The 55,711-nt window shown below is 64.7% G+C and carries 57 protein-coding genes (2 of these 57 only partly in view); 30 read left to right on the top strand and 27 right to left on the bottom strand.

Features of this window, described 5'->3' with window-relative positions; translation table 11 throughout:
• Window positions 1-886: the final stretch of a DUF4159 domain-containing protein gene (locus QZ409_RS21215; RefSeq protein WP_296715345.1), read on the top strand. 1,877 nt of this gene lie to the left of the window's left edge; 886 of the gene's 2,763 nt are visible here — the last part of the coding sequence; its start codon lies off the left edge, out of view; its stop codon occupies window positions 884-886.
• A complete protein-coding gene (locus QZ409_RS21220) occupies window positions 883-3,024 on the top strand; it encodes a hypothetical protein (RefSeq protein WP_296715347.1) in 2,142 nt (713 codons plus the stop codon). Before QZ409_RS21215 ends, QZ409_RS21220 begins: the two co-directional genes overlap by 4 nt.
• Here QZ409_RS21220 and QZ409_RS21225 read toward each other — a convergent pair.
• Window positions 3,021-3,521, bottom strand: coding sequence for an N-acetyltransferase (locus tag QZ409_RS21225; protein ID WP_296715350.1), 501 nt, complete (start codon window positions 3,519-3,521; stop codon window positions 3,021-3,023). The genes QZ409_RS21220 and QZ409_RS21225 overlap by 4 nt on opposite strands.
• Before the next feature lie 140 nt (window positions 3,522-3,661).
• Window positions 3,662-4,051 carry a cytochrome c family protein gene (locus QZ409_RS21230; RefSeq protein ID WP_296715352.1) on the bottom strand — a complete coding sequence of 130 codons (390 nt, stop codon included), beginning with the start codon at window positions 4,049-4,051 and terminating at the stop codon, window positions 3,662-3,664.
• Between the two features lie 183 nt (window positions 4,052-4,234).
• Between QZ409_RS21230 and QZ409_RS21235 the strand changes: the two genes are divergently transcribed.
• From QZ409_RS21235 to QZ409_RS21725, 5 genes are all read left to right on the top strand, one after another.
• Window positions 4,235-5,839: an ATP-dependent DNA helicase RecQ gene (locus QZ409_RS21235; protein ID WP_296715355.1), complete on the top strand. Its 1,605-nt coding sequence runs from the start codon at window positions 4,235-4,237 to the stop codon at window positions 5,837-5,839.
• A gap of 189 nt (window positions 5,840-6,028) precedes the next feature.
• Window positions 6,029-7,009, top strand: a complete 981-nt coding sequence (locus tag QZ409_RS21240) for a crotonase/enoyl-CoA hydratase family protein (protein ID WP_296715357.1) — start codon at window positions 6,029-6,031, stop codon at window positions 7,007-7,009.
• 802 nt (window positions 7,010-7,811) lie between these two features.
• Window positions 7,812-8,489: a WHG domain-containing protein gene (locus QZ409_RS21245; protein ID WP_296715360.1), complete on the top strand. Its 678-nt coding sequence runs from the start codon at window positions 7,812-7,814 to the stop codon at window positions 8,487-8,489.
• A gap of 100 nt (window positions 8,490-8,589) precedes the next feature.
• Window positions 8,590-9,045, top strand: a complete 456-nt coding sequence (locus QZ409_RS21250) for a DUF2852 domain-containing protein (protein WP_296715362.1) — start codon at window positions 8,590-8,592, stop codon at window positions 9,043-9,045.
• Window positions 9,046-9,211: 166 nt separating this feature from the next.
• On the top strand, window positions 9,212-10,348 hold the full coding sequence (locus QZ409_RS21725; RefSeq protein WP_342394863.1) for an extensin family protein: 1,137 nt from the start codon (window positions 9,212-9,214) through the stop codon (window positions 10,346-10,348).
• A gap of 13 nt (window positions 10,349-10,361) precedes the next feature.
• On the opposite strand, the gene QZ409_RS21260 is transcribed toward QZ409_RS21725, so the two are convergent.
• The 3 genes from QZ409_RS21260 to QZ409_RS21270 all read right to left on the bottom strand — a co-directional run bounded on the left by QZ409_RS21260 (window position 10,362) and on the right by QZ409_RS21270 (window position 12,003).
• Window positions 10,362-10,556, bottom strand: coding sequence for a DUF2158 domain-containing protein (locus QZ409_RS21260; protein WP_296715365.1), 195 nt, complete (start codon window positions 10,554-10,556; stop codon window positions 10,362-10,364).
• 62 nt (window positions 10,557-10,618) lie between these two features.
• Window positions 10,619-11,515, bottom strand: coding sequence for an oxygen-dependent coproporphyrinogen oxidase (gene hemF / locus QZ409_RS21265; RefSeq protein ID WP_296715367.1), 897 nt, complete (start codon window positions 11,513-11,515; stop codon window positions 10,619-10,621).
• Window positions 11,512-12,003 carry a tRNA (cytidine(34)-2'-O)-methyltransferase gene (locus QZ409_RS21270; RefSeq protein ID WP_296715369.1) on the bottom strand — a complete coding sequence of 164 codons (492 nt, stop codon included), beginning with the start codon at window positions 12,001-12,003 and terminating at the stop codon, window positions 11,512-11,514. Before QZ409_RS21270 ends, hemF begins: the two co-directional genes overlap by 4 nt.
• Window positions 12,004-12,409: 406 nt before the next feature.
• Here QZ409_RS21270 and petA point away from each other — a divergent pair, with 406 nt between their 5' ends.
• From petA to QZ409_RS21285, 3 genes are all read left to right on the top strand, one after another.
• The gene (gene petA / locus QZ409_RS21275; RefSeq protein WP_296715371.1) at window positions 12,410-12,928 is read left to right on the top strand and encodes a ubiquinol-cytochrome c reductase iron-sulfur subunit; all 519 of its coding nucleotides are present in this window, start codon (window positions 12,410-12,412) and stop codon (window positions 12,926-12,928) included.
• A 63-nt stretch (window positions 12,929-12,991) separates the two neighbouring features.
• Window positions 12,992-14,272 carry a cytochrome b/b6 gene (locus QZ409_RS21280; protein WP_296715373.1) on the top strand — a complete coding sequence of 427 codons (1,281 nt, stop codon included), beginning with the start codon at window positions 12,992-12,994 and terminating at the stop codon, window positions 14,270-14,272.
• A gap of 25 nt (window positions 14,273-14,297) precedes the next feature.
• Window positions 14,298-15,137, top strand: a complete 840-nt coding sequence (locus QZ409_RS21285) for a cytochrome c1 (protein ID WP_296715376.1) — start codon at window positions 14,298-14,300, stop codon at window positions 15,135-15,137.
• A 58-nt stretch (window positions 15,138-15,195) separates the two neighbouring features.
• On the opposite strand, the gene QZ409_RS21290 is transcribed toward QZ409_RS21285, so the two are convergent.
• Window positions 15,196-15,468 carry a KGG domain-containing protein gene (locus QZ409_RS21290; RefSeq protein ID WP_296715379.1) on the bottom strand — a complete coding sequence of 91 codons (273 nt, stop codon included), beginning with the start codon at window positions 15,466-15,468 and terminating at the stop codon, window positions 15,196-15,198.
• Between the two features lie 224 nt (window positions 15,469-15,692).
• Here QZ409_RS21290 and fumC point away from each other — a divergent pair, with 224 nt between their 5' ends.
• Window positions 15,693-17,087 carry a class II fumarate hydratase gene (gene fumC / locus QZ409_RS21295; RefSeq protein ID WP_296715381.1) on the top strand — a complete coding sequence of 465 codons (1,395 nt, stop codon included), beginning with the start codon at window positions 15,693-15,695 and terminating at the stop codon, window positions 17,085-17,087.
• On the opposite strand, the gene QZ409_RS21300 is transcribed toward fumC, so the two are convergent.
• Window positions 17,088-18,050: a heparan-alpha-glucosaminide N-acetyltransferase gene (locus QZ409_RS21300; protein WP_296715384.1), complete on the bottom strand. Its 963-nt coding sequence runs from the start codon at window positions 18,048-18,050 to the stop codon at window positions 17,088-17,090.
• Entirely contained in the window at window positions 18,047-19,012 is a 966-nt protein-coding gene (locus QZ409_RS21305) for a hypothetical protein (protein ID WP_296715386.1), read from the bottom strand. The genes QZ409_RS21300 and QZ409_RS21305 overlap by 4 nt, the downstream gene beginning before the upstream one ends.
• Before the next feature lie 194 nt (window positions 19,013-19,206).
• Between QZ409_RS21305 and ribA the strand changes: the two genes are divergently transcribed.
• The 12 genes from ribA (at window position 19,207) to phoB (ending at window position 31,298) form a co-directional block, all read left to right on the top strand.
• Window positions 19,207-20,310, top strand: coding sequence for a GTP cyclohydrolase II RibA (ribA, locus tag QZ409_RS21310; RefSeq protein WP_296715388.1), 1,104 nt, complete (start codon window positions 19,207-19,209; stop codon window positions 20,308-20,310).
• Window positions 20,279-22,672, top strand: coding sequence for a hypothetical protein (locus QZ409_RS21315; protein WP_296715390.1), 2,394 nt, complete (start codon window positions 20,279-20,281; stop codon window positions 22,670-22,672). Before ribA ends, QZ409_RS21315 begins: the two co-directional genes overlap by 32 nt.
• Before the next feature lie 203 nt (window positions 22,673-22,875).
• Window positions 22,876-23,277 carry a 2Fe-2S iron-sulfur cluster-binding protein gene (locus tag QZ409_RS21320; RefSeq protein WP_296715392.1) on the top strand — a complete coding sequence of 134 codons (402 nt, stop codon included), beginning with the start codon at window positions 22,876-22,878 and terminating at the stop codon, window positions 23,275-23,277.
• A 234-nt stretch (window positions 23,278-23,511) separates the two neighbouring features.
• Window positions 23,512-23,649, top strand: a complete 138-nt coding sequence (locus QZ409_RS21325; RefSeq protein WP_296715394.1) for a hypothetical protein — start codon at window positions 23,512-23,514, stop codon at window positions 23,647-23,649.
• An 11-nt stretch (window positions 23,650-23,660) separates the two neighbouring features.
• Window positions 23,661-24,746, top strand: coding sequence for a lysylphosphatidylglycerol synthase domain-containing protein (locus QZ409_RS21330; protein WP_296715396.1), 1,086 nt, complete (start codon window positions 23,661-23,663; stop codon window positions 24,744-24,746).
• Between the two features lie 17 nt (window positions 24,747-24,763).
• On the top strand, window positions 24,764-25,819 hold the full coding sequence (locus QZ409_RS21335) for an ATP-binding protein (RefSeq protein WP_296715397.1): 1,056 nt from the start codon (window positions 24,764-24,766) through the stop codon (window positions 25,817-25,819).
• Between the two features lie 235 nt (window positions 25,820-26,054).
• Entirely contained in the window at window positions 26,055-27,098 is a 1,044-nt protein-coding gene (gene pstS / locus QZ409_RS21340; RefSeq protein WP_296715399.1) for a phosphate ABC transporter substrate-binding protein PstS, read from the top strand.
• Between the two features lie 63 nt (window positions 27,099-27,161).
• On the top strand, window positions 27,162-28,157 hold the full coding sequence (gene pstC / locus QZ409_RS21345) for a phosphate ABC transporter permease subunit PstC (protein ID WP_296715401.1): 996 nt from the start codon (window positions 27,162-27,164) through the stop codon (window positions 28,155-28,157).
• Between the two features lies 1 nt (window position 28,158).
• Complete coding sequence (pstA, locus tag QZ409_RS21350; protein WP_296715404.1) at window positions 28,159-29,001, top strand: phosphate ABC transporter permease PstA; 843 nt, start codon at window positions 28,159-28,161, stop codon at window positions 28,999-29,001.
• Window positions 28,998-29,798: a phosphate ABC transporter ATP-binding protein PstB gene (gene pstB, locus QZ409_RS21355; protein WP_296715407.1), complete on the top strand. Its 801-nt coding sequence runs from the start codon at window positions 28,998-29,000 to the stop codon at window positions 29,796-29,798. Before pstA ends, pstB begins: the two co-directional genes overlap by 4 nt.
• A gap of 34 nt (window positions 29,799-29,832) precedes the next feature.
• On the top strand, window positions 29,833-30,531 hold the full coding sequence (phoU, locus tag QZ409_RS21360; RefSeq protein ID WP_296715410.1) for a phosphate signaling complex protein PhoU: 699 nt from the start codon (window positions 29,833-29,835) through the stop codon (window positions 30,529-30,531).
• Between the two features lie 23 nt (window positions 30,532-30,554).
• Complete coding sequence (gene phoB, locus QZ409_RS21365; protein WP_283364669.1) at window positions 30,555-31,298, top strand: phosphate regulon transcriptional regulator PhoB; 744 nt, start codon at window positions 30,555-30,557, stop codon at window positions 31,296-31,298.
• Between the two features lie 255 nt (window positions 31,299-31,553).
• Here phoB and QZ409_RS21370 read toward each other — a convergent pair whose 3' ends face one another.
• Window positions 31,554-32,069, bottom strand: a complete 516-nt coding sequence (locus QZ409_RS21370) for a GcrA family cell cycle regulator (RefSeq protein ID WP_296715413.1) — start codon at window positions 32,067-32,069, stop codon at window positions 31,554-31,556.
• 587 nt (window positions 32,070-32,656) lie between these two features.
• On the opposite strand from QZ409_RS21370, the gene QZ409_RS21375 reads away from it, so the two are divergent.
• From QZ409_RS21375 to QZ409_RS21390, 4 genes are all read left to right on the top strand, one after another.
• On the top strand, window positions 32,657-33,865 hold the full coding sequence (locus QZ409_RS21375) for an aspartate aminotransferase family protein (protein WP_296715416.1): 1,209 nt from the start codon (window positions 32,657-32,659) through the stop codon (window positions 33,863-33,865).
• Complete coding sequence (argF, locus tag QZ409_RS21380; RefSeq protein WP_296715418.1) at window positions 33,862-34,806, top strand: ornithine carbamoyltransferase; 945 nt, start codon at window positions 33,862-33,864, stop codon at window positions 34,804-34,806. The genes QZ409_RS21375 and argF overlap by 4 nt, the downstream gene beginning before the upstream one ends.
• Window positions 34,803-35,792 (top strand): Hsp33 family molecular chaperone, encoded by a 990-nt coding sequence (locus tag QZ409_RS21385; protein WP_296715419.1) that lies wholly within the window; start codon window positions 34,803-34,805, stop codon window positions 35,790-35,792. Before argF ends, QZ409_RS21385 begins: the two co-directional genes overlap by 4 nt.
• A 207-nt stretch (window positions 35,793-35,999) precedes the next feature.
• Window positions 36,000-36,398, top strand: a complete 399-nt coding sequence (locus QZ409_RS21390; RefSeq protein WP_296715421.1) for a hypothetical protein — start codon at window positions 36,000-36,002, stop codon at window positions 36,396-36,398.
• Window positions 36,399-36,447: 49 nt separating this feature from the next.
• Here QZ409_RS21390 and queD read toward each other — a convergent pair whose 3' ends face one another.
• From queD to QZ409_RS21420, 6 genes are all read right to left on the bottom strand, one after another.
• Complete coding sequence (gene queD, locus QZ409_RS21395) at window positions 36,448-36,801, bottom strand: 6-carboxytetrahydropterin synthase QueD (protein ID WP_296715575.1); 354 nt, start codon at window positions 36,799-36,801, stop codon at window positions 36,448-36,450.
• 118 nt (window positions 36,802-36,919) lie between these two features.
• Window positions 36,920-37,666, bottom strand: a complete 747-nt coding sequence (locus tag QZ409_RS21400; protein ID WP_296715424.1) for an SDR family NAD(P)-dependent oxidoreductase — start codon at window positions 37,664-37,666, stop codon at window positions 36,920-36,922.
• Window positions 37,663-38,061 carry a dihydroneopterin aldolase gene (locus tag QZ409_RS21405; protein ID WP_296715427.1) on the bottom strand — a complete coding sequence of 133 codons (399 nt, stop codon included), beginning with the start codon at window positions 38,059-38,061 and terminating at the stop codon, window positions 37,663-37,665. Before QZ409_RS21405 ends, QZ409_RS21400 begins: the two co-directional genes overlap by 4 nt.
• A gap of 114 nt (window positions 38,062-38,175) precedes the next feature.
• Window positions 38,176-38,634 carry a cytochrome c family protein gene (locus QZ409_RS21410; protein ID WP_296715430.1) on the bottom strand — a complete coding sequence of 153 codons (459 nt, stop codon included), beginning with the start codon at window positions 38,632-38,634 and terminating at the stop codon, window positions 38,176-38,178.
• Between the two features lie 114 nt (window positions 38,635-38,748).
• Complete coding sequence (locus QZ409_RS21415) at window positions 38,749-40,074, bottom strand: hybrid sensor histidine kinase/response regulator (RefSeq protein WP_296715433.1); 1,326 nt, start codon at window positions 40,072-40,074, stop codon at window positions 38,749-38,751.
• Entirely contained in the window at window positions 40,071-41,270 is a 1,200-nt protein-coding gene (locus tag QZ409_RS21420; protein WP_296715436.1) for an FIST N-terminal domain-containing protein, read from the bottom strand. Before QZ409_RS21420 ends, QZ409_RS21415 begins: the two co-directional genes overlap by 4 nt.
• Before the next feature lie 198 nt (window positions 41,271-41,468).
• Here QZ409_RS21420 and QZ409_RS21425 point away from each other — a divergent pair, with 198 nt between their 5' ends.
• Together QZ409_RS21425 and QZ409_RS21430 are read left to right on the top strand one after the other, a co-directional pair.
• Window positions 41,469-43,628, top strand: coding sequence for a 4Fe-4S binding protein (locus tag QZ409_RS21425; RefSeq protein ID WP_296715438.1), 2,160 nt, complete (start codon window positions 41,469-41,471; stop codon window positions 43,626-43,628).
• Window positions 43,625-44,626, top strand: coding sequence for an FAD:protein FMN transferase (locus QZ409_RS21430; RefSeq protein ID WP_296715440.1), 1,002 nt, complete (start codon window positions 43,625-43,627; stop codon window positions 44,624-44,626). The genes QZ409_RS21425 and QZ409_RS21430 overlap by 4 nt, the downstream gene beginning before the upstream one ends.
• A 36-nt stretch (window positions 44,627-44,662) precedes the next feature.
• Here QZ409_RS21430 and pqqC read toward each other — a convergent pair whose 3' ends face one another.
• From pqqC to pqqA, 12 genes are all read right to left on the bottom strand, one after another.
• The gene (pqqC, locus tag QZ409_RS21435; RefSeq protein WP_296715442.1) at window positions 44,663-45,427 is read right to left on the bottom strand and encodes a pyrroloquinoline-quinone synthase PqqC; all 765 of its coding nucleotides are present in this window, start codon (window positions 45,425-45,427) and stop codon (window positions 44,663-44,665) included.
• Between the two features lie 27 nt (window positions 45,428-45,454).
• On the bottom strand, window positions 45,455-46,189 hold the full coding sequence (locus QZ409_RS21440; RefSeq protein WP_296715445.1) for an ATP-binding cassette domain-containing protein: 735 nt from the start codon (window positions 46,187-46,189) through the stop codon (window positions 45,455-45,457).
• The gene (locus QZ409_RS21445) at window positions 46,179-46,916 is read right to left on the bottom strand and encodes an ABC transporter permease subunit (RefSeq protein WP_296715448.1); all 738 of its coding nucleotides are present in this window, start codon (window positions 46,914-46,916) and stop codon (window positions 46,179-46,181) included. The genes QZ409_RS21440 and QZ409_RS21445 overlap by 11 nt, the downstream gene beginning before the upstream one ends.
• A complete protein-coding gene (locus QZ409_RS21450) occupies window positions 46,913-47,917 on the bottom strand; it encodes an ABC transporter substrate-binding protein (protein WP_296715451.1) in 1,005 nt (334 codons plus the stop codon). Before QZ409_RS21450 ends, QZ409_RS21445 begins: the two co-directional genes overlap by 4 nt.
• 24 nt (window positions 47,918-47,941) lie before the next feature.
• The gene (locus QZ409_RS21455) at window positions 47,942-48,631 is read right to left on the bottom strand and encodes a response regulator transcription factor (protein WP_296715454.1); all 690 of its coding nucleotides are present in this window, start codon (window positions 48,629-48,631) and stop codon (window positions 47,942-47,944) included.
• 315 nt (window positions 48,632-48,946) lie between these two features.
• Entirely contained in the window at window positions 48,947-50,725 is a 1,779-nt protein-coding gene (locus QZ409_RS21460) for a PQQ-dependent methanol/ethanol family dehydrogenase (protein WP_296715455.1), read from the bottom strand.
• An 86-nt stretch (window positions 50,726-50,811) separates the two neighbouring features.
• Window positions 50,812-51,660 carry a transporter substrate-binding domain-containing protein gene (locus tag QZ409_RS21465; protein ID WP_296715457.1) on the bottom strand — a complete coding sequence of 283 codons (849 nt, stop codon included), beginning with the start codon at window positions 51,658-51,660 and terminating at the stop codon, window positions 50,812-50,814.
• Window positions 51,661-51,665: 5 nt separating this feature from the next.
• Window positions 51,666-52,088: a cytochrome c-550 PedF gene (pedF, locus tag QZ409_RS21470; RefSeq protein WP_296715577.1), complete on the bottom strand. Its 423-nt coding sequence runs from the start codon at window positions 52,086-52,088 to the stop codon at window positions 51,666-51,668.
• A gap of 114 nt (window positions 52,089-52,202) precedes the next feature.
• Complete coding sequence (pqqE, locus tag QZ409_RS21475; RefSeq protein ID WP_296715459.1) at window positions 52,203-53,360, bottom strand: pyrroloquinoline quinone biosynthesis protein PqqE; 1,158 nt, start codon at window positions 53,358-53,360, stop codon at window positions 52,203-52,205.
• Entirely contained in the window at window positions 53,357-53,641 is a 285-nt protein-coding gene (pqqD, locus tag QZ409_RS21480) for a pyrroloquinoline quinone biosynthesis peptide chaperone PqqD (protein WP_296715461.1), read from the bottom strand. The genes pqqE and pqqD overlap by 4 nt, the downstream gene beginning before the upstream one ends.
• The gene (gene pqqB / locus QZ409_RS21485; RefSeq protein ID WP_296715464.1) at window positions 53,638-54,558 is read right to left on the bottom strand and encodes a pyrroloquinoline quinone biosynthesis protein PqqB; all 921 of its coding nucleotides are present in this window, start codon (window positions 54,556-54,558) and stop codon (window positions 53,638-53,640) included. Before pqqB ends, pqqD begins: the two co-directional genes overlap by 4 nt.
• Window positions 54,559-54,885: 327 nt before the next feature.
• Entirely contained in the window at window positions 54,886-55,050 is a 165-nt protein-coding gene (gene pqqA, locus QZ409_RS21490) for a pyrroloquinoline quinone precursor peptide PqqA (protein ID WP_296715467.1), read from the bottom strand.
• A gap of 581 nt (window positions 55,051-55,631) precedes the next feature.
• Between pqqA and adh the strand changes: the two genes are divergently transcribed.
• Window positions 55,632-55,711: the 5' end (the start) of an aldehyde dehydrogenase gene (gene adh, locus QZ409_RS21495; protein WP_296715470.1), read on the top strand. Its footprint extends 1,441 nt past the window's final position; only the first 80 of its 1,521 coding nucleotides appear in the window; its start codon is at window positions 55,632-55,634; its stop codon lies off the right edge, out of view.

Genomic DNA, 55,711 nt, shown 5'->3' on the forward strand with positions numbered 1-55,711 from the left:
CGCGCTGGCCATGCTCTGGCTCGGCGGGCGCTGGCGGCGTCAAGTCGCGCCGGCCATCACCGCGCTCGCCCTGCTGCTCGCCTTCGCGCCGCCGCCACCCGCAGACGCCGCCTCGCCGCCTGCGAAACAAGAGGCGCATAATCCGCGCGACATTCAGGCCGCGTTGGGGACCAAGCTCGCCTATGTCGTCACCGGCGACGCGCGCGTAGACCGCATCAGTCGGGAAGGGCTCTCTTCATTGTCGGAAACGCTGGCGCGGCGCACTTCCTTCGTGCCGAGCGATCCGCAGGGCGTCGATCCCGCGCGCGACGAATTGTCCTTCTATCCTCTGCTCTATTGGCCCATTGCGCCGGATCGCCCGCAGCCCGGCCCTGAGGCGGCGCGGCGCATCGAGGCCTATATGAAGCAAGGCGGGCTGGTGCTGTTCGACACCCGCGACGGCGGCATGCAATTCGACAACGGCCCGGCGACCCCGGCGCAGGCGTGGCTCAAGACCTTCCTCAAGGGCGTCGACCTGCCGCCGCTGGAGCCGATTCCCAAGGACCATGTCGTCACCCGGACCTTCTATCTGCTCGATGGATTCGTCGGCCGCACGGAAAACGGCCCGACCTATATCGAGGCCTTGCCGCCGGAAAGCGCCGCCGAGAGCCGGCCCGCGCGCGCGGGCGACGGCGTATCGCCGCTCGTCATCGCCTCCAATGACCTCGCGGCCGCCTGGGCCGGGGATCAGGGCGGCGACGCGCTCTATCCGCTGACGCCGGGGGGGCCGCGCCAGCGCGAAATGGCCCTGCGCGGCGGGGTCAATCTCGTGATGTACACGCTGACCGGCAATTACAAGGCGGATCAGGTCCATGTCCCCGAACTGCTGGAAAGGCTCGGACATTGACTGAATTCGGCCTCGCCTTCGCCCCGCTGGCGCCGCTCTGGCTCATCGGCCTGTTCGCCATCCTCGCCACGGTATTGGTGGTCGCCGCCCTGATCCTGCGGCGCAGGGGCGCGATTTTGCGCGCGCTCGTTTTCACGGTTCTGCTGGGCGCGCTGGCCAATCCGTCGCTGGTCGAGGAGCGCCGTGACAGTCTGCGCGATGTGGTCGCGGTCGTACTCGACCACAGCGCCTCGCAGAATTTCGGCGACCGCCGCGCCCAGACCGAGGCCGCGCGCGCCGCGCTCGGCGAGGCGCTCAAGGGGTTGGACAATGTCGAGGTTCGTTTCATCGATGCAGGAGCGGTTGGCGCATGCCAGAGCGACTGCCCAGGAACCACCGGCGAGTCCGAGGGCGGCGACGGCACGCGGCTGTTTTCGGCGCTGAACGCCGGTCTCGCCGACGTCGCCAGCGAGCGGCTCGGCGGAATCATCATGGTGACCGACGGCGTGGTCCACGACATCCCGCCCTCGCTCGCCGCCGCCGGCCTCAAGGCGCCGCTTCATGCGCTCATCACCGGCCATGCCGGCGAGCGCGACCGCCGCATGGTTCTGGTGGAGGCGCCACGTTTCGGCCTGATCGGCAAGGACATCATCTTCACGGTCAAGGTCGAGGAGGCTAATGGCCCGGGCGATCCGGTGACGGTCGTCGTGCGGCGCGACGGCGAGGTTGTGACGCGCGTGCTGGCGCGGCCGGGCGAGCCGGTGAAGATTCCGCTGCGTCTGAGCCATGGCGGGCGCAATGTGCTGGAATTCGACGCCGAGCCGATGCCGGGCGAACTTACCGAGATCAACAACAAGGCCGTGGCGATGGTCGAGGGAGTCCGCGATCATCTCAAGGTGCTGCTGGTTTCGGGCGAGCCCAATCCCGGCGAGCGCGCCTGGCGCAACCTGCTGAAATCCGACGCCAATGTGGAGTTGGTGCATTTCACCATCCTGCGTCCGCCGGAAAAGCAGGACGGCACGCCGATCCGCGAACTGGCGTTGATCGCCTTTCCCACCGCCGAACTATTCGGCAGGAAGATCGTCGATTTCGACCTGATCCTGTTCGACCGTTATTCCAATATGGGCCTGCTGCCGCCGGCCTATTTCGACAATATCGTCAAATATGTCCGCGACGGCGGGGCGATGGCCATTATCGCGGGGCCGAATTTCGCCGAGCCCGAGGGGCTTTATTATACGCCGATCGGCAAGATCATCCCGGCGCGGCCGACCGGCCAAGTGAGCGAGGGGCCGTTCCGCGCCGCACTGTCGCAGATTGGCGAGCGCCATCCGGTCACGCGCGACCTGCCGGGAAGCCAGAGCAAACCGCCCGCCTGGAGCGAATGGTTCCGGCAGGAGCAGGCCACATCCCTGCGCGGCGCCTCGGTGCTGACGGGCGCCAAAGACGCGCCGCTGCTGGTTTTGTCGCGCGAGGGCAAGGGCCGCGTCGGTCTGCTGCTGACCGATCAGAGCTGGCTCTGGGCGCGCGGCTACGAGGGCGGCGGGCCTTATGTCGATCTGATGCGCCGCGTCGCGCATTGGCTGATGAAGGAGCCGGAGCTTGAGGAGGAAGCCTTGCGCGCGACGGCGCGTGGGCGCGACCTGACCGTCGAGCGCCAGAGCCTGAGCGAGCAAAGCGGCAAGGCGCGCGTGACCGCGCCCTCGGGCAAGACGCAGGACGTCACATTGGCGGCGGCGGGGCCGGGCCTGTTCCGCGCCAATCTCAAGGCCGAGGAGTTCGGGCTCTATCGCGTGAGCCAGGGCGAGCTGACGGCTCTGGTCAATGTCGGGCCCGAAAATCCGCTGGAATATCGCGAGGTCGTCTCGACGCCCGAAAAACTGCGGCCGCTGGCCGAGGCGAGCGGCGGCTCCGTGCGCCGCATCGGCGCGCCGGGGACGGCCGCCATTTCCATGCCGCGCATCGTCGCCATGCGCGACAGCCCGGTCTATGCGGGGTCGGACTATATCGGCATCCGCCGCACCGAGGCGAGCGTGGCGCGCGGCGTGAAGCTGACGCCGCTCGCGGTCGGATTGTTCGGGCTGCTGGTTCTGCTCGGGGCGCTTGTCGCCGCCTGGGCCTGGGAAGGCCGGCGGACGAAGGCGTCGCCTTCGGGCGGCTAGACGCCCGAGGTCACCGCGCCTCTATGGCTTTGCAGCGCGCCCGGCTGTAATTCGCAATAAAGCAGGCGGCCGGGATCGACGGGACCGGGAAACTGGAAGCGGCCAAAAGGGGCGCGCGAAAAGCCCAGGCGTTCGTAAAGCGGCGGATCGCCCACCAGAATCACGAGGCCATGACCTGCGTCGCGCGCCGCCTGCAGTGATTTCTGGGCCAAAGCCTCGCCAAGCCCTCTCGCGCGAAAGGCCTCCTCGACCGTGAGGGGGCCAAGCAGCAGCGCCGGGGCGCCGCCAATGGCGATTGGCGTCATGGTGTTGGCGCCGACCAGCATCCGCCCGATCCGGGCGAGGTAAGACAGGCTCCAATCCGGCTCGACGCCCTCGCGCAGGCGATAGGCGGTCTTGGCGAATCGCCCCGGACCGAAGGCGCGCTCCTCGAGCTTGAGGATGGCCGGCTGGTCGGCGGGCGTGACGAGGGCGTAGTTGAGCGAGAGTTCGGACATGGCGGGGGTTTAGCGCCCCCGGCGCCGGGGGGAAAGCGCCAATTTGCTTTGGAGGCCGCGAAAAGGCCTCGCGGCCCCAAAAAGAGAAAGCGTCGGCCACGGAATCGCGGCCGACGCTGCAAAGAAGGAAGGAAAAGGGCTTATTTGGAGCCGTCCGCCTTGAACTGGGAGAGATAGGCCCAGAGATTGTTGCGGTCGGTTTCGTCGGGAATGCCGGCGAAGGTCATCTTGGTGCCGGGGATCTTCTTCTGCGGGGCGGTGATATATTCCAGGAAGGTCGCCTCATCCCAGGTCAGGCCGGAATTCTTGTTGGCGTCGGAATAATTATAGCCTTCAACCGCGCCGGTCTTGCGGCCGACAAGGCCGTTCAGCTCGGGGCCGACGACGTTCTTCGCGCCGGGGCCGATCTGGTGGCAGGCCTTGCACTTGTTGAAGACCTTGGCGCCCGCTTCGGGATCGCCCGCGGCGAAGGCTGAGGAGGAGACCAGAGCCAGAGCGGCCGCCGCCGCCAGCGTGTGGATGAGCTTCATGTGACGTTTCCTTCCTGACGATGGGGACTACGAACCCGAATCGGTGCAAACTTCCTTGGCGCAATAAACCGAAAGGATTTTTTGCGCGCGCCAATCTAGGCCGTGGAAAGGCCCATGACAATCGCTCCCGCGCTTATCAGACACTCAACTTTGGCGCCTCCTTTTGTCGCAGCGGGTTGATCCGTGTCTGGTCTCGACGCCGCGCGCGAAATCCTTCGTACCCGTTTCCGCTTCGATGATTTTCTGCCCGGCCAGGCCGAGGCCGTCGCCGCCGCGCTCGACGGCGAGGACGTTTTCATGCTGTGGCCGACGGGCGGCGGCAAGTCGCTGGTCTATCAGTTGCCGGCGCTGGCGCGGCCCGGACTGACCCTCGTCGTCTCGCCGCTGATCGCCCTGATGCGCGATCAGGCGCAGAAACTCGGGCGGCTTGGCCTTCCCGCGGCGGCGCTGCACGCCGATCTGAAGCCCGACGCCTATGCGAGGCTCCGCGCCGGTCTCGAAAACGGCGCGCTGCGGCTGCTCTATATAGCGCCCGAACGCCTCGCCGATCCCGAGACTCTGGCGATGGTCCGCGCGGCGGACGTGCGTGCGCTGGCGGTCGACGAGGCTCATTGCATCTCGCAATGGGGCCATGATTTCCGCCCCGATTACCGCCGCATCTCCGCCGCCGCAGAGGCCCTGGGATGGCCCCAGATAATCGCCGCGACCGCCACGGCTTCACCGCGCACGCAGGCCGACATCGTCGAAAATATTTTCGCGCGGCCGCCTCGCCTATTCATCGGCTCGTTCCGCCGGCCGTCGGTCGCGCTTTCGGCGCAGCCGCGCGCCCGCGACCGTTTCGCCCAATTGCTCGCGCTGGTCGCCGCGCGGAAGGGGAAAAGCGGCATCGTCTATTGCGCCTCGCGCGCCATGGCGGACCGGGTCGCCGATTTCCTGAACGGCGCTGGCCTCGCGGCGGCTTCCTATCACGCCGGGCTGCCCAATGACCTGCGCGCCGCGCGGCAGGACGAATTCCTCGCGCGCTCCGATATGGTGATGGCGGCGACCATCGCCTTCGGGCTCGGCGTCGACAAGCCGGACGTGCGTTTCGTCATTCATTTCGATCCGCCCGACCATCTCGAAACGCTCTATCAGGAAACGGGCCGCGCTGGCCGCGACGGAGCGGCGGCGGAAGCCATCGCCCTCTATGGCGCGCGCGACATCGCCGCCTTGCGCACCGCGCGGTTCGATCTCGCGCGCGTCGATCCGGCGGCGGGTTTCCGTGCGAAGGCGCTGTCGGATTATTTCCAGACCTCGCGCTGCCGGGAGCGGACGCTGCTCGCGGTTCTGGGCGAGGAAGCGCCGCCTTGCGGCCAATGTGACAATTGCCTTCGTGGCGGCCTGCGTCATGCCGCGTTCCGTGTCGCGCGGATCGCCCGCGACGCCCCGCGCGAGATGCTGGCCCTTGCGCGTCATGGTCTCGAGCTCCGCTTTGCAGGCCGGTCCTCGCCCGCCGCAGCCGAAGAGGAGACGACGGTCGAGGCTCCGGAGGATGAGGCGTTGAGACGGGCTTCGCGGCCCCTGAGCGCCGAGCAGGACCGGCGCCTTCGCGCCCTCCGGGCGGCGCGAATCGCCGTCGCCCGCCGTGGTGGCGTCGCGCCCTCGCGGGTAATCGCCGACGAGGCGCTGTTGGGTCTGATCGAATCGCCGCCAGCCGACCTCGAGGATCTCGTCTCCCGTTGCGGCGACGAAAGCGGAGCGCTGTCCCGTCATGGCGCGATCATTCTCGAAACGGCGCATCATGGTTAATTTTTACTTGAGATGTCTCAAAATAATACAGTAGCGGGGCAAGTTTTAGTTCAAAAATGCGATTTTTTTTAATAAATTGTGTTTGAAAAGTTATGGACATAACATTTCAGAAAGTTAATGCTTGTTAAGCTTCCTTAACGCATAGCTCGCCGAGTGCAAGCGCGTTATGCTCGCTGGAATGTCCCGTCAATGATGCAGTCCGTCGACTTTTCCTCCTTGCCATCCTCGCTTCCGGCGCCGAGTCCCATCGAGGCAAAACAAGGATCTATCGAGGCTGGCAGGGGGCTGCCGCGCGGGTTGGCCTTTCTCGTCAAGCCGCGCAAGGAGCTCGATGTTCGCTTCGATCCGGTCACGAGGACGGTCTGGTGCTCGATGCGCCACGCGACCAGCGTGAGCTGGACCCTGCCGTTGCTGCATGAGCTGAACGCCCTTTCCGCCGATATCCGCGCGCTACATGAGGAGCAGGTCTTCGACGAACCGCCGATCAAGTTCTTCGTCGGCGGCTCGCTGCGGCCCGGCGTGTTCAACATGGGCGGCGACCTGTCTTTTTTCCTGGACCGCGCGCGCGCGAAGGACGAGGAAGGCCTGCGCGCCTATGCCTATGCCTGCGTCGATCTGGTCTATAATAATTATCACGGCTTCAATTCGCCGGTCGTCACCATTGCGCTGCTGGAGGGCGACGCCCTGGGCGGCGGGCTGGAGGCGGCCTTGAGCTGCCAGGTCGTGATCGCCGAGCGCGGCGTGAACCTCGGCTTCCCCGAAGCCTTGTTCCACACCTTCCCCGGGATGGGCGCCTATAGCCTCATATCGCGCCGGCTGGATGCGGCGCGCGCGGAGAAGCTCATTCTCGGCGGTCGGATGTTCAAGTCCGAGGAATTCCACGAGATGGGCCTGGTCGATCATCTGGTCGAGAAGGGCGAGGGGGCGGAGCGGGCGCGGGCCTATATCCAGGCAAACACAAAGAAGCATGCGCTGCTGGGCGCAATGGGCAAGGTTCGCCGCCGCGTCGCGCCGCTGAGCCTGGAAGAATTGCGTGACGTGACCGACATCTGGGTGGAGACGGTGCTCAATCTCGCGCCAATCAATCTGCGCAAGATGGAAATGCTGGCCTTGTCGCAGGACCGGTTGTTCCAGCAGGCCGCAAGCCAGCGCTTCAACGCGGCGCCCTGAGCGGAATGGGGGGTGGCGGGCCGCCCGCTTTCGCGCGATTCCTTTTCGAAAACGAGGCTGCTTGAAAATGAAAGAGCCTCCCGCGATTGACCGGATCGCGGAAGGCTCTCGAATCGTCGCCGCTTGGAACAAGGCGTAGTACGGGGAGGAAGCGCGCTTCGCACAGTTCCAAGGCTTAGGCGCGACGACCAAATCCCTGGGAGTCCGGCTGGGCCGGTCTCACCAGACGACGGCGAGAACGGCGGTCATGAAGGCGAAGGCCGCGCAGATCGAGATAATTTCAACTTTGATCGCAGACGTCATCGACGAGCCTCCAGAAGTTCAGATGAAGCGTCTCGGGTCCGAATCGGCAAACTCGTTCTCGATGACTTCATCTGTGAAGATTTAATGAATTGTAAATTTTCCGACAGTTCATAACAATTCCAAATGACAGGCGCCGCGGCGCTAACTCTAGGCACTCTAGCCAAAACTGCATAGTTTCCGTGCATGCCGCCTTTTATATCATCGGCAGCCTTCACGACAGCCGGGACACCTGTGGCGACAAGCCCGAACAATGATCGCGACTGACAGCGGCGTGACGCCCGATATTTGAGCATCCGGTCCCCGCGCGCGCCCTCGGCGAGTCGTTTGGTCTCGCCACTTTCTCGTGATCGCCATCGTCACGCAAACGAATGCGCCTTGTTTAGAATTGTTCCAGCTTACGGCGCGCCGTGAATGCGTAAATCATTGAAACGCGTGGCCGCTCGGCGCTTAATGTCCAAGCGGGCGCGAATCGCGCGGGAAACGAGAACTGGGAACAGGAATGGGCGCCGAAGGGAGCTTTTGCGGACGGCGCGCTGAAAAGGGCAGGGGCTATCATCACGGCGGCTTGCGCCTGGCCTTGCTTGCGGCGGCGCGTGCGCTGATTTCCGAGCGCGGCCCCGCTGGTTTCACTCTTGCTGAGGCGGCGAAAAGGGTCGGCGTCACCGGCGCCGCGCCCTATCGTCACTTCGCCGACCGCGGCGCCCTCATCGCCGAACTGGCGCAGCAGGGCTTCGAGCATTTCAATGAAGAGCTGGGCCGGGCCTGGAACGGCGGTCAGCCTGACGCCGTCGCCGCCTTGCGCCGGCGCGGCGCCGCTTATCTCGCCTTCGCCAGCGCGGAGCCCGGTCTCTACAGGGCCATGTTCGGCGACGCCGGGACGCCGGCGCGTCTGAAGGGCGACAGCGCCGGGCAGAAAGCATTTGACGATCTCCTGCGCACCACCGTCGCCGTTCTGCGCCAGTTTCATGCGCCAGAGCAGGGCGCCCGCACGCTGGCGCTGCAGATCTGGGCGACGACCCATGGCGTGGCCGAACTGATGCTTGCCGGCCATTTCGGCGACAAACCCGATCAGGCGCCGGCGCTGTTGGACGAATCTGTCGGCGCGCTGATCGAGGCCGCCGTGCGCAAGGCGCTGGGCGTTCCGCCGATCATGCCGCCTTCATCTCCCGTCGCCTGAGCAGAAAATATTTCGCGCCGACCCCTGTGAAGCTGGGCGATGTAAATGTATATTACATTCACATCGCTGGCCGGACGGGCCGCGATCAATGGAGTGTCACATGAGCTGCTCAACTGATGCCCGGACCCGTTCCTCGCGTTGCGGGCGTATGCGCTGGAGGCCGATGGAGCTTGCGGCGATGATCCTCGGCTTCATCCTGTTCTGGCCCATCGGCCTCGCCATCCTCGGCTGGAAAATGTACCAGGCGAAAACCCAATATGCCGGCGATTTCGGCCAGTTCGCCCAGGAAAAATGGGGCGGATTCGAAAGGCGCAGCGGCCTTGGCGCAATGGCCCGCGAATTCGGCGGCAGGCCTGGAGCCAGCGGCAATTCCGCCTTCGACGAATGGCGCAAGGCGGAGCTTGAGCGCCTCGAAGAGGAGCGCCGCAAGATCTATGAGGCCGAAAAAGCCTTCTATGATTATCAGGAAGGCCTGCGCCAGGCCAAGGACCGTGAGGAATTCGAACGCTTCATGGCCAGCCGCGGCGCTTCGGCGCCGGACGGAAAGCAATCCTGACCGCAGATCGGCGGCGGCCTTCGGGCCGCCGTTTTCTTTTCGCCCGGGCGTCGTCTTCCGGCCAAGATCATTCCGGCCAAGACCATTCCGGCGAAACCGATTGAATTTTATGCATTAACTATCTTGCTTCAGGGGAGATTAACGCGCCGGTCGCACGAATGGCGGCATGGCGCGTCCTATCCTGCCTCTCCTCTTGCTCGCAATCGGGCTCGGCGGCCTCGCCGGATGCTCGAAGTTCGAGCGCGCCGAGCGCCCGGCTTGGCGGACCCGCGCCGAGAACGCCTGTTTCGCCCAGCGTCGAGTGGCCCTTAGCGCCTTTGTCCAACCTGCGGCCCATGAGATCGACGGCCCGTCGATCTGCGGCCTGACGAAGCCGTTGAAGGTCACCGCGCTGCAGGGCGGGGCGGTGCTGTTCAATTCCACACAGACGCTCGACTGCTCCATGGTGGCGGAACTCGACGTCTGGCTCGCCGACGTGGTCCAGCCAGCCGCTCAGGCCCGCTTCGGCCAGCCGGTGGCGCAGATCGATTCCATGGGCTCCTATTCCTGCCGGGGCATGAACAACCAGATCGGCGCGCGCCTGTCGGAACATTCCTTCGGCAATGCGCTCGACATTGGCGGCTTCCGCCTTGCCGACGGGCGGCAGATCACGCTGGTGCGCGACTGGACGCGAGGCGATCTCCAGAGCCAGGCCTTCCTGCGCGATATTCACAACGGGGCCTGCGAACATTTCGCCACGGTGCTGAGTCCGGGCTCAAATCCGTTTCACTACAATCATATGCATGTCGATCTGGCCATGCATGGCATGACCTCGAGCGGCCCCCGCCGCATTTGCAAGCCCGCGCAACAGAACACGGTCGCGCCGCCGTCGCCGAAGGACAATCTGCCCGAGACGCCCGAATTCGATGACGATCTCGACATCGCTCAGGCGGGCGCGCCGCGCGGCCCCGCCGCCTTTGCGACGACGGGCGGCGCCAATCTCGCATTGTCCGGCGCGGCGCCCGACCCGATCCGTCGACCGCCGCCGCCGACCGCGATGACCGTCACGACAATCCCCCAGAACTCGAGTCCCCATACCGCCATCGCGCAAACGACGCTCAACGCGCCGCTCACCCCCCCGCCGGGACCGCCGCGCCGGCCGGGCGGACTCGCGCCCGTGACCTTGCATGCGCAATTGCCGGCGGATGAGCCTCCGGCGCCGCCGCCCCGCGAACGGCGCGGCGCGATGCGCGAAGACGGGGCCTATGTGCCGGAAGGCGCGCCTTCCGATTTCGACCTGCCGCCCTCGCGCCCCAGGCGCTGAAGTTCGGCGGGACTCAATCGTCGTCTTCGAGATCGTCGTCGTCGAATTCGATCAGCGAGAGACAGGCGGCGGTAACGGTCGCGGTGCGCAGAGCGTCGTCGCTGTCGGCGTACCAGATCAGGTCCACCTGATCCTTGGTCTGCCGGACGACGGTCATGCCGCGCCCGCCGGATTTCAACTGCACGATTTCGCCGGGTTTAAAGTCCATCGCTTGTCTCGCCTCGCTCGCTTTGAACCCCGTGGCGAACCCACGGAGCGATTCGTCCCGCCTTACGGCCATTTCACTATCGGTGGCATGGATGACAGAATGGAGTCGACATTGCCGCCGGTCTTGAGGCCAAAAATCGTGCCTCGGTCATAGAGCAGATTGAACTCGACATAGCGGCCGCGCCGCACCAGCTGTTCCTCGCGCTGTTCCGGCGTCCAGCCCTTGCCCATATTGGCTTCGACCAGACGCGGATAAATGTCGAGAAAGGCTTCGCCGACCGCGCGGGTGAAGGCGAAGGCCGGATCGAAAGCCTCGTCGCCCGCTTCGAGATAATCATAGAAAATGCCGCCGATTCCGCGCGGCTCATTGCGGTGCTTGAGATGGAAATATTCGTCGCACCAGGCCTTGAAGCGCGGGTAATCCGCGACCGCATGGCCCTCGCAGGACTGCTGCATCGCGGCATGGAAGGCGAGCGTGTCTGGATCGTCCTGCGTGCGGCGGGCGTCGAGCACTGGAGTCAGGTCGGCACCGCCGCCGAACCAGGAGCGCGAGGTGACGACCATGCGCGTGTTCATGTGAACGGCGGGCACATTCGGGTTCCACGGATGCACGATCAGCGAAATGCCGCCCGCCCAAAAGCGCGGATCATGATCGGCGCCTGGAATCTGTTTGGCGAATTCCGGCGCGAAAGTCCCGTGGACGGCGGAACAATGCACGCCCGCCTTTTCGAACAGCCGCCCCTTGAGCAGGCCCATGCGTCCGCCGCCGCCGGGCGCGCCGTCGTGGTTTTTGCGCTCCCACGGCGTGCGCACGAAGGCTCCGGGCGTCGCGCCCGGCTCGGCCAGCACGGCGTCGTCGCGGCGCTCCAGCGCCTCGAAGGCGGCCATGATGCGCCCTTGCAGCGCATCGAACCATTCAACCGCCGCGCGCTTGCGAACATCCAGAATCGTGTCGTTCACGAAAGCTCCCCTTTAGCGAATCCATCGGTCTGGCGCAGCGCTTCCCCCAGCACCATCGCGGCCGCCACAGCGACATTAAGCGAGCGCAAATCCGCACGAATCGGAATGCGCAGCACGGCGTCCGCCGCTTCATGGGTCTCGGGCGGGGCGCCGGCGGATTCGCGGCCCACCATGATAATGTCGCCCGGGCGGAAGGCGAAGTCCACATAGGGCGTCGTCCCGCCGGTCGAGAGCAGCACCAGCCTGCGGCCCGTTGTCGCACGCCAGTCCTCGAAAGCGCGCCAGGAGGCGTGTCGCGCGATGTCGACATGGTCGAGATAATCCAGCCCGGCGCGACGGAAGTGCTTGTCGGAAATGGGAAATCCGGCGGGCTCGATCAGCGCGGCGTCGAGGCCGAGACAGGCGCAGAGGCGCAGCATCGTTCCCGCGTTTTGCGGAATGTCGGGCTGGAAAAGAGCCAGGCAGAAGGGGGCGGCGGCGGAGGGCATGGGGCTCGATAGCACCGCCGCGCCGCGCCGCCAATATCCGTCGGGTCCGCGATGCAGGCCCGCCGCATTTTTAGGCGCGCGCGATTCTGCTCGTCCTTTAGGCCGAGACCGGGGAAGGAAAGCCCAGAAAAAGCCGCGTGGTCTAAGCCTTTCTTCTTAGCGGGGTCTATGGACAATGGGGCGGAAAGGCGCCAAATAACGGCGCTTGCCCAAACAGGCCCGCCTCCTTTCGCTGTCGCGCCTTGCCCTCATCGGGCCCGCGCAGCCGGCGATTTCGGCGGTACAAACCTTTTCGCCGCGCGACGGAGATTCGTTCGAAGCCGCGCGAAGTTCAATGGCTTCGCCGCCCGAGGCGAAGCGAGTCTCCGCCGGTCGCGGAGGCGCTCCAACGATTGGGGACGAAAACTTGGCCAGCGCAACGACGGTCGAACCGACCCGCAGAGACTTTCTGTTCATCGCCACCGGGGCCGTGGCCGCCGTGGGCGCGGCCGCCGTGGTGTGGCCGCTGATCAATCAGATGAGCCCCGACGCCTCGACCCTCGCTCTGGCCTCGACCGAAGTCGATATCGGCGCGATCCCCGAGGGCCAGATCATCACCATCAAATGGCGCGGCAAGCCAGTCTTCATCAGCCACCGCACGGAAAAGGAAATCAAGGAGGCGGAGGACGTCAATGTCGCCACCTTGCCCGATCCGCAGACCGACGCCGCCCGCGTCCAGAAGCCGCAATGGCTGATCGTCATCGGCGTCTGCACCCATCTCGGCTGCATCCCGCTCGGCCATCAGGGCGAATATGGCGGCTGGTTCTGCCCCTGCCACGGTTCGGTCTACGACACCTCGGGCCGCATCCGCAAAGGCCCGGCGCCGCGCAACCTGGCCGTTCCGCAATATAGTTTCCTGACCGACACGAAAGTGAAAATCGGCTGACCCGCCGTCCGGCCCGCGCCGGACGCCTCCGCCCGTCCCAACGAATTTTCGAAGAGATACCAGATGCACGGACACTCAACTTTCGAGCCGAAGAACGGCGTGGTGAAGTGGCTTGAAGCCCGTCTGCCGATTCTCAGCTTCATGCACGGCTCCTTCGTCGCCTATCCGACCCCGAAGAACCTCAATTACTGGTGGACCTTCGGCGCGATCCTGTCCTTCATGCTGATCGCGCAGATCGTCACCGGCGTCGTGCTGACCATGCATTACACGCCGGAATCGACTTTGGCCTTCTCCTCGGTCGAAAAGATCATGCGCGACGTGAACTGGGGCTGGATGCTGCGCTACGCGCATTCAAACGGCGCCTCGATGTTCTTCTTCGCCGTCTATATCCACATCTTCCGCGGCATTTATTACGGCTCCTACAAGGCTCCGCGCGAAGTGCTGTGGATCCTTGGCGTGATCATCTTCCTGCTCATGATGGCCACCGGTTTCATGGGCTATGTGCTGCCCTGGGGCCAGATGTCCTTCTGGGGCGCGACCGTCATCACCAACCTGTTCTCGGCCATTCCCTTCGTCGGCGACGAGATCACGGTCTGGCTGTGGGGCGGATATTCGGTCGACAACCCGACCCTGAACCGCTTCTTCGCGCTGCATTACCTGCTGCCCTTCATCATCGTCGCCGTTGTCGGCCTGCATGTCTGGGCGCTGCATGTGTGCGGCCAGAACAATCCGGACGGCGTCGAGATCAAGGACATTGAAAAAGACACCGTGCCCTTCACGCCGCATGCGACCATGAAGGACAGCCTGGGCATCGTCTTCTTCCTGCTGCTCTATTGCTGGTTCATCTTCTACGTCCCGAACTATCTCGGCGACGCCGACAATTACATCCCGGCGAATCCGATGAAGACCCCGCCGCACATCGTTCCGGAATGGTACTTCCTGCCGTTCTACGCGATCCTGCGTTCGATCCCGGACAAGCTCGCGGGCGTCATCGCCATGTTCGCGGCGATCGCCGTGCTGGCCTTCCTGCCCTGGCTCGACACCTCCAAGGTCCGTTCGGCCAAATATCGCCCCATCTACAAGATCTTCTTCTGGGTCTTCGTGGTCTGCGCGGTCGGTCTCGGCTATCTCGGCGCCATGCCTCCCGAAGGCGGCTTCGTCCTGGCGTCGCGCATTCTCGCCGTGGCTTATTTCGCCTTCTTCCTGATCGTTCTGCCGCTGCTTGGCCTTTTCGAAAAGACCAAGCCGGTGCCGGCCTCCATCGCCGACGCGGTTCTCGCCAAGCACGGGTCCGCATCATCGGTTGCGGCGGGCGCCGCCTCCGCTCCGCAGACCAAGGGCTGACCGGCCGATTTCGAGGAACTCAACTATGGCTTTCACCAAGAAAATCGGAATCGCCGCGGCGGCCTTGCTGGGCGCCGTCGCCTTCTCCAACCTGACCTTGCGCGCGGAAGAGGGCGGCGGACACGAGACGCCGAATCCGACCCGTCAGACCTGGTCTTTCTCGGGCCCGTTCGGCACGTTCGATCGCGCGCAGCTGCAACGCGGCTTCAAGGTCTACAAGGAAGTCTGCTCGAACTGCCACGAGCTGCACATTCCGATCCGCACGCTCGCCCAACCGGGCGGCCCCGGCTTCACGGAAGATCAGGTCAAGACGCTCGCCGCAACCTATACGGTGCATGACGGCCCGAATCTTCAGGGCGAAATGTTCGATCGTCCCGGCCGTCCGGCGGACGTCTTCCCGGCGCCCTTCCCGAATCCGGAAGCGGCCGCCGCCTCGCTTGGCGCCGCGCCGCCGGACATGTCGTTGCTCGCCAAGTCGATCAAGTTCGAGCGCGGCTTCCCCGCTTTCGTCTTCGATGTGCTGCCTATTCCCGGCGGCATGTATCAGGAAGTCGGGCCGGATCTGATCTATGCGATCCTGAACGGCTACACCAAGGAAGACGATCCGAACTGGAATCTCTATTTCCCTGGCCACAAGATCGCCATGGGCAAGCCTTTGGCCGCTGGCCAGGTGGATTATACGGACGGCACGCCAACGACCCTGGAGCAATATTCCAAGGACGTCGCCGCCTTCCTGTATTGGGCGGCCGAACCCAGCCTTGAGCAGCGCAAACGCATCGGCGCTCGCGTCATGATATTCCTGCTGGTTCTGGCCGGCCTGCTCTATTTCACGAAGAAGAAGATCTGGGCTGACGTCGCCCATTGATCTTCTCGCGGCAGCAACAAAAAGAAACGTCAAGAGGCCCCCTCATAGGGGCCTCTTTTCATTTCATCGGCGCGTCGGTTGCGGCGGCGCCATGGGCCGCGCGTCCGCCCTTGCGCCCGGCCGTCTTCGCCAGGTCCTTGTCGCGGGCGAAACTGCGGTTGGTCGGGCTAACGCTGCGCCCGCCCTTACGACCGGCCTCGGCGGCCAGTTCGGAGTTTTGCGAAAAACTCCTTTTCTCGCGGGGCACGCTTTCTCCGCCCTTGCGGGCGATTGCGCGCTGCTTCTCCGGGTCCATCGAGGCGAAGCCCCGAGCTTTCTTGATCGTCTCCATGCCTAAATCCTCGCGGCGCGCGCTCGGGGCGCAGGCCCTGAACGGGGGGATAGTGCCTAACAAACGCGCGAACCGGCTTTAGGGTGCAATTTTTCGTGTTTTAAACGATCACCAAATCGTGACAGCGAGGCCGAAGGCCCGGCGCGCCGATCGGCGTAGTCTGTTCACCCCTCTTCTGGGCGCATCGTCCGATTTGCCGGGCGGGCGCCGTTTGGAGCTCCGCCATGACGCAGACCCGCACCGAAACGGACTCGTTCGGCCCGATCGAGGTGGCCGAGGACAGGCTCTGGGGCGCGCAGACCGAGCGTTCCCTGCGCAATTTCGCGATTGGCGGGCAACTCATGCCGCGCGAGATCATTCACGCCCTCGCTTTGGGCAAGAAGGCGGCCGCGAAGGTCAATGCCGAACTCGGCCTGCTCGATCCCAAGCTCGCTGGCGCCATCGTCGACGCCGCCGAGGAAATCGCCTCCGGCCGGCTCGACGATCATTTCCCGCTAAAAGTCTGGCAGACGGGCTCCGGCACGCAGAGCCACATGAACGTCAACGAGGTGATCGCAAATCGCGCCAATGAGGTTTTTGGCGCGGCGCGAGGCGCCATGGACCCCGTTCATCCCAATGACCATGTCAATCTGGGGCAATCGTCCAATGATTCCTTTCCGACCGCCATGCATGTCGCGGCGACGAGGGCGCTGATCCAAAATCTCCTGCCGGCGCTGCGCCAACTCGAAGCGAGCCTGCGCGCCAAGGCGCGGGAATTCGCCAGCCTGATCAAGATCGGCCGGACCCATTTGCAGGATGCGACTCCGATCACGCTCAGGCAGGAGTTTTCGGGCTATGTCGCGCAGGTCGCCCTTGGCGTCGAGCGGATCGAGGCGGCGCTCCCGGGGCTCGCCTTCCTGGCGCAGGGTGCGACGGCGGTCGGCACGGGGCTGAATTCCCACAAGCTGTTCGCCGCGAAATTCGCCCGGGAAATCGCCCGCGAAACGGGCCTGCCCTTCAAGCCGGCGGAAAACTTCTTCGAGGCGCTGGCCAGCCACGACGCTCTGGTCTTCGCGCATGGCGCTCTGGAATCCGTGGCGACCGGCCTGTTCAAGATCGCCAGCGACATTCGGCTCGCGGGCAGCGGGCCGCGCGCCGGGCTTGGCGAACTGATTCTGCCGGCGAACGAGCCCGGCTCTTCGATCATGCCCGGCAAGGTCAATCCGACCCAGGTCGAGGCCCTGACCATGGTCTGCGCGCGGGTGTTCGGCAATCAGGCGACCATCGCCTTCGCCGCGTCGCAGGGCCATTTCGAGCTGAATGTCTACAAGCCGGTGATCGCCTTCGCCTTTCTTGAAAGCGTGCGTCTGCTGGCCGATTGCGCCCGCAGCTTCGCGGTCCATTGCATCGATGGTCTCGCGGCGGATCCGCAAAAACTCGAAGCGGCCATGCGGAATTCGCTGATGCTGGTGACGGCCTTGACGCCCAGGATCGGTTACGACAAGGCCGCGAAAATCGCCAAATCGGCCCATGCGAATGGCGCGAGCCTGCGCGAGGAGGCGATCCGGCTCGGCTTCGTCAGCGCTGAGGATTATGACGCCTGGGTTCGACCCGAGGACATGCTCGCCCCGAAGGGCTGATCAATCGCGATTGTCGCCGAAACAGGCCATGATCGCGTCATGCGCCTGAGTTTTCTGCGCGGGCGTCAGATCGTCGCGCGCCATCCGGGGCCAATAGCCGTCCGCCTTGGCGTGCGCGACCGTGCAGACGCAGGTCTTTTGGCAAAGCTCGGCCTCGTGCGTGTCCTCGAAACATTGCGCGAAGCATTGCCCGATGAAGCCGGTTTCCCGCGCGGGCGCGACGACGAAGAGCGCGAGCAGAGAGAAAAAGCCGAACAGCAGCGGCTGATGAATCAGATAGAAGGCCAGCGAATGGCGCCCGCACAAAGCGAGAGCGCGCGAAACCGGCCCGCGCGCCGGCGGGGCTTCGCCTTGCGCCCGCCTTGCGATCCATTGCCCGAGCGCCAAGCCGAACAGGACGAAGGCCAACCATGGAAACAGCGGGCGGAAATCATTGCTGGGCGGCTCGAACGTCCCCAGTCCGGTCCACCAGAAGATTTTCGCATCAAAAAAGGGCGCGGCGAGGATATGCGGCGCCGCCAGCGCAAGGGCGCCCGCCGCGAGCAAGACCCAGGCTGGGGCGGCGACCAAAGGCGCGGCGACGAGGCTGGCAAGCGCGATGCAATGGAGGATGCCAAAAAAGATCGGGGTCGCCGGGAACAGCCAAAAAGAGGAAAGGCTGATCGCCGCCGCCGCTGCGATGATCATTGCCCAGCGCCGCCAGAAGGCCGGGCTGCGCAGGAGCGGGCCGCGCGTCTGTCTGGCGAGGGCGAGGCTGATCCCCACCAGCATCAAAAAGCTCGCTCCGATGGCTTGGCCGAGCCAATGGAAACCCGCCGTATGGGGAATTCCGTGATCGATCCAGCCAAAATAGGCCAGATCCCAGGTCAGATGAAAGCCGAACATCGCCCAGAGCGAGAGGCCGCGCGCGGAATCGATCCAGCCGAGGCGGAGAATGTCGGGGCGCGGGGCGGGGGCGGTCACGGCTGGAAGTGCGAAAAGACCATGTCCGGCGCCGAGAGATTATGCCGGGAGGCCGAGTGGCGTCCCGCCCAAAGCTCGGTGACCATCGCGCCGGGGAAGGACAGGACCGGGGATTCCTCCCAGCCCTTGCCGTCCTTGACGCGCCAGGCCACGCGGGCGACGTCGGAATTGGTCTCGCTGGCGAACATGGAGCGCAGCGCCGCGAAGGGCAGATTGGCGGGGATGGCGCCGGAATAAGCGACGTCGAGCGCGACATGATCCTGATCGACCTGCCGGATCGTCACGGTCGCCGAACCGCCGCGCACGAAATTCAATGTGAAGGCCTTTTTGGCGGGATCGAAGGCGATATCCTTGATCGCGACGATCGGTCGCGGGCCACCGGGTCCATCCTGAACCTCCAACGGCCCGATCTGGAACGACGAGCCATAGGCCGTCCAGCGCATATCGCCGAAGGGCAGGGGGCGGATGCGCCAATTGCCGTCGGATGGATAAAGGACGAGAACTTCCTCGGCGCGCTCGCGAAACAGCATCCAGAGCTGGATGTAATTGAACCCCGGCTCGACATGGTCGCCGACGCGGATCGGCACATTCGCCGGACGCCAGAAATCCGGATCGGTCAGGCCGGTCAGCCACAGCGTCGGCGTCTCGAAAAAGGTCTTGCGTGGCAGCGCGCCCTCGGCATGCGGAATGTTGCAGGCGGAAAAATCAGGCGCCCAGCGGTCTGTGCTGATCATGCCGATATAGACGGGATGCGCCGCCTGGATGGTGAAATGGCGCACGTCCGGCGAGACGAAATCCAGCTCGACATTGTCGCGCTCGGCGCAGAGTTCGGGCGTCGATTTATTGACGACCTTCACCGCCAATTCGTTGACGAGCTCCTTGGCGCCCTGCGCTTGAGCGGGGGCGGTCAGAGCGGGCGCGACGAGGCAGGACAGGAGGCAGGCGAGACGAAAAAGGCGCATGGGATCATCCGAAAGAGGCTTTCGGCTTTAAGCCGGCCCGGCCGTCAAGGCAAGCGCCGCGGCATTCCAGAAAAAAGCGCCGCGGCATGCAGGGAAAGCTTTGGCTCATTTCTCGCTTAAAGCTGGTTCTCGTGGCCCGAAGCGATTATGTAGGAAACGGCGCAACGGCGTGCGAACAAGGGCTTTCCTCGCAAATGACGGATGTTTTGGGTCTTTTTTCTTCGCCTGCGGTCTCCGGCGCGGTCAGCGTGGAGCGCGCGGTGGCGGAATTGCGGGCTGGGCGGCCCGTGGCCCTGCTCGAAGGCTCCGTCCGCCAATTGGTCTTCCCTGCAGAGAATCTCGATTCCGCCAGCGCCGCCGCGCTCGAACAACTGGCGCGCGGCCGCGCCAATCTGATCCTTTCCGCCCAAAGGCTGCGCCGCCTCGGTGTCGAGCGTACGGCGCCCGGCCTCATTTCGATGCCGAAGATCGACGTCGAGCGGGTCGGCGCGCTTTTGGCGGACGAGGGCGCCTCCATCGACGCGCCAGTGGCTGCGCCCGGCGCCGCCGACGAGGCCGCGCTCGATCTGCTGCGCCTCGCCACGCTCTTGCCTGGCGCGATCGTCGCTCCCTTGGCGGACCCGATGCCGCAATTGCAGGAGGTCAATGGCTGCGACGTGCGCTCCTTCCGCGCCAAGAAGGTGCTGTCTCTTCATCTGATCGGCCGCGCGCCGCTGCCGCTCGAAGGCGCGCCCAATTCAGAAATCGCGGTCTTTCGCGGCGGTGAAGGTCTGCGCGACCAGGCGGCGGTCATCGTCGGCAAGCCCGATCTCTCCGGCCCGGTCCAGGTCCGGCTGCATTCCGCCTGCCTCACCGGCGACCTGTTCGGCTCGCTCAAATGCGATTGCGGCGACCAGCTGCGCCATACCGCGCGTTTCATGGCCGAGAATGGCGGCGGCGTTATCCTCTATCTCGACCAGGAAGGGCGCGGCAACGGCCTCGCCAACAAAGTCCGCGCCTATTCGCTCCAGGCGCAAGGCTACGACACCTATGACGCCGACGAAATCCTCGGCTTCGGCCTCGATCAGCGCCGCTTCGGCTATGCGGCGCGCATGCTCGACCTGCTTGGCGTGACGCGCGTCCGGCTGATGACCAATAATCCGGCCAAGATCGAAGCCCTGCGCGCGGCGGGGCTCGACGTGACGGACCAGCGCATCCAGGGCCGGCCGACGCCGCAGAACATCCATTACCTCGCCACCAAGCGCGACAGAGCGGGCCATTATCTCGATGTCGATCTCCCCCCCGCCGGCGGCGGCTGAGTCCCGCCGGGTCTTTCGTTTCGCGCTTTTCCTGTTCGTCCTCGCCAGCCTTTACCTGGCTTGGCCGTGGCTGTCCGGGCAGGTGACGATTCCGTGGGATTCCAAGGCGCATTTCCAACCGCAGCTCTCCTTCCTCGCGCACGCGCTGCATAGCGGCCAGTCGCCGTTCTGGACGCCCAATGTCTTCGCGGGCATGCCGCAGGTCGCCGATCCGCAATCGCTGATCTTCTCCCCGCCTTATCTTCTGCTGGCGGCGCTCGATCCGGCGCCGAGCTTTCAGGAGGCCGACGCGGTCGCCTTCGCCATGCTCACGCTCGGGGGCATCGGCTGGATGCTTTATTTCCGCGATCGCGGCTGGCGCGCGGCCGGGGGACTGGTTGTGGCGCTCGCCTTCGCCTATGGCGGCTCGGCCGCCTGGCGCATCCAGCACACCGGCCAGATTCTCAGCCTGTCCTGGTTTCCGCTCGCCTTCTGGGCGCTCAGTCGCGCGCTCGATCGCGGCTCTTTCCTTTGGGGCGCGCTGGCCGGGCTGTTTGCCGCCTTGATGGTGCTTGGCCGCGATCAGATCGCCTGGCTCTTCGTGCTGACGCTGACGTTTTTCGTCATCTGGCGGCTGTTTTCGCCGCCGGAAGGCGATAGCCGTGGCTTTTTTGCGCGGCTCGGGCGGATGTTCAAGCCGCTGCTTGGCGGCCTCGTCGTCGGGATCGCCGTGGCGGGGCCGCCGCTGCTCTGGACCATAGCCCTCGCGCAACAATCCAATCGCGCGGAAATCACGCTGGAAGGCGCGATGCGCGGCTCTCTCCATCCCGGGTCGCTGCTTACGGCGCTGGTCGCCAATCTCTATGACGTGCATGGGCCGCAATCGGCCTTCTGGGGGCCGCCGTCGCCGGGCTGGGGCGAGACCGGGCTCTATATCGCGCGCAATATGGGCGAGGTCTATTTCGGCGCTTTGCCCTTCCTCGCGCTCGTCGGGCTGGGATTCGGGCGGTTGTGGGCTTTCGCGCGGCCGATGCGGTTTTTCTCGGCGGCGATGCTGGCCATGGCGATCTACGCCTTCGGCAAATATACGCCGGTCTTCGCCGCCCTGTTCGATGTGCCGGGCGCCAATCTGTTCCGGCGGCCGGCCGACGCCACCTTCCCGCTTTGCGTTTTCGCCAGCGTCGTCGGCGGCTATTGCGTCGCCCGCTTCATCGACGCGCCGCCCGACAAAAAGGCCCGCAACATCGCATTGGCTTTGGTCGGCGCGCTTTACGCGGTCGCCCTGGGCGTCGCCTTCGCCAAGGGGCGTCTTGGCGACGCCTGGCCCGCACTGGGTTTTTCGCTGTTCTGCGCAGCGCTGTCCGTCGCCGCTCTGCTTGCCGCGCGGCGTTGGCGCGACGCGCCCGCGCTGGGCGTGTTTTTGATCGGCGCCGTGCTGACCTTCGACCTGTCGCTGAACAACGCGCCCAACCAGTCGACCGCCCTGCCGCCGCAGACCTATGACGCCTTGCGCGAGGGCACGCAGAACGAGACCATCGTCTTCCTGAAGCAGAAGCTCGCAGAAAACGCCGAGCCCGACCGTCGCGACCGCGTGGAGCTGGCGGGAATCGACTTCCATTGGCCGAATGCGGGATTGACGCATGGCTTCGACATGGACCTCGGCTACAACCCGATCCGGCTGACCACTTTCGTGGACGTCACCCACGCCAACGACCATGTCGCCATTCCCGAGCAGCGCGTCTTCTCGCCGGCCTTCCCCTCCTATAAATCGCCGATGGCCAATCTGTTCGGGCTGCGCTGGATCGCGACCGGCGTGCCCATCGAACAGATCGACCCCAGCCTGAAGCCGGGCGATCTGCCTTTGGTCAAGCAGACCGCCGACGCCTATCTCTACGAGAACGCCAACGCTTTGCCGCGCGTGCTGGCTCCGGGCCGCGCCATTGCAACGGATTTCACCGCGATCGAAGCGAAGGGCGGCATGCCGGATATCGATTACCGGCGTTTCGTCCTGCTCGACCGCGCCGATTGCGCGGCAAGGCCAGAACTGGACTGCGCGCCGGACATCGCGGCGGCTTCCGCGAGCGGCGCGGAGGCGGGGACGGCCAAAATCATGCGCTATGACAATACGCTGGTCGATGTGGAGGCGGTCGCTCCCGCGCAGGGCGGCTTCCTCGTCCTCAATGACGTCTGGCAGGACTGGCAGGCCGCCTATGTCGATGGCCGCCCGGCGCCGATTCTGCGGGCCAATCTGATGTTCCGCGCCATTCGCCTCGGCCCGGGGCCGCATCGCGTGCGCTTCCGTTTCGAGCCGTTTCGCGGCTTCGCGAATTTCCTGCCGAAAGGCTGGAGTTTGCCGGGTCTGCGCAATCCGCCCCGCGGTTGACGCCTTTCGCGACAAGCGTGTCGGACAGCGGGCGTCGCCAAGACGACGGCGCTGTCGCCTTCTTTTCCCGTTTGATCGGGCCGGAACAAATTGTCTTCCCTTGAAGGGCTGAACAAGAGGCTTTTGGCGCGGGCATGGGTTTTGCTCGTCGCTCGCCGGGAGCAAACGCGGTTCATAAACCGCCCCCCTTTGGAGGTTGACCCATGGCCAATGTGACCTTTTCCTCTCCGTCCGTTACCCGCGACGTGACCGTTTATGCGGTGGCGGGCGATCGCGGCACGCTGCTGGCGCTCGCCAAGGACAATAAAATTCCGATCCCGTTCGATTGCCAGGACGGCGAATGCGGTTCCTGCCTTGTTGAAGTCACTGTGCTCAGCAAGTCGACCCACGCCATTTCCCTCACCGAAAAAGAGAAGGAAATGCTCAAGCAATTGGGCAAGATCTCCAAGGCCGAAGTCAAAGACGCCGAGGTCAACGACCAGCCGCCGCATTTCCGCCTTGCTTGCCAGTACATCATCCGCGACGAGGATATTCTGGTGAAATTCGCCGGCGACGAGACCATGCCTGTTCAGCAGCGCAAGTCGGGCGCGAAGATTTCGGAATGAGGCGGGGCCGCCGGATCGTGCCGATCCGGGCGACCAAGCTTATCGACCAAGCAATTTGACCAAGTACATCGGCCAAATGGACCGATGTCAGTCCGGGGAGGACGCGGGGGCGTGGCGATCACGCCCCCGTTGCTTTTTTGGGAGGGCGCGCGGCGGTTTTTTTTAAGGGAGTTGCGACGCTTGCGCGCATGGCGGCGGAAACGACGGCTTGCCGAACCGGGTCAGGCGCCGTAAATGACCGCGAGCGTCCGCGTGCCGGTCGCCGCAGGTTGCCGGTCCGCCGCCCGTTCGCTCGTGTCCCGCGTCTATATCGCGGAATTGGTGGGCGAATCCGGCTTCCAGCCACATGCAATTCCGCTCGGGCAGCGTTAGCGATGGAACGGATGGGGAGCGAATACGAGCGTGAAGAGGAGGCGTCGGAGACGGCGTCCGGCCCTTCTTCCTCATCAGAGAAACGAAGCGAGCGCGCCGCGATCCTGGCCGCCGCCGAGAAGCGGCGCCGGCTTGCCGGCCGCATCGGCGCCGCCGCGAGCGTGATCCTCGTCCTCGTCGCGGCTTTCGTCCTGTCTCGCACCTTGGCCAATCTGGACATGGCCGAATTGCGCGCCGCCTTCGCGGCGACTTCGGCCAACCAGATCGCGCTCGGCCTGTTTTTCACGGCCTGCTCCTTCCTGATGCTGACGGGCTATGACGCCATCGCCCTGCGCCAGCTGAAGTTGCGCGTGCCCTATCGCACCACCGCGCTCGCCTCCTTCACCTCATACGCCGTCTCGTTCATGCTGGGTTTCCCGATTTTTACGGGCGGCACGGTGCGCTACTGGATTTATTCGCGAGCCGGGGTGCGTCCCGGCAAGATCGCCAGCCTCACCGTCGTCGCTGGCGTGACCTTCTGGCTCGGCATGGCGGTGGTCATCGCCCTCGGGCTTCTGGTCATGGCGGGGCCGATTTCGGAAATCGACCGTCTCGCGGTCAATCTCAACCGCCTGATCGGCTTCGGGATGCTCGCGGCCGTCGGCTGCTATCTCTATTGGGTTTCGGCCCGTCCGCGCCGCGCCCGCTGGCAGGGGCTTTCGCTCGAACTGCCGGGGCTGGGCCTGTCGCTGGGGCAGATCGCGCTCGGCGTCATGGACCTGTGCAGCGCGGCCGCCGTCCTCTATGTGCTGCTGCCGAGCCATGACGGCCTGGATTTCTTCACTTTCGCCGCGATCTATGTCTTCGCCTGTCTGCTGGGCATCGTCAGCCACGCGCCGGGCGGCATCGGCGTTTTCGAGGCGACCATGCTCAAGGTGGTGCCGTCGCCGTCGCAGGAGGCGCTGCTCGCCTCGCTCTTGATGTTTCGCATTCTTTATTATGTCATCCCTTTCGTGTTGGCTCTTGCGCTCCTCGGCGCGAATGAAGGCGGGCGCCGTTGGGACGCTCTGCGCGACGCGATGAATCGCGCGCAAAGCGATGGGGAAAACGGCGCCTGATTTTAAAATAGGCCCTCATGAATGAAATGGTCGATTCTGTCCGGGGTCTCGTCGCCAGCCTGATCGAGGCCATGCCCGAGCCGGTGCTGGTCGTGGACGAATCGGTTCGCCTCGTGGCGGCCAATGGTCCCGCGCGTGGCCTGTTCCCGCATTTGCGCCTCGGGGCCCCGCTGGCCTCGACCCTGCGCGCGGTCGATCTGCATGACGCCATCGCCCGGGTGATGGCTTCCGGCCTCGCTGAAGACGTGTCCTGGCTCGATCGCGTCCCGGTCGAGCGCCTGTTTCAGGTTCATGTCGCCGGTTTTCAATCGATCGACTCGCGTTTCGTCGCCCTCAATCTGCATGACGCGACCGAAACGAGGCGTCTCGAGAAGATGCGGGTCGATTTCGTCGCCAACGCCAGCCACGAATTGCGCACCCCGCTCGCCTCGGTGCTTGGCTTCATCGAAACCTTGCAGGGGCCCGCCCGCGCCGACCCCGTGGCGCGCGACCGCTTTCTCGGCATCATGCTGGAGCAGGCGCGCCGTATGGCCCGGCTCGTGGATGACCTGCTCTCGCTGTCGCGGATCGAGCAGAGTCTGCATCTCCAGCCGCGCGCGGCTGTCGATCTGGTCCCGCTGGCGCAGCAGGTGCTCGACGCCCTCACGCATATGGCGCGCGAGAATCGAGTCCATCTGGAGATTTCTGCGGCCCCGGCCGTGGTGCGCGGAGATCGCGACGAACTGCTGCGGGTGGCCGAGAACCTGATCGAGAACGCGATCAAATATAGCGCGCCCGAGCCGGGCGAGCCTGAGCGGACCGTTCGCGTCGAGATCGGCGCGCGCGACGGCTTCGGTTTCATGGCCGTGCGCGACGAGGGGCCGGGCATCGCGCCGCAGAACATCCCGCGCCTGACGGAGCGTTTCTACCGCGTCGATGTTGGCCAGAGCCGCGCCAAGGGCGGCACCGGTCTGGGGCTAGCGCTGGTCAAGCATATTCTTGCCCGCCACCGCGGGAGGCTCGGCATTGAATCGACACTGGGACGCGGCGCGACCTTCACCGCCTTCGCCCCGCTCCATGAGAGCGCCAAATGAGCGCCCAACAAGTGAGGCCTAAGTGAGCAGTCGCAAAAAATCTTGTTTGCGCTGCACGCCTTGAATCTTCGCGAACTTCCACGCCAAGGTTCAGCTTGAACGGACCTCGCTCGCGGGCGTGTCGTGCGCCGTCATGGAAGTGTCATCCAGTCGTCGTAATGGTTCCTCGCGCTGAAGCGCAATCCGCGAACACCTCTCCTGTTCGCGCCCAGTTTAACCTCTCGAGAGGTATGGCATGTCCAAACTCCTGCTGCGTTCCGCCCTCGTCGTCGCCGTCGTCGGCGCCGCCGCGTCCACCCTCGCCGCCGATATTTCCGGCGCCGGCGCGACCTTCCCCTATCCGGTCTATTCCAAATGGGCCGACACCTATAAGAAGGACACCGGCATCGGCCTGAACTATCAGTCGATCGGCTCCGGCGGCGGCATCAAGCAGATCGTCGCCCGCACCGTGACCTTCGGCGCCACCGACGCCCCGCTCAAGGCCGAGGACCTCGAAAAGAACGGTCTCGTGCAGTGGCCGCAGGTCATGGGCGGCATCGTGCTGGTCATCAACCTCGATGGCGTCGCCCCGGGCGATCTGGTCCTCGACGGCGCGACCGTCGCCAAGATCTTCCTCGGCGAAGTCAAGACCTGGAACGACCCCGCCATCGCCAAGCTGAATCCCGGCGTGAAGCTTCCCGAAGGTCCGATCGCCGTCGTTCACCGTTCGGACGGCTCGGGCACCTCGTTCAACTTCACCGATTACCTGTCCAAGGTTTCGGCCGACTGGAAGTCCAAGGTCGGCGCCGCTCCCGCCGTCGAATGGCCGGTCGGCCTCGCCGCCAAGGGCAATGAAGGCGTCGCCAATACCGTCGCCAACACCAAGGGCTCGGTGGGCTATGTCGAATATGCCTATGCCAAGCAGAACAAGATGACCTACGCCAAGCTGATCAATCATGACGGCAAGACGGTCGCTCCGAATTCGGAAAGCTTCCAGGCCGCCGCCGCCAACGCTGATTGGGCCAACGCGCCGGGCTTCTACCAAATCCTGACCGACCAGAAGGGCGCCGGCTCCTGGCCGATCACCGCCGCGACCTTCATTCTGATCCCCAAGCAGCCTCAGGACGCCGCGGTCGCCGGCGAGGCCCTCAAGTTCTTTGATTGGGCCTTCAAGAATGGGTCCAAGGAAGCCGAGGCGCTCGATTACATTCCCTTGCCGGGCAATGTGGTCGGCCTGATCCGCAAGGCCTGGCTCGACGTCAAGAGCGCCGAAGGCAAGCCGGTCTACGAAACCAAGTAAACGCTGTTCCTGCTGGCCGGGGGCTTGAGCCTCCGGCCGCTCAATTGTACGAGGAACGAAAACATGGCGGAGGCCGCATTGAGTTCCGTGGCGAAACCTGCGGCGCAGGGCGACAGTCGTGAAAAGGTGTTGCGCCGCTTCGAGCTTGGCGATCAGGCCTTTCACGTCCTGACCAAGACCTGCGCGATCGCCGTCCTGCTTTTGCTTGGCGGGGTCATTTTTTCGCTGATCCACGGCTCGATTCCCGCGCTGCAAAAGTTCGGCTTCGGCTTCCTGACGTCGCAGGCGTGGAATCCCGTCACCGAGAATTTCGGCGCCGCTCCGGCGATCTACGGCACGCTGGTGACCTCGATCATCGCGCTGGCCATCGCCGTGCCGCTCGGCCTCGGCATCGCGGTCTTCCTGACGGAGCTCTGCCCCTACACGCTGCGGCGGCCGATCGGCATCGCGGTCGAACTGCTGGCGGGCATTCCCTCGATCATCTACGGCATCTGGGGCATGTTCATCCTTGCGCCCTTCCTGCAGGAGCATGTCCAGCCGGCGATCATCGCGACCTTCGCCAACGTGCCTTTGCTGAACCAGCTCTTCTCTGGCCCGCCCTATGGCATCGGCATCGCGACGGCGGGCCTCATCCTGTCCATCATGATCCTGCCGCTGATCTCCTCGATCTCGCGCGACGTGTTCGAAACGGTCCCGACCGTTCTGAAGGAGTCGGCCTTCGGCATCGGCTGCACGCGCTGGGAAGTGATCCGCAACATTGTCGCGCCTTATACCGGCGTCGGCCTGGTCGGCGGAATCATGCTGGCGCTTGGCCGCGCGCTGGGCGAAACCATGGCGGTCACCTTCGTCATCGGCAACGCCCACAAGATCGCCCCTTCGATCCTCGGCCCCGGCACGACGATCTCGGCGACCATCGCCAATGAATTCACCGAGGCCGACGGCGCGATCTATACCTCGTCGCTGATTACGCTGGGCCTGCTGCTATTCATCATCACCTTCATCGTCCTCTCGATCTCGCGCCTCCTGCTGATGCGCATCGAAAGCCAGGGAGCGCGCTGACATGTCCGCATTGCAAGCCGCGCGCAAGACGCGCAGCGCCGTCGCCATGGGTCTCTGCGTCGCCTCGGCGGGCGTCGGCCTCATCGCTCTGGCTTTCATTCTGGCCGCTTTGTTCTGGAACGGCTTTTCGGGCCTGAACCTGAAGGTCTTCACGGAAATGACGCCGCCGCCCGGCTCTTCGGGCGGCCTGCTCAACGCCATAGTCGGCTCGCTGATCATGACCTTCTTCGGCGTGCTGATCGGCGCGCCGCTGGGCATGTTCGCCGGCACCTACATGGCCGAATATGGCCGCAATTCGAAGCTGACGACCGTCGTGCGCTTCATCAACGACATCCTGCTGTCGGCGCCCTCGATCGTCATCGGCCTGTTCGTCTATGAGATCACGGTCGTGCAGATGGGCCATTTCTCCGCCATCGCCGGCTCGATCGCCCTGGCGCTGCTGGTCGTGCCGGTTGTGGTGCGCACCACCGAGGACATGCTCAACCTCGTGCCCGGATCGCTGCGCGAAGCCGCGACGGCCCTCGGAATGCCGCGCTCGCTCGTCATCCGCCATGTCGCCTACAAGGCGGCGCGCGCGGGCCTCATCACCGGCTTGCTGCTGGCAGTCGCCCGCGTCTCCGGCGAGACGGCGCCGCTGCTGTTCACCGCGCTGAACAACCAGTTCTGGAGCACCAAGCTGGACGCTCCCATGGCCAGCCTTCCGGTCGTGATCTTCCAGTTCGCGCTTTCGCCCTACAAGGAATGGCAGGCGCTCGCCTGGGCCGGCGCGCTCATCATCACCCTCGCCGTTCTGACACTGTCGATCACCGCTCGCGTTCTTGGCGCGCAAAGGACCAGCAAATGACCAATGTTCTTACGCAGGAAGCTCCGGCGTCGCGCGACCAGCTCGCGCAAAAGATGTCGGTCAAAAATCTCGACTTCTTCTACGGCGAGACCAGGGCTTTGAAGTCCGTCAGCGTCCCGCTCTACGCCAATCAGGCGACGGCCTTCATCGGTCCGTCTGGCTGCGGCAAGTCCACGCTGCTGCGCGTGCTCAACCGCATGTATAGCCTTTATCCGCGCCAGCGCGCGGAGGGCGAGGTGCTGCTCGACGGCGAGAACATCCTGAACCCCAAGCAGGACATCAATGCCCTGCGCGCGCGCGTCGGCATGGTTTTTCAGAAGCCCACGCCCTTCCCGATGTCGATTTACGATAACATCGCCTTCGGCGTCCGGCTTTATGAAAAGCTCGGCAAGGCCGACATGGACGAGCGCGTCGAGAAGGCGCTGCGCGGCGCGGCGATCTGGGACGAGGTCAAGGACAAGCTCAACGCCAGCGGCCTCAGCCTCTCCGGGGGCCAGCAGCAGCGCCTGTGCATCGCCCGCACCGTCGCGATCCAGCCTGAAGTGATCCTGTTCGACGAGCCCTGTTCGGCGCTCGATCCGATCTCGACAGCCAAGGTGGAGGAGCTGATCGACGAGATGCGGCGCGACTACACCATCGCCATCGTCACCCACAACATGCAGCAGGCTGTGCGCGTCTCGCAATACACCGCCTTCATGTATCTCGGCGAAATGGTCGAATTCGACGATACCGACAAGATCTTCACGGCGCCGAAAGAGCGCCGCACCCAGGATTACATCACCGGCCGTTTCGGCTGATTTCGGCTCTCCGGCCAGACAGGAACAAGGCACCATGGTCGAACATACCGTCAGATCTTTCGACGCCGATCTCGAAACGCTCGACCGCCACATTTCAGAAATGGGCGGCATCGCCGAAAAAATGCTCGCCGACGCGATGGACGCGCTGTCGACGATGAATGTCGAACTCGCGCAGAAGGTCATCGCGACCGACGTGCGTCTCGACGTGCTGCAGCGGACGGTCGAGGATCTCGCCGTACGCGTTCTGGCGCGCCGCCAGCCCGTCGCGGTCGATCTGCGCGACGTCGTCGGCGTGATCCGCATCTCGGCGGATCTGGAGCGCATCGGCGATCAGGCCAAGAACATCGCCAAGCGCGCAGCCAAGATCGCCGGGGAATCCCGCATTCCGCGCGCAGTGGTCGGCCTCCGGTCGATGCACGATCTCGCCGCCACGCAACTCAACGACGTGCTGGACGCCTACGCCCAGCGCGACGTCGAGCGCGCCAAGGCGGTCTGGAACCGCGATCTGGAGCTGGACGCGCTCGAGGACTCCGTGTTTCGCGACCTTCTCACCTTCATGATGGAAGATCCGCGCAACATCACGTTCTGCACGCATCTGCTGTTCTGCTCGAAGAACCTTGAGCGCGTCGGCGACCACACCACCAATATCGCCGAAACGGTCTATTACATTGTGACCGGGGAGAGCATGCCGGGCGAGCGCCCGCGCGGCATCGATTCCTCGACTCTGCCGTGAGTCTTTAGGAGCCATTCGATTTCATGAACGAACCGCGCGCATCGGTCATCGGCGCCGCCTCGCCAGGCGGCGCCCCACGAATTCTGGTTGTCGAGGACGAGGCCGCCCTGGCTCTCATGCTGAGCTATAATCTTGAAGCCGAGGGCTATGTCGTCGAGCGCGTCGAGCGCGGCGACGAGGCGGAACTGCGGCTTGAAGAAACCGCGCCGGACATGGTCATTCTCGACTGGATGTTGCCCGGCGTCTCGGGACTGGAAATCTGCCGCCGCCTTCGGGCGCGGGAAGCCACCCGCACCCTGCCGGTCATCATGCTGACCGCGCGCGGCGAAGAGGGCGAACGCGTGCGCGGCCTCTCGGTCGGTGCCGATGATTATGTGGTCAAGCCGTTCTCTGTTCCGGAGCTGATGGCGCGCGTACGCGCGCTGTTGCGCCGGGCGCGCCCCGAACGCGTCGCCGTCAAGCTGACGGCCGGCGCGCTGGAGCTGGATCGGGAGACGCGCCGCGTCCGTCGCGGCGGCCGCGACGTCCATCTCGGCCCGACCGAATTTCGCCTGCTGGAATATCTGATGGAGAAGCCGGGTCGGGTCTTCGCCCGTTCGCAATTGCTCGATAGCGTCTGGGGCATGTCGGCCGAGATCGACGAACGCACGGTCGATGTCCATATCGGCCGGTTGCGCAAGGCGCTTGCCGCGGGCGGCGAAGACGATCCGATCCGCACCGTGCGCGGCTCCGGCTATTCTTTCGACGAGACTTTCGGCCGCGGCTGATCCTTGCAGGCATTGCGTTCGGCCGGGCTTGTGCTCGACCTCCCGCCGTCCAATGAAAAACCGGCGTCGCTCCGCGCACGCCGGTTTTTCATTTCCGAAAGGGCAGGGGGGAGGGGTCTGAACCGCGCCTTTCGCCGCCGGAGGTCTCGCCGCCGCGACTTGCCGACGTTACGCGCGGTCTGAACCGAACAGATTTGCTGCTCGAAGATCGCGCGCCGACGGGCCGGCCCCTCGCCCTTGCCCTTTTTGGGAGCGTCAGGCGCGGGCGATGCGCTTGTCGCGGCGACGGTCCTGCGCCGGCTGATAGGCGATGCGCGCGTGGTGGGCGCAATAGGGACCCACGCCGATCTGCATCTTCGCGCCGCAATAGCGGAAATCGGGGCTGGAGGGGTCGCCCAGCGGCCAGCGGCACATGGATTCCCGCAGGTCCATGATGCTCACGCGCTCGGACATGGGGATGACGACGTCTTCCGAGGCGCGGCGCGGCGCGGGCGCCGGAGCGGGGCGCAAATCGGCGGCGAGGGCGAGATTGCCATGGACGACCGGGGCGGCGGTCGGGCGGCTCTCTTCCTCGGTCCGCGCCTTGGGGCGCGCACGGGCCGGCGCGGGGGCAGGCGACTTGACCCGGCCGGACAGGCCAAGACGATGCACCTTGCCGATGACCGCATTGCGGGTGATGCCATGAGCGAGTTCATTGGCGATCTGGCTTGCGCTCAAGCCTTCCAGCCACATTTTCTTCAATTGCTCGACGCGTTCATCGGTCCAGGACATTGAATTGACCTCCAAACGTTGTCCGTTTCGCAGGTTTGGCGGAAACGGCGGCTCCCCGGGCGGCGCCATCATTGGCGCTCGTGACTTCCACTCAGCCGCGCGTTGTATTTGCGCGCGGCGGCGTCCGGCTGCTTTCCCCTGCGGTCTCTCTCGGCGGAATCGTATCCTTTACGGCTGCGCTGACGCAGCCGGTGGAAACGCTCCGACCGAACGAGGACTGACGGAACAGGCGCTTGATAAGCAGGCGCCGCACGAGATGTCGTAGCCGACAAGAGGGACACTACACTAGTCGTTGAATCGCGTGCAACACTCGCAAGGGCGCGTCGCAGGTTTTCCCCAGCCCTTTAAGCGAAATTCGAAAAAGCTGGGACGACAGGTATTTTTGTCTTGCGCCTTTCGACCGACGTCTCGCAGGGTTCCCGCCAAAGCCATTACAGAATTGACCTTCCGGCCCGGATTTTCTAGATTGCGGGCCTGTTGACGCCGCCCCCGCGGGGCGGCGCTTTCATTTTCGGGTTCGCTGCCGGTTCTTTAAGGACTGCGCCTCTGGGGAGGCGATCAGCGGGCGGCTGTTGGGAGTTCTGGACGTGACGTCAGCTATCCTTCCGACCTATGCGCGGTACCAGCTGGCCTTCGATCGCGGCGAGGGCGCCTGGCTGATCACGGCGTCGGGCGATAAATATCTCGATTTCGGCGGCGGAATCGCAGTGGCGAGCCTCGGCTACAATCATCCGCACCTCGTCGACGCCCTGATCCAGCAGGCGCAAAAGCTCTGGCACACGTCCAATCTGTTCCAGATCCCGCTCGGCGAGGCCTTCGCCCGCCGCCTCGTCGACGCGACGTTCGCGGACAATGTCTTTTTCACCAATTCCGGCGCGGAGGCGCTCGAATTGACGATCAAGATGGCGCGCAAGTGGAATTCGGCCAATGGCGCGCCGGAGCGGTTCCACATCATCACCTTTGAGGGCGCCTTCCACGGCCGCACGCTCGCGACCATAGCCGCGGGCGGCAACGCCAAATATCTCGACGGCTTCGGGCCCAAAATGCCCGGCTTCGATCAGGTTCCCTTCGGCGATCTGGACGCGGTCAAGGCCGCGATCGGCCCGCAGACCGGCGCCATTCTGGTCGAGCCGATCCAGGGCGAGGGCGGCATTCGCGTCGGCGCGCCGGATTTCATCCGCGGCCTGCGCGCCCTTTGCGACGAGCACAAACTGCTGCTGTGCTTCGACGAGGTGCAATGCGGCATGGGCCGCACGGGCAAATTCTTCGCCTATGAGCTTTATGGAGTCGCGCCGGATATTCTGGCCTCGGCCAAGGGCATCGGCGGCGGCTTCCCGCTCGGCGCCGTGCTGTCGACCGCCGAAGCCGGCAAGGGCATGGGACTCGGCACCCATGGCACCACCTATGGCGGCAATCCGCTCGCCATGGCCTGCGGCAACGCCGTGCTCGACATTCTGCTCGCGCCGGGCTTCCTCAACGATGTCGCGCGCAAGGGCCTGCTGCTGCGGCAGAGCCTGGCGGGGCTGGCGGCGGAACATCCCGACGTTATTGCGGAAATTCGCGGCGAGGGCCTGATGCAGGGGATCAAATTGCGCGTGCCCAACGCCGATTTCGCTTCCGCCGCGCGGGCCGAAAAACTCATCGTCATTCCGGCGGCGGACAATGTCGTGCGCATCATTCCGCCGCTGATCGTTTCCGAGGACGAAATCCGCGAGGGCGTGCGCCGTCTTGGCGCGGCCTGCGCCCATTTTGAAGTTGCGGCGACGCCAAAGGGAAAGCTGGGAGCCAATTCATGAAATTGCCGCCGATCGATCCGGCGCGTCGTTGTTTTCTCGACATTGCGGATTTCTCGCTCGACGATTTGCGCAGCATTCTCGACCGCGCCGCCGACATCAAGAGCCGCCGCCGGAAAGGCCGTCCCTCGCCGGACCAGCCGCTCGCCGGCCGCACGCTCGCGATGATCTTCGACAAGCCCTCGACCCGCACCCGCGTCTCCTTCGACGTCGGCATGCGCGAACTCGGCGGCGAGACGTTGATGCTTACCGGCGCGGAAATGCAGCTCGGCCGCGGCGAGACCATCGCCGACACCGCGCGCGTGCTGTCGCGTTTCGTCGACGCCATCATGATCCGCATCCTAGGCCATGAACATCTGCTGGAAATGGCCGCCTACGCCAGCGTGCCGGTCATCAACGGGCTGACCAAGCGCACCCATCCCTGCCAGGTCATGGCGGACATCCTCACCTATGAGGAACATCGCGGCGATATCGCGGGCGCGCGCGTCGCCTGGATCGGCGATTGCTGCAATGTGCTGACGAGCTGGGTTCACGCCGCCGCCAAATTCGGCTTCACGCTCGATATCGCCTCGCCGGAAGATCTGGCGCCGCGTCCGGAGCTCATCGCCTGGGCGCGCGCGCAGGGCGGCGTGGTCAATGTCATGCGCGATCCCTATGAGGCCGTGCAGGACGCCGATTGTGTGCTGACCGATTGCTGGGTCTCGATGGGCGACAAGGACGAAAAACTGCGCCATTCGCTGCTCGCGCCCTATCAGGTCAACGCCAAGCTGATGCGCCACGCGGCCAAGGACGCCGTGTTCATGCACTGCCTTCCGGCCCATCGCGGCGAGGAGGTCACCGACGAGGTGATCGACGGGCCGCAATCTTTGGTGTTCGACGAGGCGGAGAACCGCCTGCACGCGCAAAAGGGCGTGCTCGCCTGGTGCCTGGAGGGAAAAGAGTGACAACCGGCTCCGGTTCGCGCTTTTCCGCCGACTTTCCCTTCGCCGCCGCGGGGCAGGACGATTGCGTGCTGCCTTTCGCGGTTGAGCCGCTCGACCTACGCGGCCGCATCGCCCGGCTTGGCCCGGCGCTCGACGCCATCCTGACCCGTCACGGCTATCCCGATCCTGTCGCGCGCCTGCTCGCGGAAGCCGCCGCGTTGACCGTCCTGCTCGGCACGGCCCTGAAATCCGAGGGCCGCTTCCAGTTGCAGACGCGCACCGACGGCATTGTCGACATGCTGGTGGTCGATTTCGACGCGCCGGACCGGCTGCGCGCCTTCGCCCGCTATGACGTAACGCGGCTCCCGCAGCAGGGCGGCGTCGCGCCGGAGGTTCTGCTCGGGCGCGGCCATCTCGCCTTCACCATCGAACAGGGTTCGGAGGCCTCGCGCTATCAGGGCGTGGCGCCGATCGAATCCGGCTCGCTGGAACAGGCCGCCGGGGTCTATTTCCAGCAATCGGAACAGATTCCGACCTTCATTCGTCTCGCGGCGGGACAGGTCGTGACGACCTCGGGCGCGAGTTGGCGCGCCGGCGGCCTGCTCGCGCAATTCCTGCCCCATTCCGAGGAGCGCCGCCGCCAGGCCGATTTCCCGCCCGGCGACGCGCCTGAAGGCCATGTCGGACATGAATGGAATGAGGACGAGGCCTGGACTGAGGCGAAGGCCCTGGCCGCCACCGTCGAGGATCACGAATTGCTCGACCCCGCCTTGCCGAGCGAGGATCTGGCCTATCGCCTGTTCCACGAACGCGGGGTGATGGCATTTCCCGTCCAGACCCTGCGCGACGCCTGCCGCTGCTCCAACGAGCGGGTCGAGGACATGCTCCGCAGCTTCACGCAGCAGGAGCGCGACGATATGGTCGGCGACGACGGCGCGATCACCGTGACTTGCGAGTTCTGCTCGACTCTGCGCCGCTACGATCCGGGCGATTTCCGCAAGGATTGATATCTTCCGCCTCGCGCGCGGCCTTTCGCGGAGGGCGCGACGCCGAAGGCAACTCTTTTCCCCCTCGGGCGTTTCTTGAACTGGACAATGCGCCAGACCCGCCGAAACCTCATTGGCGCCCCGACGCGGCGTCCCAAGAGTTCTTCATTGTTCCGCGGGACATAGAACCCTTCGGACGATGGCGGACATTCGGGAGGGAGAAGAAAAATGTTGCGAAAATTGCTCTTCGCTTTTGCGTTCGTCTGCGCCGGGCTGCTCGCCGTTCCGATGGAATCCATGGCTCGTGGCGGCCACGGCGGCGGTCGTGGCGGATTCCATGGCGGCGGCGGCCGTGGATTCCACGGCGGCTATCACGGAGGCTACCGTGGCGGCTACCGTGGCGGTTATGCCGGGGGCTACCGTGGGGGGTATCGCGGCGGCTACGCCGGCCGTCGCGTGGCCTATGGGGCCGGCTACCGCAGGGGCTATTATGGCGGCGCCTATCGCCGGGGTTATTACGGCGGCGCCTATTACCGCCCGGGCTTTTACGGCGCGGGTTATGGCGCTTATGGCGCGTGCTGGCGCTGGAGCCCGCGCCTTGGCCGCCGGGTGTGGGTCTGCAACTAAGCGCGCGGCCTGAACGGGGCGGGTCCGCCCGTCCCGATCTCCCTGCGCCTCAGCCGCAATATTCCGCCCAGCACATAGGGGTCTCGAACACCTTCACGGAGTCGAGCTGCCCGAGTTCCGGCTTGACGCGATCGAAGATCCAGACCGCGATATTTTCGGCGGTCGGATTTTCGAGGCCCTCGATCTCGTTGAGCAGATGATGGTCGAGCCGCTCCAGAAGCGGCTGGAAAACCTTTTCCACGTCGAAGAAATCGACGACGAAGCCGCTATAAGCGTCCACTTCGCCAGCGAGCCGCAATTCGACGCGATAGGAATGGCCATGCAGCCGCCGGCACCGGTGGGTTTCCGGCACATGGGGCAAATGATGCGCGGCCTCGAAGGTGAAGGCCTGGGTGATCGTCATCGCGGGCATGGCCGGTTCTTAGCGCCCTTCGTCCTGTAACAAAAGCCGAAATTCATTCGCGGGCAGAGATCGCCCGCGCGGTCTTTGCTCGAAGGCCCAGATCGCGCGTAAGGCGCGATCACTCAAATGCGATGTCGCGGCTGCGCGGCGCAAGATGTTCGCCGCCGTCGATCGGCAGCATCTGGCCGGGCATGTCGGGACAGCCGAGGTAGAAATGGATCGCCGCGCAAATGTCGTCGGCGGGCGTGGCGTGTCCGGTTGGGATCTTGCCTGCGTCGAGCAAAAAACGCTGCTCCGTCTGCGGACCGGAAGGAAACATCAGGCCGGGCAGCAGGCCGAACACGCGTATGTCCGCACGCCCGGCCCGCTGCCAGAGTTCGGTCATGGCCAGCAGGGCTGCCTTTCCCAGGGTGTAGGAGAAATAGTCGGGGTTCGGATTGATCAGCTTCTGGTCGAGAATATTGAACACGGTCAGCAAGGCGTCAGCCCGCTTCGCCCGGGCCGCGGCCTCGACGATCCGGAAGGGCGCCTCGGCGTGGACGGCGAAACTCGCCGCGAGCATGGCGGGATCGCCGCAGCCGGGAAAGTCATGCGCGAAATTCGAGGCGTTGTTCACGATCGCGTCCGGCGCGCCGAACCTCTCGATCAGCGTCTCGCAAAATTGAGCGGTGGCCTCGCGCTCGGCGAAATCCGCGATCAGGACCTCGGCTGTGGCCCCCTCGCGGGTCAGGCTCGCCGCGAGTTCCTGCGCGGCGTCGCGCGAACGGTTGGCGTGCAGGATCACGCGATAGTTCTCGCGAGCGAAGGAGCGCGCGAGCGGGGCGCCGAGCCGGCTGGTCGCTCCCGTGACCAGCGCGCACTTCACTGGCCGGCGCTCCAGCGCGCCCGGGTGCGGAACAGGTCGATGCCGGCGCCGCGCGTTTCGTTGTAGATGTCCGGCTTGCGGATCGACAGGGCGCAGGCGATCACGCGTTCGTCGGTGAAGCAGGATTCGACGATCCGGTCCGCGACGCTCTCGACAAGGTCGATATGCCCCTCGCTCTCCAGCGCGCGGATGCGCTTGCGGACGGTGTCGTAATCGATGATCGGGGCGTCGGCGGCGCGCGGGGTGGCGAGCGGCGCATAGAGCCGGACCGAGATCATCAGGCGGGTCGGGCGCTCCGGATGGCGCTCCCAGGGATGCAGGCCGCACGAGACGTTGACGCAGACGTCGTCGAGCGCCACGACGATATGGTCCTCGCCGGAAAACAGGTCCTTCATTCGCTCCGCCTCGCTGGTTCGCGCCTTCTCATAGTGGCTCAAATCCGGCGGCGCAATGAGAAGGCCGCCGGATCGCGCCGGCGGCCTTGTGCAGGCGATCTTGCGCGCGAAGCCTTATTTGGCTTCGTTCATCGCGCCGCTCCTGTCGAACTGGGCGATATAGGCGATCACATTGGCGATGTCCTGGTCGCCCTTCAGACCGGTGAAGGTCATGTAGGTCGCAGGCACGTCATGCTGCGGCTGCTTGAGATAGGAGGTGAGGGTGACAACGTCCCAAACCTTGCCCGAATGCTTGTTGGCTTCCGAATAATTATAGCCAGGCACGGTGCCGGCGGGACGGCCGATCAGGCCGTTCAGGACGGGGCCGTAGAAATTGGTCGCGCCCTTGCCGATGTGATGGCACTGGCGGCATTTATTGAAGACGATTTCGCCCGCCTTGGGGTCGCCCTTGATCTCTTCGGCGGCCTGCGCGCCAATCGCCAGACCGGCGAACAGGGCGGCGGAAAGAATGAGAACCTTGGCTTGCATAACCTCTTGCTCCGCTTGCGGTGGATCGACCTCGCAGCGTGCCATTCGCTCCGACGGACCCATCATAATTGTTATCTTGGAATCATGGGCGTTGCGACATGATGCAACTCAATTAAATCACCTCAACAGCCCCAGTTCTCCCGTTATAAAGTCCTATTTTCAAGTCAGGAGGAAGGACAGCAGCGAGCGAAGCTCGGCGGGGCGCACAGGCTTGCGCAGCATTTCGAGCTTGTTGCGGCGCGCCTCGTCCTCGGCGCGCGACGAATGGTCCGCCGTCACGAGCAGGGCGGGGGCGTTCTTGCCGCAGGCGCGACGTACGGCCTGGATCGCCTGAGGCCCGAGTTCGCCATTGTTGAGATGCAGGTCGGCGATGATGATTTGCGGCGGATTGGCCAGCGCGCGCAATTTCTCCACCGCCTCGGCGCCGGAGGTCGCCACCGCGACGTCGCAGCCCCATCGCTCCAGCAACAGGATCATCGCCTCGCTGACCGCGGGCTCGTTCTCGATCAGCAGGATCTTCGCGCCGGCGATCCGGTTGGGAATGGCGCGGAACTGCGGGACCGGGACAGGCGGCGGCGGCGCTTCGCTGCTGAGCGGGATGAGGACCGAAAAAGTCGAGCCGCGTCCGACGCGCGACGCCAGCGAAACCGGATGGCCCAGCACATGGGCGAAGCGTCGCACGATGGCGAGGCCGAGGCCGAAGCCGGTCTGGCCCGGAATGTCGCTGTGCGCGCGCTGGAATTCCTGGAAAATCGCCTCGCGCCGGTCGTCCGGAATGCCGGGGCCGGTGTCGCAAACCTGCACCAGGACATTGTCGCCGCGCCGGCGCACGCCGACCAGAACGCCGCCATGCGCGGTGTAGCGCAGGGCGTTGGCGAGCAAATTCTGCAAAATGCGGCGCAGCATGGACGGATCGGAGCGCACGGTGCGACGGGTGGCGAAAATGCGCAGCTTCAGCCCGCGCTTTTGTGCGAAATGATCGAATTCGCGCGCCAGCGGCTCCATCACGTCGTTAAGCTCGAAACTGCGGACTTCCGGCTGCATCACGCCGGCGTCGAGCTTCGACAGGTCGAGCAGCGTCCGGATGAGGTCCTCCAGCGTCATCAGGCAGCGGTCGACCTGTTCGGTCAGCACGCCCCCCTCTGTTCCGGTCTGCAATTCACTGAGCGCTGAAAGCGCAAGCCGGGCGGCGTTCAGGGGCTGGAGCAGGTCGTGTCCGACAGATGTGACGAAGGTCGTCTTCAGCGAACTCGCCGCTTCGGCCTGTCGCTTGGCCTTTTCGATCGAGCGCATCGCCTGTTGCAGTTCCTGCGTGCGGCGACGCACCTGATGGTCGAGCGCGATGGCCGTCTCAAACAGCGAAAAGGCGTTGAACTGGCTGTCCACCGACCGCTCCACGCGCGACATCAGCGCACGGTTGATCTTTTCCAGCTTCTCGATCTGGCGTTTGAGATCGTCGGTATTTTCGCTCGCGTAAAGGGTCATGCCGGCTGTTTTTGGTCATCGCTGCGATAGCCGAAGGCTACGCCCGTGAAGGTCTGGTTCACATGCATGGAGCGATATTGCTCGCCATAGGTGTTGAAGCCAACCACCCGATGCTGGCGATAAAGCTCGGACAGGCGGTGGGCGATCTGGTTGCGCTCGGCGCCCAGCCGCCGCAGCACGCAATCGAAGCCGATATAGAGCGAGACCGCGCCGAGTTCGGACTCCATGCGCTCGAAGGTCGCCAGCGTGCTTTCATAGGGGTCGAGCGATTTGGCGACGGTCAGCACCAGTCCCTCGTCGATGGCGCAGAAGAAGCTGAGCGAGCCGTCCGCGTTCACCTTCTGGATCGAGCGCGCGTAATATTGGCCGCCGACGCCCACCAGCACCGGATGAGAGGCGAAGGACGAGGCGTCGAGCGAGCTTTCGACCAGCCCGACCTGATGCGCATATTCCTGCGCCGCCGGCTCCGCGTTCAGTTCGCGCACGACGCGCAACTCGGTGTCGGCGTCGGTGACGACCATCTTGAGCGATGTCGGCTCGAAATAATCGCATTTGAAGGTCGTGAACGGGATGTCGGTGTGGAAAAGCAGCAGGAGCGCGGCGTCGCGGTAGATGGCGCTGTCGCGGATCATCCAGGTCTTCTCGAACGTCATGCTGTCGCCGGCGGAGCCGCCGACGACGGGGATGTCATCAAGCGCCGAATAGAGCGCCGAGATCACCGCCTCCTCGCGCCGGCACATGCCGTCGATCAGCAGCAGGCCAAAGCAGCGGTCGGTTTCGCCTTCCGGGATGCGCGCGGCCAACGCCGCGCGCGCATCGGCGATGGAGGCGCGCCCCTCTTCGACGCCGAAATGCGACAGGTCCTCCATCATTTGGGCTTCAAGCGTGAAATTGCTGCGCAGGAAGCCGATCGCGACGATGGAATGGGAGGCCCAGCCGGATAGCGTCAGTTCGCCCGCCGTGGTGCAGCCGAAGATCGGCGTTCCGGGAAGGAGCGAATGAATTTCGGAGGCGAAAGCGGCGGTGTCGTAGCTGGCGCAAACGAAACAGACCAGTCCGACCAGCGCTTCCTCGGGCCGGTCGCCGGTCGTGGCCAGCTGGCCGGAAATCGCCGCGGCAATCTCGCGCGCCGCGCCTTCGGCGCTCTCCGCGCTGGTGGAAGCGACGACGACGCCCTCCAGGCTGTCGACGCGCATCTCGCCTGTCTGCAACGGTTCCATCCCCCGGATTTTTTCGCGCCCGGCTTTTTTTGCGGGCGCGCATTGTTCTGGACCCAGTCGCGCCAGTTTCGCCGCCGCTTCCGGCGCGCCGCGCCCGTCACCCGGCGCGCAATTGGGAGAAAGTACTATAGGCGATGTCTTCCGCGTAAAACAACTTTGTTAGGGGAGAAAGAAATGCCTTGGAACTGGGCGGGTCCTTCGGGGCTGGTCGCCGCGTTTGCGCGTCTCATGACGCTGCTCGCGGCTTTGACGTGCTGCTGCTTTTTCACGGAAGGCGCGCGAGCGTCCTCGCTCGACCGCGAGGCGATGAACGTCCTGTTTCCCAAGCCCTTTAGCGTCGGCGAGCGCGATGCGACGCTGCCTGTCTGGCCGATTTTCCAGCAAAGCTACAATGGCGACGTTCTCGTCGCCTATGCCTTCGAATCCATCGATTTCGAGCCGATCCCGGGCTTCTCCGGCACGCCGGTCAATCTGCTGGTCGCGGTCAAGCCATCCGGCGAACTTCTGGACGTGAGGGTGCTCAGCCAGCACGAGCCAGTCTTCGTCGACGGTCTGGGGCCGGAGCCGCTAAAGGATTTCCTCAAACAATATACCGGCAAGTCGCTGCGGCAATCGATCAAGATCGTGCCCCCCGGCACACGCGATCCGCGCGCCGACAATGTCGCGGCGGAGATCGACGGCGTCGCCAAGGCGACCGCCTCGGTCCGCATCATCAACGAGACGATCATCAATTCCGCTCTGCAGGTCGCGCGCGCAAGGCTCGGCTTTTCCAAGGGGCGCGATCCTAACCGCGCCGCCCGCGCCAAGCCGGATGTTTTCGAGCCGCTGACCTTCGCGCAAATGCTCGATCGCGGCTACATCCGCCATCTGCATCTCACCAATGCCGAACTGAACAAGGCTTTCGCCGGAACGGTGGCCGCCGATGTGGACGAGGAGGGCCAGGCCGATCCGAACGGAACCTTCGCCGATGTCTATATCGCGGAGGTGGACGTGCCGATCGTGGGGCGCAACCTGCTCGGCGAGGCGCAATGGCGCAAGCTGATGAACCAGCTCGATGGGGCGCCTGCCATGCTCGTGCTGTCGAGCGGCCGCTGGACCTTCATGCCGGACTCTTTCGTGCCCGGCGCCACGCCCAATTTCATAGCGCTGGACCAGGCCGAGGCCCCGGTCGCCTGGCGCGATTTTGTCTGGCGCGACTCGCTGGACCTGCCTGTTCCAAAGGGTCTCGATCTCGCCAGGAGCGATGTCGCCATCATGCGCATCGCGCCGCAGGCGGCGTTCGATCCGGCCTCGCCGTCGGAATTCTCGATTCGCGTGCTGCGCGAAAAGGGCCAGATCTTTCCCGAGCGCGTGACGAGGGATTTCAAGCTCGGCTACGGCCTACCCAAGAATCTATTCGACCTGCCGCCCGACGATTCCGGCCTCGGTCTCGGTTCGATCTGGGAAAGCCGCAGCCGCGATATTGCGATCCTCGGCGCGGGCCTGCTCGTGCTGGCTGTCGCTTTGGCGCGCCAACGCGCGCTGACGCGTTCGCCCCGCGCATTCAAATGGTTCCGCCTCGCTTTTCTCGCCTTCACGCTGGTCTTCATCGGCTGGATCGCGCAGGCGCAATTGTCGATCGTCTGGCTGTTCGGCTTGATCAAGGCGCTCAAGGGTGAGGGCAGCTTCGTCTTTTTCCTGTGGGATCCGCCGACCCTAATGGTCACGATCTTCGGCCTCGTCGCCCTGTTCATCTGGGGACGGGGGACCTTTTGCGGCTGGCTCTGCCCTTTCGGCGCTTTGCAGGAATTCGCGGGCGAGGTCGCGCGGCTGCTGCGTCTGCGCCAGATCGGCCTGCCGCAGCGCTATGAACGCCTGGCGCGCGTGCCGAAATTCATCGTGCTGGCGGTCATTCTCGTGACGGCGCTTTTCTTTTCCGGTCAGGCGGAAAAGGTCGCCGAGGTCGAGCCGTTCAAGACCTCGATCACACTGATCTTCCTGCGCTCGGCGCCCTTCGTGCTCTATGCCGTGGCGCTTCTGATCGTCGGCATGTTCCATTACAAATTCTTCTGCCGCTATCTCTGCCCACTGGGGGCGACATTTGCGGCGTTGAGTTTCGTGCGGCGCTGGAAATGGATTCCGCGCCGCAAGGAATGCGGCTCGCCCTGTCAGATGTGCAAGGTGAAATGCCGCTATGGCGCGATCGAGAAGAGCGGCCAGATCGTCTATTCGGAATGTTTCCAATGTCTGGATTGCGTGGCGATCCTCGACAATCCGCAACTTTGCGTGCCCGTGGTGCTGGAGCAGAAGCGCGCGCGCAGGAAGCAGAAACAGCAATTGGAGGCGGCGCAATGAAGACCGATCGTCGGCAGATGCTGCAACTGGCCCTTGCGGGCGCCGGGCTCGGCGCCGCGGGCGTCTGGGCTGCTTCACGCGAGGGGCGCGCGGCGCTGTCCTTCCGCCGCGCGGGCGTGGCCTTCGACACGGGCGTCGCCTTGACCGTGGTCGGGCTGGAGGAGCGCGAAGCCGAGGCTGCGCTCGACGCCGGCTTCGCCGAAATCCGGCGCCTGGAGCGCGTCGCGGGCCTGTCCACGCCGGGCAGCGACATTCGCCGCCTCAACGCCGAAGGCCGGCTGGAGCGGCCCGATCAAGCTTTGCTCGACATGCTCGCGGTCGCCGAAGATGTGCACCGCGCCAGCGGCGGCGCCTTCGACGTGACCGTGCAGCCGCTATGGATTTTCTATGATTCCTGGGCCAAGCGCGGCGACTGGCCGAGCGACGAGGAGTCCGCGCCGGCCCGCGCCCTGATCGGCCAGTCGCGCGTGCGTTTCGATGCCGGGGCGATTGCTTTCGAGCGCCCCGGCATGGGGATCACGCTCAACAGCCTCACCCACGGCTATGCGGCGGATCGCGTCGCCAGGATCTTGGCCGAGCGCGGCGTGAAACAGGCCTTCGTCGATACCGGAGAGATGGAATCCCTGGGCCGCGCCGCCAATGACCGCGACTGGACGGCGGCGGTGAAACATCCGCGCCAGCCCGACGCCATGCTTGGCACGGCGCCTGTCACCGGCTGCATGGCGACGGCGGGCGACTATGCCTATACTTGGTCGGAGGATTATTCCCGCCACCACATTCTCGACCCGCGCACCGGCTATTCGCCCGCATCGCTCGCCTGCGTGACGGTGATCGCGCCCAAGGCCGTGGTCGCGGATGCGCTCTCCACGGCGGTTTCTGTGCTGGGGCCGGACGAGGGCGCGAAACTGCTGAAGCATTTCGACGCCGAGGCCTATGGCGTCACCAAGGCCGGCAAGGTCTGGGCGACCCCGGGATTCCCGCGCCAGAACCTGGCTTAAGCGCTCGCCCTGCCTCGGCGAGGCGAGCGCGATTTTTTACGCCTTCGGCACGAAAGCGCCGGGCGGGATCATGCCCTGCACATAGGCCAGATAGAGCGCATCGAGCTGCGCCCATAGCACGTTGCATTTGAACTGCACGGCCTTGACGCAGGCGTCCTGTTCGGCGCGGGTTTTGGCGTGGGTCTTGACATATTCCAGCGCGAAATCGGCGTCTCGCGGGGCCTGCGCCAGGCGACGCTTGAAATAGGCCATCACGTCGTCGCTGACGAAGCTGTAGTTCTCCAGCATGCCGGAGATGCGCTCGCGATGGATTTTGGGCGCGAACAGTTCGGTGAGCGAGGAGGCGACGGCGACCACCAGCGGCTGCTCGGTCACATAGCGCACATAGGCCTCCACCGCGAAACGCGTGGCGGGCAGGGCGCCTTCCTTGGAGACGACAAAGGCGCGGTCGAGCCCGAGGCCATCGGTCAGGACCAGCCAGCGTTCGATGCCGCCTTCCTCGTTCTCGAGGCCGTCATGGTCGTGGATGCGGTGGATCCATTCGCGGCGCAATTCACGGTCGTCGGTGCGCGCCATCAGCGCGGCGTCCTTGCGCGGCACGGCGTCCTGATAGCAATAGCGGTTGAGCGCCCAGGCCTGAACCTGGCCCTTGTTCAGCTGACCGCCGTGCAGCATTTTGTGGAAGATATGCTTGTCGTGGTAACGCTCGGCGCCCACGGCGCGGATGGCGGCCTCGAATTCTTCCCTGGTCAGAAGATCGGTTGGCGCGGAGACCTTTTCGGCCAAAGCGGCGCTGCCCATAGTTTCGCTCCCATTGTTGTTCTTGCGTTATGTCGCGCCTTCCGAATTACCATTCCCGGGCGCGTCATTCACCTGATAAATCGCTGCGGAAGCCCTTAGTTTTGTAAGATTTTCGTCACGCGATCCGCGCGGCGCGGGGATCGGCAGGCGCCCGCGAATTCGCGCCGGCGCGGGCTCGAGAAAGATGATTTCGTCCGCGAGCAGAAGGGCGTCGTCCAGGTCGTGGGTGGCGATCAGCGCCGTGATTTTTTTCGCGCCGATGCGTTGCGCCAGCAGCGCGCGCAGACGCAGGTGCAAGGCGCGGTCGAGCGAGGCGAAAGGTTCGTCAAGCAGCATCAGCTCGGGCTCGACGGCGAAGGCCCGGGCCAGGGCGGCCCGGCGCGCGAGGCCGAGCGACAATTGCCCCGGATAATCGCCGCCGCGCCCCTCAAGTTCGAAGGCGGCGAGCAGCGCGGCCAGAGCCTCGTCGGTCAGGCCTGGCGCGGCGAGGCGCAGGTTGTCGGCGACATTGCGCCAGGGCAGCAGGCGCGGCTCCTGAAAGGCCATGCCGATGCGCCGGGGCCTGTTCGTCACCACGCCGGAGAAATCCGAGTCGAGACCGGCAATGATGCGCAGCAGGCTGCTCTTGCCGCAGCCGGAAGGGCCGAGCAAGGCGACGATGGAGCCCTCGGCGACGCTCAGCGAAAAACGATCGAACACGATCCGCTCGCCGCGATCGGCGAGGCGGAAGGCCTTGCGCGCGATTTCGATTTCAAGCGCCATGGCGACGCCACCAGCTGGCGGAGCGTTCGGCCGGGCGCAGCACGAAGCTTTCGACCAGGATCATCAGCGCGACGAAAGGCAGGGCGTAGGCGAGCAGCAGCCGGAGGTCGAACAGCTGGAACGCCTCGTTCATCTTGAAGCCGACGCCATTGGGGCGCCCGAGCAATTCGACCACCAGCACGATCTTCCATACCAGCGCCAGCCCGCTGCGCGCGGCGGCTGCGAAAAAGGGCGCCAGCTGCGGCGCCACCACATGGCGCCAGCGCCGCAGCCGGGAGAAGGCGAAGACCTTGGCCATTTCATCGAGCGCGGGGTCGAGCGCGCGGGCGCCTTCGCGCAGGGTGACGACGGCGTTGGGCAATTTGTTGAGCGTGATCGCCGCCAGCGCGGAGCTTTCGTTCAGCCCGCCCCAGATATAGGCGAACATGATGACGACCAGCGCCGGGGTATTCAGCACGATCACCAGCCAGGGATCGACGAGACGGTCAAGCGCTGTCAGGCGGCCCAGCGCAATGCCCAGAGCCGATCCGATGACCATGGCGAGCGCGAAGCCCGCCAGCACGCGGGCGAGGGTGACGCCGAGATTGAAGGCCAGAGCCCCGTTGCGCGCCTCGGCGAGCAGTGTCGCCGCCACAGCCATCGGCTCCGGGAGGTAACGCGGGCCGAGCAGCAGGGCGCCAACCTGCCACAGCGCGATGAACAGGCAGAGCGAAACGAGACGCGTCATTTGCTTCCGGATTCGGGGGCCGGATGAAAAAACAGGCCCGGATCGAGCTGGGTCGCGTCGCCGACAAGCTGCCGTCCGCCCACCGTCGCCAGAACATTGTAGATCGCTTCGGCGTCGGCGAATTCCTCGGCCAGCGAGCGCGTGGGAATGCCCTGGCGGTAATATTGGCGCAGGATCGCCAGCGTCGCGGGATCGGAGACGCCGGTCATGGGCGCGATCTTCGCGAAGGCCTCGTCATTATCGGCAATCAGCCTCTTCGCCTTGGTCATCATGGTGAAAAAGCGTTGGAGCAAGGGGCCGTTCTTCGCGCCGAACGACTCGTTGAAGACATAGCCTGTGACGACGACCGGTCCCTTGGCGCCGAGGTCGCGCTCGACCGCCGCCATGTCGACCACGCGGGCGAAGCCCTTGGCCTCAAGCCGAGCCGCAAAGGTCCAGAACTCCAGCGCGGCGTCAAGTTCGCCCTGCGACAGCTTTTCGGCCAGCAGAGGCGGGGCGGCGAAGGCGAGCGTCGCCTGCGTCTTGAGATCGACCTTCTGCTTGAGCGCCCAGGCCTGCAGCATGAGCCAGCTCTTGTCGAGCGAGCCGCCCGCGACGCCGAGCTTCTTGCCGACGAAGTCGGAAGCCTTCCAGGTGGCGGCGGGACCTTTGGCCATCACGGCGCCGAGGGCCGTCGAATGGGGATAATAGACCAGCGCGGTTCCGAGCGAGCGCTCTCGCGCCACCCAAAGCCAGTCGGACAGAATCATGTCGGCGCCGCCGCCGACCAGTGCGATCTTGCCAGCTTCCGTGGTCGACAATTCGGTCGTCTCGAAATCGAGATTCGCCTCCTTGTCGAGGCCATAGGCGCGGACAATGGCCAGCTCCCAGGCGAAGGTTCCGGTTGACTGGATGGCGAGCCGCAGCTTGTCGGCTGCGGAAGCGGCAGTTGAGGCCAGGGCGAAGCCGGCCAGGCTCAGCGCCAGAAAGAGCGGGCGAAGGCGGAGGGAAGTTTTGCGCACGGTAGACAACCTTTTGCGAAGCGGTCAGTTCGACGCGCTTTTATCGGCGCCGGGATGGCCCTCGGCGGAAAATTGCGCGAAATCCATCTTGCCGACTTCGATCGCCGCCTTGGTGCGGCTGTAGACGTTGAGCTTGCGCAGGATCTCGGAGACATGGGCCTTGACGGTGGTTTCCGCCACGCCAAGCTCATAGGCGATCTGCTTGTTCTGCAGGCCGGCGCGGATCATGTCGAGCACGCGCAATTGCTGCGGCGTCAGGTCCTGCAACCGGCGCAGCATATCGCCGCGCTCGATCTCGGACGGTTGCGGCTGGTTGATGTCGCGGAACCGTTCGGGCAAATAGATCGAGCCGTTGAGGACCTCATTGATGGCGCGGGCGAGTTCGCCTTTCGACGTCGCCTTGGAGACGAAGCCAGCGGCGCCGAGCGCGAGCAGATCGCGCACGACGCGCGGATCCTCATGCGCCGAGACGACCATGATCGGGAGATGCGGATGGGCCGCGCGCACCCGCACAAGGCCGGAAAGGCCTGTCGTTCCCGGCAGGAATAGATCGAACAGGCCGAGATCGAGGTTCTTTTCCCTCGCCAGCACGTCGAGCGCTTCTTCGATGGTCGTGGCCTCGAAAATTTCGCATTGCGGACGCTCCAGCCGCACGGCGCTTTCGAGCGCTTCGCGAAACAGGGGATGATCGTCGACAATCAGAATGCGCGTCATTGGGCGTTTCCCGGTCCCGGCCTTGTCTGGAACGGCGATCAGGGCCGCCGCTCAGCCGCCCGGCGTTTCGTCTGTGGAAAGGTCCGGGCGATCGTTCGTGAATGTGCGCCTTGACGGCGCCGCGCGCAAGTCGCGTGACGGGCCAGTCCGCGCGGAAAGATAAATCCGCGCAACAGGATGGCGCCGCGTGACAAGCAAAGAGCGGCCGGGCGTTGGCGCGGCCGCTCGATTGGCGTGATCGTGAAATTCGCCAGCGTCGGTCGCTTTCAGGCTTGCGCCGGAAAGCGGCCGGATCGCCTTACTTGGCGGCGGATATCACTTGGTGGCAGACTTGGGCGCCAGCTTGAACACCCAGTAGGAGCCGCCCTGGTTGATGCCCTTGAAGGTCTTGGCGACTTCGCCGCCCCACAGCGGGACCGCGCCGCCCCAACCGGCTGCAACGCCGACGAGCTGCTCGCCGTCCTGTTCCCAGCTGATCGGCGGCGCGACAATGCCGGTGCCGACGTTGAACTTCCACAGGACTTCGCCGTTCTTGGCGTCGAAGGCCAGCAGATAGCCTTCGGGGTTGCCGGTGAACACAAGACCGCCGGCGGTGGTCAGAACGCCAGCCCAAAGCGGAGCCTTGTTCTTGTATTCCCACACCACCTTCTGGGCGACCGGGTCGATCGCCTTGAGCGAGCCGATGTGGTCGTCGAAGATCGGCTTGATGTTGAAGCCAGCGCCGAGATAGGCCGCGCCCTTCTTGTAGACGACCGGCTCGTTGTGGATGTCCATGCCCCATTCGTTCGACGGCACATAGAACAGCTTGGACTGGTCCGAATAGGCCATCGGCATCTGGTTCTTGCCGCCGAGGAAGGACGGAACGGCGAAGACTTCCTTGCCCTTCTTGCCATCTTCGGATTTGGTCGGGTCGCCCGGACGCATGGCCTCGTCATAGATCGGACGGCCGCTGGCGTCGATGCCCTTGGCCCAGGTGATCTTGCTGACGAAGGGCATGGCCGAGATGAACTTGCCGTTCGTGCGGTCGAGCACATAGAAGAAGCCATTGCGGTCGGCGGTGGCGCCGGCCTTCACGGTCTTGCCGTCCTTGGTCATTTCGAACGGAATGAACTCGTTCACGCCGTCATAGTCCCAGCCGTCATGCGGGGTCGTCTGAAAGCCCCAGACCAACTCGCCGTTTTCGGGATTGATGGCGAGGCGCGAGGACGTCCACTTGTTGTCGCCCGGGCGCAGCCAGGAGTTCCACGGAGCCGGGTTGCCGGTGCCGAAAAACACCATCTTGGTGTCGGGGTCATAAGTGCCGCCGAGCCAGGTGGCGCCGCCGCCGGTCTTGTACATGTCGCCGGACCAGGTCTCATTGGCCTTGCCGGTCATGGTCGTTTCCTTGCCCTGATAGGTGCCAGTCAGGCCCTCGAGGGTCGGACGGCTCCAGACCAGTTCGCCGGTGTCGACGTTACGCGCTTCGACGCGGCCGACGACGCCGAATTCGCCGCCGGAGACGCCGGTCACGATCAGCGTGCCATTGGCCTTGGTCGGGACGATCAGGGGCGCGGCGGTGTTGGAATAGCCGGCCTTGAAATCGTCGATGGCCTTATGCCACACGACCTTGCCGGTCTTGGCTTCGAGCGCGTAGATCTGGGCGTCGAGCGTGGTGAAATAAACCTTGTCGCCGAACAAAGCGGCGCCGCGGTTCACGACGTCGCAGCAGGGCATGATGCCTTCCGGCAGACGGGCGTCATATTCCCAGATCTTCTCGCCGGTCTTCGCGTCGATCGCGAACAGGCGGCTGTAAGAGCCGGTGATATAGATGACGCCGTCATGCACCACGGCCTGACCTTGCTGGCCGCGCTGCTTTTCGCCGCCGAAGGAGAAGGACCAGGCCGGAACCAGGTTCTTGACGGTCGAGGTGTTGATCTGGGTCAGCGGGCTGTAGCGGTGGGCCGCCAGGCCGAGACCATTGGTGACGACCTGCTTGGCGTTGACGCCGTCGGCGAGCAGGTCCGCGTCTGTGACGCCAGCGGCCATCGCGGCGCCGGCGAAGGCCATCCCCAACACGGAGACGCCAGCTAGAAGTGTGCGTTTCATCATTCCCATTCCTCCCAAAGAATTGCTCCGGAGCGACCGGCGCCATTTGATTTGGCTCGGCGGCTAAGAGGCCGCCGGACCAGGACCGGAACCGGTCATTGTTCTTGCGCCGGCGGACGCCACGTGACGCCGTAGGACGCAAAAATCTTCTTTAATTCGCCTGACTCGGCCAAGTGGGCGGTCGCCTTGTCTATGGCCTCGGCCAGGTCGACTGCGTCTGCGTTGACCGCGCCGCCGATCGGCCAGCTCTGGGAGAGGCGATGCGGCGGAAAAATGATCGTGACGGGCTTGCTGCTCTGATGGGCGAGATTCTCCACCAGCGCCGATTCCCCATAGAAAGCGACGACATCGCCCTTTTCGAACGCCTGCGCCGCCTTGTCCTCGCCGCGCACATGCACGATGTTCGAGATCAGCTTATGGTCGCGCGCGGACAGCAGAATGATGTCCGACAGGGTGCCGAGATCGACCGCGACCTTTTCGGTTTCGAACAGCGAAAAATCCTTGGCGGCGTCAGCCTTGCCGGGCTCCACCGCCATGGCCAGGCCCTCGACCTGATAAGGCGCGGTCAGCTTGATCTTGTCATTGGCCGCTTCGACCCGGGGATCGTTCGGCACGTGCAGCATGATGTCGCCGGGCTGCTCGCCCAGCAGCGAACCGCGCCACACGCCATTGCGCAGATCGACGTCGATTTCATCGCCGGCGCGCAGGAAAAGATAGTCGACCTTGGTCCCGAGCGCCTTCGCCAGCGCCGCGCCGATTTCGACGTCGATTCCCTTGCGGACGCCATTTTCTTCCCACGACCACGGCTTGTAGTCGCGATAGACGGTCACCCGCAGGACACCCGCGGATTCCACAGCTTTAAGCGTGCGGCTCTGCGCCATTTGCGGCGCGACTGCGCCGCAAATGGTCGCGAGCACAAGCGCTGCGCGGAAGATCGCGCGCATATGGGTCAATTACCCTGGTAGCGGGAGTCGAGATAAGTGCGGATCGACCACATGGCTTCCTGGGACAGAATGCCTTCGAAGGCCGGCATCTTGGTGACGCCGTTCTGGGTGAACCCATGACGGATACGGCCGATGAACCAGGCATCGCCCTCTTCGCCCTTGTCGAGGTAACGCAGGTCGGGCGCGAGGCCGCCAGACTCGGCTTCGATGCCGTGGCAGCGGGCGCAATTCTGCGCGAAGCCTGAGTGGCCGATTTTCTCCGCGAGCTCATTGCCGCGATAGGGGTTCTTTTCCAGCCATTCCGGACCGAGCGGCTGCAAGCCGGTGGTGTCGACGGGCTGCGGGGTCACGTCGCCATGCGCGAGGACGCGCTGGGCGCCGAACACGGACAGACAGACAGCAAGGGAAATCCCGAGAGTGCGGGTCATAAACGCCACGTTTTTCCTCCAAATTTTGGCCCGATCTTAGAGTGCGGCGGCGCGAGGGAAATTGTACTTTGGCGCCCTTGGAGGAGAAGGGTCGCGCCAACCGCCGCGCAGGGCTCAAACGGGGCTTTTCTCCCGGGCGCGCTCGATCCGCCGCGGCGTGAAGCCCGCGACTTCCTCCGCGGAGTCGCGCGCCGCGATTTCCGCGATCAGGTCATGGCGCGGCGACTTCGAGCAGATCGGGTCGCAGGCGGCGGCGTCGCCGACGAGCGCCATCGCCTGGCAGCGGCAGCCGCCGAAATCGACCGTCTTGCGCTCGCAGGAGCGGCAGGGCTCCTGCATCCAGTCGTCGCCGCGATAGGCATTGAATCCGGGCGAGTTGGTCCAGATGTCGGCCAGGCTCTTTTCGCGCGCGTTCCAGAATTCGAGGCCGGGAATGGTTTCCGCCGCATGGCAGGGCAGGACCTTGCCCTGTGGCGTGACGTTCATGCTCATACGGCCCCAGCCGCTCATGCAGGCCTTGGGAAATTTCGCGTGATAATCCGGCGCGACATGGTCGATGACGATCTGGCCCTTGTAGCGCTCGCGGCGCTCCTCGACCTCGGCATAGGCCTTTTCGCTCTGCGCGCGCGTGGGCATCAGATGCGACCGATTACGCAGCGCCCAGCCGTAATATTGCGTATGGGCGATCTCGATTCGCCGCGCGCCGAGACGCACGGCGAAATCCACCATATCCGCCGCGCGGGCGACATTGGCGCGATGGATCACGGCATTGATGGTCAGCGGCAGGCCTTCCTCGGCGACCCAGTGGGCGACTTCGAGCTTCTTGGCGAAGCCGCCCTCATAGCCGCCGATCCAGTCGGCGCTCTTCGCCTCGGCGTCCTGAATGGAAAGCTGCACATGATCGAGGCCGGCCGCCGCCAGTTCGGCGAAGGAGGCTTTGGTCAGGCCGACGCCGGAGGTGATCAGATTGGTGTAGAGGCCAAGGCTGGCGCAATGCGCCACCAGTTCGCGCAGGTCGCGGCGCGACGCCGGTTCGCCGCCCGACATGTGGACATGCAATATGCCGAGCGCCGCCGCCTGGGTGAAGATGTCCTTCCAGGCGTCGGTCGGCATTTCCGTTTCGCGCCCGCCCATTTGCAGCGGGTTGGAGCAATAGGGGCAGGCGAGCGGACAGCGATAGGTCAGCTCCGCAAGCATCGCGGAGGGCGGCTGCAGGGCCGGAATTTGAGCCGGAGCTTGAGCCGAAACTTGGGGAGTTGATTGCGTGGTCATAGGCCGAGCATCCGCTTTTCGAGCAGGCTGTTGAGCAGGCTTCGCACGTCGCGTTCGATCATCGTGCGATCAGCGGAATATTTCTCCGCGAGATCGTCCACGATCGTGGACAGGGCGGCGGCGCCGTCGCAGCGTTGCAATATGTCGACGCTGATGGCGTTGAGCCGCAGATAGCGCTCGGGGGCCAGCAGCACCCAGGTCTTGCGGACCTGATCGTTCTTGAGCTTGACGCCGCGCAACAGATGGGGGCGCGACTCGGGCGCGAGTTCTTCGACGGTCACGGCCGGCCCTCCGCCATTTCGACGGTCATGCCGTCATAGCCGATTTCCCAGCCTGCCGCTTCGACCTGCGCGCGCTCCGCGGAATCATGGCGAAGCGCCGGGTTGGAATTATTGATGTGGACGAAAACGCGACGCTTGATGTCAAGGCCGTCGAGCGAGGCGATCGAGCCCTTCTCGCCATTCATCGCCATATGGCCCATGCGCCAGGCGGTCTTCGGCAAAAGGCCGAGTCGGATCATCTCATCGTCCTCGAAGGTCGTGCCGTCGAAGAAGATCAGGTCCGCGCCATGGAGCCGCTTGCGCAACGCGTCTGTGATGCGGGCGCAGGAGGGCATGTAATAGAAACGCCGGTCGCCCTGCCGGATTTCGACGCCTACCGTGGTGTCGCTCTCGGCGCCGAGTTCGATCTCGGCTTCGTTGCGCGATTCGAGATAGAGCGGAATTTTGCCCGGCGTCACGAAGGGCGTCAGCGTGAAACCCAGGCCGGTGTCGACGACCTGCTCGACCGCCACCGTCTCGCGCTTGACGGCGTCCGCATTCAGCACGCCGAACACGCCGCCAATCGTATTGGCCATGACGCTTTTCGTCGCCCAGAGCGTGAAGGGCTGAACCTCGCGCATCACCAGCAGGCCCGCGATATTGTCCACATCGCCATTTGGCGCGAACACGCCTTTGATCGGCGAATGACGCGGCGCGATCTTCGGGTGGAGTTGGGGATTGGCGATGATCTGCTGGCGCAGGTCGGGCGTCGCGGAGAGCACCACCCAGTCTTCGCCATTGGCGCTGACGGCGACGCTGCATTGCGATCGCTGCGCGATCCGGCCGTCGCGCGCATAGGCGAGCCGGCAGTTTTCGCAGAGACAGTTCCATTGCGGAAGGCCGCCGCCCGCCGCCGATCCGAGCACAAGAAATTGCACGTGAACGACCTTATTCCCAGTCCTGGCTCTATGCCGGTCTTGGCTCTATGCCGAATTGTGGCTCAAATCGAGCCCCACGGGCCCCGCGGCGCCGGACATGATCGCAGCAAGCGACCTCGCGGCCCGATGATGGCGATATAGCAATCCGACGTCCAATGCGTCAGGCCGCGGCGAGAAAATCGTAAGATTTTCGTCAAGCGTCGAGGTCCCGGCAGCGCTCGCTCAGCTAGGCGAAGCGGCTCGCCGTCGCAGGCTCCCAAAGCGCAAAAACCTCACCGGTCGCGTTGGCGTCCGATGAGGCGAATGACGCGCAGGCGGTCGCTGCGATCAGATTTCAGCCGACATATAGCTGGTGACTTCCATGCCGACGCAAACTTCGCAGGCTTCGGGGGCGGTCCAGGTAACTTCCGTCATGTTTTCCTCCAATGAAGATCTCGCGCGGCCGATGCGCTCGAGGGATAGGCTGCGTTTTGTCGCAGTTCTGCTGATCAAGGCCTCTATCCCTAAGCGAAGATAGAGCGCCCCGCAACAGCGTCTACGGCGCCAAAGTATGAACCGGCCCTTAGATTTGGCTCAAGGCCCATGCGCGGGGGAAGGCGGGCATCGCAGCTTCGGAAGCGTTATTGCGGTTGCGCCGTCCCGGCCGCTTCAGCATGGCGGGAAATGCGCCTTTCGTTCCCGGTTCGGCCAGGTGCAATGGCACTAAAGAGCAGTATCGCAAGTTTCAGTATAGAGACTAAATTGTCGCAGGTTGAAAGCGTCGCCCTTAATGCGTCGCGGCCCGGGAGGTCATTCGTCAATAAAAGACCGCGCAAGCGATGCCTTGGCGACGCCCGCGCTCTCTTCTTGATTTCACTGATTGTCCATGTGTCGGAAGGCAGGGCGTCGAATATCGAGGCGCCGGCGCGGCCATCGCAAGGCAGTGAATTTGCGCCTTGATCGGGCAGGCGCCTCCGGGGCGTCAACTGTAATTCGAGCGGATCGGCCTTTCGTCTCTCGCGCCCCGGCGCATGGACGAATGAGCGGGCCGCTTCCGACAAGCGTCGCAAGGCGCGCGAATATGGAGGAAGGTCATGTACCAGGAAGCTGTAGCCAATCTCACCGGCAAGAATCTGATCAGGTCAAAATTCGATAATTTCATCGGCGGCAAATG

Origin of the sequence: Rhodoblastus sp. (assembly GCF_019449565.1) — a bacterium.
Taxonomy (GTDB): Bacteria; Pseudomonadota; Alphaproteobacteria; order Rhizobiales; family Beijerinckiaceae; genus Rhodoblastus.

Excerpts from the sequence above, each read along its gene's own strand:
- QZ409_RS21225 (WP_296715350.1), bottom strand. The coding sequence starts at position 3,521 with ATGTCCGAACTCTCGCTCAACTACGCCCTCGTCACGCCCGCCGACCAG.
- QZ409_RS21230 (WP_296715352.1), bottom strand. The coding sequence starts at position 4,051 with ATGAAGCTCATCCACACGCTGGCGGCGGCGGCCGCTCTGGCTCTGGTC.
- QZ409_RS21240 (WP_296715357.1), top strand. The coding sequence starts at position 6,029 with ATGATGCAGTCCGTCGACTTTTCCTCCTTGCCATCCTCGCTTCCGGCG.
- QZ409_RS21245 (WP_296715360.1), top strand. The coding sequence starts at position 7,812 with ATGGGCGCCGAAGGGAGCTTTTGCGGACGGCGCGCTGAAAAGGGCAGG.
- QZ409_RS21250 (WP_296715362.1), top strand. The coding sequence starts at position 8,590 with ATGAGCTGCTCAACTGATGCCCGGACCCGTTCCTCGCGTTGCGGGCGT.
- QZ409_RS21725 (WP_342394863.1), top strand. The coding sequence starts at position 9,212 with ATGGCGCGTCCTATCCTGCCTCTCCTCTTGCTCGCAATCGGGCTCGGC.
- QZ409_RS21260 (WP_296715365.1), bottom strand. The coding sequence starts at position 10,556 with ATGGACTTTAAACCCGGCGAAATCGTGCAGTTGAAATCCGGCGGGCGC.
- QZ409_RS21270 (WP_296715369.1), bottom strand. The coding sequence starts at position 12,003 with ATGCCCTCCGCCGCCGCCCCCTTCTGCCTGGCTCTTTTCCAGCCCGAC.
- QZ409_RS21280 (WP_296715373.1), top strand. The coding sequence starts at position 12,992 with ATGCACGGACACTCAACTTTCGAGCCGAAGAACGGCGTGGTGAAGTGG.
- QZ409_RS21285 (WP_296715376.1), top strand. The coding sequence starts at position 14,298 with ATGGCTTTCACCAAGAAAATCGGAATCGCCGCGGCGGCCTTGCTGGGC.
- QZ409_RS21290 (WP_296715379.1), bottom strand. The coding sequence starts at position 15,468 with ATGGAGACGATCAAGAAAGCTCGGGGCTTCGCCTCGATGGACCCGGAG.
- fumC (WP_296715381.1), top strand. The coding sequence starts at position 15,693 with ATGACGCAGACCCGCACCGAAACGGACTCGTTCGGCCCGATCGAGGTG.
- QZ409_RS21305 (WP_296715386.1), bottom strand. The coding sequence starts at position 19,012 with ATGCGCCTTTTTCGTCTCGCCTGCCTCCTGTCCTGCCTCGTCGCGCCC.
- ribA (WP_296715388.1), top strand. The coding sequence starts at position 19,207 with ATGACGGATGTTTTGGGTCTTTTTTCTTCGCCTGCGGTCTCCGGCGCG.
- QZ409_RS21315 (WP_296715390.1), top strand. The coding sequence starts at position 20,279 with ATGTCGATCTCCCCCCCGCCGGCGGCGGCTGAGTCCCGCCGGGTCTTT.
- QZ409_RS21320 (WP_296715392.1), top strand. The coding sequence starts at position 22,876 with ATGGCCAATGTGACCTTTTCCTCTCCGTCCGTTACCCGCGACGTGACC.
- QZ409_RS21325 (WP_296715394.1), top strand. The coding sequence starts at position 23,512 with ATGACCGCGAGCGTCCGCGTGCCGGTCGCCGCAGGTTGCCGGTCCGCC.
- QZ409_RS21330 (WP_296715396.1), top strand. The coding sequence starts at position 23,661 with ATGGGGAGCGAATACGAGCGTGAAGAGGAGGCGTCGGAGACGGCGTCC.
- QZ409_RS21335 (WP_296715397.1), top strand. The coding sequence starts at position 24,764 with ATGAATGAAATGGTCGATTCTGTCCGGGGTCTCGTCGCCAGCCTGATC.
- pstS (WP_296715399.1), top strand. The coding sequence starts at position 26,055 with ATGTCCAAACTCCTGCTGCGTTCCGCCCTCGTCGTCGCCGTCGTCGGC.
- pstC (WP_296715401.1), top strand. The coding sequence starts at position 27,162 with ATGGCGGAGGCCGCATTGAGTTCCGTGGCGAAACCTGCGGCGCAGGGC.
- pstA (WP_296715404.1), top strand. The coding sequence starts at position 28,159 with ATGTCCGCATTGCAAGCCGCGCGCAAGACGCGCAGCGCCGTCGCCATG.
- pstB (WP_296715407.1), top strand. The coding sequence starts at position 28,998 with ATGACCAATGTTCTTACGCAGGAAGCTCCGGCGTCGCGCGACCAGCTC.
- phoU (WP_296715410.1), top strand. The coding sequence starts at position 29,833 with ATGGTCGAACATACCGTCAGATCTTTCGACGCCGATCTCGAAACGCTC.
- phoB (WP_283364669.1), top strand. The coding sequence starts at position 30,555 with ATGAACGAACCGCGCGCATCGGTCATCGGCGCCGCCTCGCCAGGCGGC.
- QZ409_RS21370 (WP_296715413.1), bottom strand. The coding sequence starts at position 32,069 with ATGTCCTGGACCGATGAACGCGTCGAGCAATTGAAGAAAATGTGGCTG.
- argF (WP_296715418.1), top strand. The coding sequence starts at position 33,862 with ATGAAATTGCCGCCGATCGATCCGGCGCGTCGTTGTTTTCTCGACATT.
- QZ409_RS21390 (WP_296715421.1), top strand. The coding sequence starts at position 36,000 with ATGTTGCGAAAATTGCTCTTCGCTTTTGCGTTCGTCTGCGCCGGGCTG.
- queD (WP_296715575.1), bottom strand. The coding sequence starts at position 36,801 with ATGACGATCACCCAGGCCTTCACCTTCGAGGCCGCGCATCATTTGCCC.
- QZ409_RS21405 (WP_296715427.1), bottom strand. The coding sequence starts at position 38,061 with ATGAAGGACCTGTTTTCCGGCGAGGACCATATCGTCGTGGCGCTCGAC.
- QZ409_RS21410 (WP_296715430.1), bottom strand. The coding sequence starts at position 38,634 with ATGGCACGCTGCGAGGTCGATCCACCGCAAGCGGAGCAAGAGGTTATG.
- QZ409_RS21415 (WP_296715433.1), bottom strand. The coding sequence starts at position 40,074 with ATGACCCTTTACGCGAGCGAAAATACCGACGATCTCAAACGCCAGATC.
- QZ409_RS21420 (WP_296715436.1), bottom strand. The coding sequence starts at position 41,270 with ATGCGCGTCGACAGCCTGGAGGGCGTCGTCGTCGCTTCCACCAGCGCG.
- QZ409_RS21425 (WP_296715438.1), top strand. The coding sequence starts at position 41,469 with ATGCCTTGGAACTGGGCGGGTCCTTCGGGGCTGGTCGCCGCGTTTGCG.
- QZ409_RS21430 (WP_296715440.1), top strand. The coding sequence starts at position 43,625 with ATGAAGACCGATCGTCGGCAGATGCTGCAACTGGCCCTTGCGGGCGCC.
- pqqC (WP_296715442.1), bottom strand. The coding sequence starts at position 45,427 with ATGGGCAGCGCCGCTTTGGCCGAAAAGGTCTCCGCGCCAACCGATCTT.
- QZ409_RS21440 (WP_296715445.1), bottom strand. The coding sequence starts at position 46,189 with ATGGCGCTTGAAATCGAAATCGCGCGCAAGGCCTTCCGCCTCGCCGAT.
- QZ409_RS21445 (WP_296715448.1), bottom strand. The coding sequence starts at position 46,916 with ATGACGCGTCTCGTTTCGCTCTGCCTGTTCATCGCGCTGTGGCAGGTT.
- QZ409_RS21455 (WP_296715454.1), bottom strand. The coding sequence starts at position 48,631 with ATGACGCGCATTCTGATTGTCGACGATCATCCCCTGTTTCGCGAAGCG.
- QZ409_RS21460 (WP_296715455.1), bottom strand. The coding sequence starts at position 50,725 with ATGGGAATGATGAAACGCACACTTCTAGCTGGCGTCTCCGTGTTGGGG.
- QZ409_RS21465 (WP_296715457.1), bottom strand. The coding sequence starts at position 51,660 with ATGCGCGCGATCTTCCGCGCAGCGCTTGTGCTCGCGACCATTTGCGGC.
- pedF (WP_296715577.1), bottom strand. The coding sequence starts at position 52,088 with ATGACCCGCACTCTCGGGATTTCCCTTGCTGTCTGTCTGTCCGTGTTC.
- pqqE (WP_296715459.1), bottom strand. The coding sequence starts at position 53,360 with ATGACCACGCAATCAACTCCCCAAGTTTCGGCTCAAGCTCCGGCTCAA.